General features: G+C 74.9%; 53 protein-coding genes and 1 tRNA gene (1 of these 54 cut by a window edge). 18 read left to right on the top strand and 36 right to left on the bottom strand.

The features are described from left to right. The 4 genes from D0Z06_RS19895 to D0Z06_RS19880 form a co-directional block, all read left to right on the top strand. On the top strand, positions 1–518 hold the end of the coding sequence (locus D0Z06_RS19895) for a maltokinase N-terminal cap-like domain-containing protein (RefSeq protein ID WP_117379287.1). It extends 868 nt beyond the left edge of the window; 518 of the gene's 1,386 nt are visible here — the last part of the coding sequence; its start codon lies off the left edge, out of view; the stop codon is at positions 516–518. Between the two features lie 55 nt (positions 519–573). Continuing rightward, a complete protein-coding gene (gene glgB, locus D0Z06_RS19890; protein WP_117379286.1) occupies positions 574–3,456 on the top strand; it encodes a 1,4-alpha-glucan branching protein GlgB in 2,883 nt (960 codons plus the stop codon). A 199-nt stretch (positions 3,457–3,655) separates the two neighbouring features. Then, the gene (locus tag D0Z06_RS19885; RefSeq protein ID WP_117379285.1) at positions 3,656–5,041 is read left to right on the top strand and encodes a neutral zinc metallopeptidase; all 1,386 of its coding nucleotides are present in this window, start codon (positions 3,656–3,658) and stop codon (positions 5,039–5,041) included. A 74-nt stretch (positions 5,042–5,115) separates the two neighbouring features. After that, complete coding sequence (locus tag D0Z06_RS19880; RefSeq protein WP_117379284.1) at positions 5,116–6,513, top strand: neutral zinc metallopeptidase; 1,398 nt, start codon at positions 5,116–5,118, stop codon at positions 6,511–6,513. A 218-nt stretch (positions 6,514–6,731) separates the two neighbouring features. On the opposite strand, the gene D0Z06_RS19875 is transcribed toward D0Z06_RS19880, so the two are convergent. The 5 genes from D0Z06_RS19875 to D0Z06_RS19855 all read right to left on the bottom strand — a co-directional run bounded on the left by D0Z06_RS19875 (position 6,732) and on the right by D0Z06_RS19855 (position 12,039). Then, entirely contained in the window at positions 6,732–7,697 is a 966-nt protein-coding gene (locus D0Z06_RS19875; RefSeq protein ID WP_117379297.1) for a tetratricopeptide repeat protein, read from the bottom strand. 8 nt (positions 7,698–7,705) lie between these two features. Then, complete coding sequence (locus tag D0Z06_RS19870) at positions 7,706–8,266, bottom strand: MarR family winged helix-turn-helix transcriptional regulator (protein ID WP_117379283.1); 561 nt, start codon at positions 8,264–8,266, stop codon at positions 7,706–7,708. Positions 8,267–8,338: 72 nt separating this feature from the next. Continuing rightward, the gene (locus D0Z06_RS19865; protein WP_117379282.1) at positions 8,339–9,808 is read right to left on the bottom strand and encodes a phytoene desaturase family protein; all 1,470 of its coding nucleotides are present in this window, start codon (positions 9,806–9,808) and stop codon (positions 8,339–8,341) included. Between the two features lie 24 nt (positions 9,809–9,832). Further along, positions 9,833–10,852 carry a methylmalonyl Co-A mutase-associated GTPase MeaB gene (gene meaB / locus D0Z06_RS19860; protein ID WP_233517829.1) on the bottom strand — a complete coding sequence of 340 codons (1,020 nt, stop codon included), beginning with the start codon at positions 10,850–10,852 and terminating at the stop codon, positions 9,833–9,835. Beyond that, positions 10,849–12,039 (bottom strand): acetyl-CoA C-acetyltransferase, encoded by a 1,191-nt coding sequence (locus tag D0Z06_RS19855; protein ID WP_117379281.1) that lies wholly within the window; start codon positions 12,037–12,039, stop codon positions 10,849–10,851. The genes meaB and D0Z06_RS19855 overlap by 4 nt, the downstream gene beginning before the upstream one ends. A 233-nt stretch (positions 12,040–12,272) precedes the next feature. Between D0Z06_RS19855 and mce the strand changes: the two genes are divergently transcribed. From mce to D0Z06_RS19835, 4 genes are all read left to right on the top strand, one after another. After that, on the top strand, positions 12,273–12,728 hold the full coding sequence (mce, locus tag D0Z06_RS19850) for a methylmalonyl-CoA epimerase (protein ID WP_117379280.1): 456 nt from the start codon (positions 12,273–12,275) through the stop codon (positions 12,726–12,728). Between the two features lie 99 nt (positions 12,729–12,827). Beyond that, positions 12,828–14,159, top strand: a complete 1,332-nt coding sequence (gene ccrA / locus D0Z06_RS19845) for a crotonyl-CoA carboxylase/reductase (RefSeq protein WP_117379279.1) — start codon at positions 12,828–12,830, stop codon at positions 14,157–14,159. A 166-nt stretch (positions 14,160–14,325) separates the two neighbouring features. Further along, positions 14,326–15,600 carry a hypothetical protein gene (locus D0Z06_RS19840; RefSeq protein WP_117379278.1) on the top strand — a complete coding sequence of 425 codons (1,275 nt, stop codon included), beginning with the start codon at positions 14,326–14,328 and terminating at the stop codon, positions 15,598–15,600. Positions 15,601–15,704: 104 nt separating this feature from the next. Further along, positions 15,705–16,955, top strand: coding sequence for a class F sortase (locus tag D0Z06_RS19835; RefSeq protein WP_117379277.1), 1,251 nt, complete (start codon positions 15,705–15,707; stop codon positions 16,953–16,955). Positions 16,956–16,973: 18 nt separating this feature from the next. Here the strand turns inward: D0Z06_RS19835 and D0Z06_RS19830 are convergent, their stop codons facing one another. From D0Z06_RS19830 to nucS, 3 genes are all read right to left on the bottom strand, one after another. Beyond that, complete coding sequence (locus D0Z06_RS19830; RefSeq protein WP_199522434.1) at positions 16,974–17,210, bottom strand: hypothetical protein; 237 nt, start codon at positions 17,208–17,210, stop codon at positions 16,974–16,976. Between the two features lie 107 nt (positions 17,211–17,317). Next, on the bottom strand, positions 17,318–19,099 hold the full coding sequence (locus D0Z06_RS19825; RefSeq protein WP_117379275.1) for a 3-hydroxyacyl-CoA dehydrogenase family protein: 1,782 nt from the start codon (positions 19,097–19,099) through the stop codon (positions 17,318–17,320). 110 nt (positions 19,100–19,209) lie between these two features. Then, on the bottom strand, positions 19,210–19,881 hold the full coding sequence (gene nucS, locus D0Z06_RS19820; protein ID WP_117379274.1) for an endonuclease NucS: 672 nt from the start codon (positions 19,879–19,881) through the stop codon (positions 19,210–19,212). Between the two features lie 78 nt (positions 19,882–19,959). On the opposite strand from nucS, the gene D0Z06_RS19815 reads away from it, so the two are divergent. Beyond that, positions 19,960–20,838, top strand: coding sequence for a hypothetical protein (locus D0Z06_RS19815; RefSeq protein ID WP_117379273.1), 879 nt, complete (start codon positions 19,960–19,962; stop codon positions 20,836–20,838). Positions 20,839–20,924: 86 nt separating this feature from the next. Here D0Z06_RS19815 and D0Z06_RS19810 read toward each other — a convergent pair whose 3' ends face one another. Continuing rightward, a complete protein-coding gene (locus D0Z06_RS19810) occupies positions 20,925–22,271 on the bottom strand; it encodes a dicarboxylate/amino acid:cation symporter (RefSeq protein WP_117379272.1) in 1,347 nt (448 codons plus the stop codon). Positions 22,272–22,469: 198 nt separating this feature from the next. Beyond that, a complete protein-coding gene (locus D0Z06_RS19805) occupies positions 22,470–23,249 on the bottom strand; it encodes an enoyl-CoA hydratase-related protein (RefSeq protein WP_233517828.1) in 780 nt (259 codons plus the stop codon). A 68-nt stretch (positions 23,250–23,317) separates the two neighbouring features. On the opposite strand from D0Z06_RS19805, the gene D0Z06_RS19800 reads away from it, so the two are divergent. Further along, complete coding sequence (locus D0Z06_RS19800) at positions 23,318–24,046, top strand: YqjF family protein (protein WP_117379271.1); 729 nt, start codon at positions 23,318–23,320, stop codon at positions 24,044–24,046. A 57-nt stretch (positions 24,047–24,103) separates the two neighbouring features. Beyond that, a complete protein-coding gene (locus D0Z06_RS19795) occupies positions 24,104–25,123 on the top strand; it encodes a Gfo/Idh/MocA family protein (protein WP_117379270.1) in 1,020 nt (339 codons plus the stop codon). Between the two features lie 97 nt (positions 25,124–25,220). Here the strand turns inward: D0Z06_RS19795 and D0Z06_RS19790 are convergent, their stop codons facing one another. After that, complete coding sequence (locus D0Z06_RS19790) at positions 25,221–27,236, bottom strand: protein meaA (RefSeq protein ID WP_117379269.1); 2,016 nt, start codon at positions 27,234–27,236, stop codon at positions 25,221–25,223. Between the two features lie 99 nt (positions 27,237–27,335). Here D0Z06_RS19790 and D0Z06_RS19785 point away from each other — a divergent pair, with 99 nt between their 5' ends. Beyond that, the gene (locus D0Z06_RS19785; RefSeq protein WP_117379268.1) at positions 27,336–27,647 is read left to right on the top strand and encodes a hypothetical protein; all 312 of its coding nucleotides are present in this window, start codon (positions 27,336–27,338) and stop codon (positions 27,645–27,647) included. Between the two features lie 47 nt (positions 27,648–27,694). On the opposite strand, the gene murA is transcribed toward D0Z06_RS19785, so the two are convergent. Then, positions 27,695–28,975, bottom strand: coding sequence for a UDP-N-acetylglucosamine 1-carboxyvinyltransferase (murA, locus tag D0Z06_RS19780; protein WP_117379267.1), 1,281 nt, complete (start codon positions 28,973–28,975; stop codon positions 27,695–27,697). Positions 28,976–29,106: 131 nt separating this feature from the next. On the opposite strand from murA, the gene D0Z06_RS19775 reads away from it, so the two are divergent. Both D0Z06_RS19775 and D0Z06_RS19770 read left to right on the top strand, forming a co-directional pair. Next, positions 29,107–29,721 (top strand): cob(I)yrinic acid a,c-diamide adenosyltransferase, encoded by a 615-nt coding sequence (locus tag D0Z06_RS19775; RefSeq protein WP_117379266.1) that lies wholly within the window; start codon positions 29,107–29,109, stop codon positions 29,719–29,721. Between the two features lie 335 nt (positions 29,722–30,056). Then, the gene (locus tag D0Z06_RS19770; protein ID WP_117379265.1) at positions 30,057–31,454 is read left to right on the top strand and encodes an IS1380 family transposase; all 1,398 of its coding nucleotides are present in this window, start codon (positions 30,057–30,059) and stop codon (positions 31,452–31,454) included. 141 nt (positions 31,455–31,595) lie between these two features. Here the strand turns inward: D0Z06_RS19770 and D0Z06_RS19765 are convergent, their stop codons facing one another. The 14 genes from D0Z06_RS19765 to D0Z06_RS19705 all read right to left on the bottom strand — a co-directional run bounded on the left by D0Z06_RS19765 (position 31,596) and on the right by D0Z06_RS19705 (position 42,766). Continuing rightward, a complete protein-coding gene (locus tag D0Z06_RS19765) occupies positions 31,596–31,997 on the bottom strand; it encodes a DUF2550 domain-containing protein (protein WP_117379264.1) in 402 nt (133 codons plus the stop codon). 42 nt (positions 31,998–32,039) lie between these two features. Continuing rightward, positions 32,040–32,426, bottom strand: coding sequence for a F0F1 ATP synthase subunit epsilon (locus D0Z06_RS19760; RefSeq protein WP_117379263.1), 387 nt, complete (start codon positions 32,424–32,426; stop codon positions 32,040–32,042). A gap of 139 nt (positions 32,427–32,565) precedes the next feature. Continuing rightward, positions 32,566–32,742 (bottom strand): hypothetical protein, encoded by a 177-nt coding sequence (locus tag D0Z06_RS25515; RefSeq protein ID WP_158580044.1) that lies wholly within the window; start codon positions 32,740–32,742, stop codon positions 32,566–32,568. Between the two features lie 266 nt (positions 32,743–33,008). Next, a complete protein-coding gene (atpD, locus tag D0Z06_RS19755; RefSeq protein WP_117379262.1) occupies positions 33,009–34,442 on the bottom strand; it encodes a F0F1 ATP synthase subunit beta in 1,434 nt (477 codons plus the stop codon). Between the two features lie 72 nt (positions 34,443–34,514). Next, entirely contained in the window at positions 34,515–35,489 is a 975-nt protein-coding gene (locus D0Z06_RS19750; protein WP_117379261.1) for a F0F1 ATP synthase subunit gamma, read from the bottom strand. Between the two features lies 1 nt (position 35,490). Then, entirely contained in the window at positions 35,491–37,128 is a 1,638-nt protein-coding gene (gene atpA, locus D0Z06_RS19745; protein ID WP_117379260.1) for a F0F1 ATP synthase subunit alpha, read from the bottom strand. Between the two features lie 44 nt (positions 37,129–37,172). Continuing rightward, a complete protein-coding gene (locus D0Z06_RS19740) occupies positions 37,173–38,048 on the bottom strand; it encodes a F0F1 ATP synthase subunit delta (RefSeq protein WP_117379259.1) in 876 nt (291 codons plus the stop codon). Next, positions 38,048–38,629 carry a F0F1 ATP synthase subunit B gene (locus tag D0Z06_RS19735; RefSeq protein ID WP_117379258.1) on the bottom strand — a complete coding sequence of 194 codons (582 nt, stop codon included), beginning with the start codon at positions 38,627–38,629 and terminating at the stop codon, positions 38,048–38,050. Before D0Z06_RS19735 ends, D0Z06_RS19740 begins: the two co-directional genes overlap by 1 nt. Positions 38,630–38,678: 49 nt before the next feature. Continuing rightward, entirely contained in the window at positions 38,679–38,906 is a 228-nt protein-coding gene (atpE, locus tag D0Z06_RS19730; protein ID WP_014742489.1) for an ATP synthase F0 subunit C, read from the bottom strand. Positions 38,907–39,015: 109 nt separating this feature from the next. Further along, positions 39,016–39,843 (bottom strand): F0F1 ATP synthase subunit A, encoded by an 828-nt coding sequence (atpB, locus tag D0Z06_RS19725; protein WP_117379257.1) that lies wholly within the window; start codon positions 39,841–39,843, stop codon positions 39,016–39,018. Continuing rightward, positions 39,840–40,055, bottom strand: a complete 216-nt coding sequence (locus D0Z06_RS19720) for a hypothetical protein (RefSeq protein WP_233517827.1) — start codon at positions 40,053–40,055, stop codon at positions 39,840–39,842. The genes atpB and D0Z06_RS19720 overlap by 4 nt, the downstream gene beginning before the upstream one ends. A 128-nt stretch (positions 40,056–40,183) precedes the next feature. Then, positions 40,184–40,660 (bottom strand): hypothetical protein, encoded by a 477-nt coding sequence (locus tag D0Z06_RS19715; protein WP_117379256.1) that lies wholly within the window; start codon positions 40,658–40,660, stop codon positions 40,184–40,186. Next, a complete protein-coding gene (locus D0Z06_RS19710; RefSeq protein WP_117379255.1) occupies positions 40,657–41,913 on the bottom strand; it encodes a glycosyltransferase family 4 protein in 1,257 nt (418 codons plus the stop codon). Before D0Z06_RS19710 ends, D0Z06_RS19715 begins: the two co-directional genes overlap by 4 nt. A gap of 211 nt (positions 41,914–42,124) precedes the next feature. Then, a complete protein-coding gene (locus D0Z06_RS19705; protein WP_233517826.1) occupies positions 42,125–42,766 on the bottom strand; it encodes an L-threonylcarbamoyladenylate synthase in 642 nt (213 codons plus the stop codon). A gap of 84 nt (positions 42,767–42,850) precedes the next feature. Between D0Z06_RS19705 and D0Z06_RS19700 the strand changes: the two genes are divergently transcribed. Further along, the gene (locus D0Z06_RS19700; RefSeq protein ID WP_117379253.1) at positions 42,851–43,243 is read left to right on the top strand and encodes a hypothetical protein; all 393 of its coding nucleotides are present in this window, start codon (positions 42,851–42,853) and stop codon (positions 43,241–43,243) included. 5 nt (positions 43,244–43,248) lie between these two features. On the opposite strand, the gene prmC is transcribed toward D0Z06_RS19700, so the two are convergent. From prmC to argS, 9 genes are all read right to left on the bottom strand, one after another. Continuing rightward, entirely contained in the window at positions 43,249–44,109 is an 861-nt protein-coding gene (prmC, locus tag D0Z06_RS19695; RefSeq protein WP_117379252.1) for a peptide chain release factor N(5)-glutamine methyltransferase, read from the bottom strand. After that, the gene (gene prfA / locus D0Z06_RS19690) at positions 44,106–45,188 is read right to left on the bottom strand and encodes a peptide chain release factor 1 (RefSeq protein ID WP_117379251.1); all 1,083 of its coding nucleotides are present in this window, start codon (positions 45,186–45,188) and stop codon (positions 44,106–44,108) included. The genes prmC and prfA overlap by 4 nt, the downstream gene beginning before the upstream one ends. 108 nt (positions 45,189–45,296) lie before the next feature. Beyond that, positions 45,297–45,521 (bottom strand): 50S ribosomal protein L31, encoded by a 225-nt coding sequence (gene rpmE, locus D0Z06_RS19685; RefSeq protein ID WP_117379250.1) that lies wholly within the window; start codon positions 45,519–45,521, stop codon positions 45,297–45,299. 267 nt (positions 45,522–45,788) lie between these two features. Further along, positions 45,789–47,963: a transcription termination factor Rho gene (gene rho / locus D0Z06_RS19680; RefSeq protein ID WP_117379249.1), complete on the bottom strand. Its 2,175-nt coding sequence runs from the start codon at positions 47,961–47,963 to the stop codon at positions 45,789–45,791. A 246-nt stretch (positions 47,964–48,209) separates the two neighbouring features. Beyond that, on the bottom strand, positions 48,210–49,142 hold the full coding sequence (gene thrB / locus D0Z06_RS19675) for a homoserine kinase (protein WP_117379248.1): 933 nt from the start codon (positions 49,140–49,142) through the stop codon (positions 48,210–48,212). Next, entirely contained in the window at positions 49,139–50,224 is a 1,086-nt protein-coding gene (thrC, locus tag D0Z06_RS19670; RefSeq protein WP_199522433.1) for a threonine synthase, read from the bottom strand. Before thrC ends, thrB begins: the two co-directional genes overlap by 4 nt. Beyond that, positions 50,221–51,513, bottom strand: coding sequence for a homoserine dehydrogenase (locus D0Z06_RS19665; protein ID WP_117379247.1), 1,293 nt, complete (start codon positions 51,511–51,513; stop codon positions 50,221–50,223). Before D0Z06_RS19665 ends, thrC begins: the two co-directional genes overlap by 4 nt. Beyond that, positions 51,510–53,003, bottom strand: a complete 1,494-nt coding sequence (gene lysA / locus D0Z06_RS19660) for a diaminopimelate decarboxylase (RefSeq protein WP_117379246.1) — start codon at positions 53,001–53,003, stop codon at positions 51,510–51,512. The genes D0Z06_RS19665 and lysA overlap by 4 nt, the downstream gene beginning before the upstream one ends. Further along, the gene (argS, locus tag D0Z06_RS19655) at positions 53,000–54,673 is read right to left on the bottom strand and encodes an arginine--tRNA ligase (protein WP_117379245.1); all 1,674 of its coding nucleotides are present in this window, start codon (positions 54,671–54,673) and stop codon (positions 53,000–53,002) included. The genes lysA and argS overlap by 4 nt, the downstream gene beginning before the upstream one ends. A 171-nt stretch (positions 54,674–54,844) precedes the next feature. Between argS and D0Z06_RS19650 the strand changes: the two genes are divergently transcribed. The 3 genes from D0Z06_RS19650 (at position 54,845) to D0Z06_RS19640 (ending at position 56,428) form a co-directional block, all read left to right on the top strand. Further along, complete coding sequence (locus D0Z06_RS19650) at positions 54,845–55,642, top strand: DUF3105 domain-containing protein (protein WP_117379244.1); 798 nt, start codon at positions 54,845–54,847, stop codon at positions 55,640–55,642. Then, a complete protein-coding gene (locus tag D0Z06_RS19645) occupies positions 55,639–56,295 on the top strand; it encodes a DUF305 domain-containing protein (protein ID WP_117379243.1) in 657 nt (218 codons plus the stop codon). Before D0Z06_RS19650 ends, D0Z06_RS19645 begins: the two co-directional genes overlap by 4 nt. A 58-nt stretch (positions 56,296–56,353) precedes the next feature. After that, a tRNA-Arg gene (locus D0Z06_RS19640) sits at positions 56,354–56,428 on the top strand. A 34-nt stretch (positions 56,429–56,462) separates the two neighbouring features. Here the strand turns inward: D0Z06_RS19640 and D0Z06_RS19635 are convergent. Continuing rightward, on the bottom strand, positions 56,463–56,918 hold the full coding sequence (locus tag D0Z06_RS19635) for a tyrosine-type recombinase/integrase (protein ID WP_233517831.1): 456 nt from the start codon (positions 56,916–56,918) through the stop codon (positions 56,463–56,465). Positions 56,919–57,097: the final 179 nt, after the last annotated feature.

Raw genomic sequence — 57,097 nt, 5'->3', positions numbered from 1 at the left:
CGGCGACCGCGGTCGTCCCGCAGCTGGCCGAGCACGCCGAGGGGCTGCGCGCGGTCTACGCCGCGGTGGCCGGAGCCGCCGAGCCCGTGGTCCGGCAGCGGGTGCACGGCGACCTGCACCTCGGGCAGGTGCTGCGCACCGCCACCGGCTGGGTGGTGCTCGACTTCGAGGGCGAGCCGGCCCGGCCGCTGGCCGCCCGGCGGGAGCTCGACAGCCCCATGCGGGACGTCGCCGGGATGCTGCGCAGCTTCGACTACGCCGCCCGGCACATGCTCGTCGAGCAGCCCGAGGACCCGCAGCGGGCATACCGGGCGCAGGAGTGGGCAGAGCGCAACCGGGCCGCGTTCTGCGCCGGGTACTCCGCCGCCAGCGGTGCCGACCCGTGCGGGGACTCCCCGCTGCTGCGGGCGTTCGAGGCGGACAAGGCCGTCTACGAGTGCGTCTACGAGGCGCGCAACCGCCCGCACTGGCTCATGATCCCGTTGCAGTCCCTGTCCCGGATCACCGCCGCGGGCTGAGCTCCGGCCCCGGCCCAGCGACCCCGACCGACCGCACGGAAGAGGACGGCACGCGATGACATCGCCCGACGACACCACCGGCTCCCCCCGGCCCGACGCGCAGACCCCGGCGACGAAGGAGGAGCTGCAGGCCGCCGTCGAGGAGCGCACGGCCGCGGCCGAGGCCGCCGAACCGGGCCCGGTCGTCAACGCTCCTGCCCGCAAGCGCGCCGCGAAGAAGACCACGGCCGCCGGCGAGCCGGCCGAGGGCGCCCCCGCGAAGAAGACCACCGCGAGGAGGACGACCGCGAAGAAGGCGCCGGCCGAGAAGGCCACCGCGGCGGCGAAGAAGGCCGGCACGGCGGTCCGGAAGGCGGCGAAGAAGGTCGCCGAGGCCACCACCGAGCCCGGCGCGGCCCCCGCGGGGGCGCGGACCGGGGACCCGGCCGCGACGGCGCCCGCCAAGCGGGCCCCCCGCAAGAAGGCCGCCTCCGCCGTGGCCGGGGACACCGGGCCGCGTGCCCTCGGGGAGCAGGGCGACGACGTCGTCGCCCAGGGCGGCACGACCCCGCCCGTCGTCGCCCCGGGCCCCGTCGCCGAGCCGGGCGACGGCACCGGCGCGCCCGCGCAGCCGGGTGAGGGGGCCCCCGACTCCCCCGGTGGTGGCAGCGGCGAGCCGGGCGCCCGGCCCGGTCCCGCCCCCACCGACGTGCCCGACGACCGCGCGCCGGACACCGTGGCCGCCGCGCACGCCCGCCAGTCCGCGCCGTCCGAGGTGACCGGCGACGAGCTGCGGGCCGTCGTCGAGGGCTGGTCCTACTCGCCGCACAGCGTGCTCGGCGCGCACCGGACCGGCGACGGCTGGGCGGTCCGCGCCCTGCGGCCGGACGCCGTCTCGGTGGTGGTCGTCGACCAGGACGGCGCGCGGTACGAGGCGCACCAGCTGCACGGCGGCGGCATCCACGAGGCCCGGCTGCCGCACCAGCCCGGCGACTACCTGCTCGAGGTCAGCTACTCCGACGAGCACGGCGGCCGGCAGACCTACGAGGTCGACGACCCCTACCGCTGGCTGCCGACGGTCGGTGAGATCGACCGGCACCTGATCAGCGAGGGCCGGCACGAGCGGCTCTGGGAGGTGCTCGGCTCGCACGTGCGCCGTTACGACACCCCCCGCGGGCAGGTCCAGGGCGTCTCGTTCGCCGTGTGGGCGCCCAACGCCCGCGGCGTCCGGGTGACCGGTGACTTCGACTACTGGGAGGCCCGCGCCTACCCGATGCGCTCGCTGGGCTCCTCGGGCGTGTGGGAGGTCTTCATCCCGGGCGTCCCGGTCGGCAGCAAGTACCGCTTCCACGTGCTCGGGGCCGACGGGCACTGGCGGCACAAGTCCGACCCGCTGGCCTTCGCCACCGAGGTCCCGCCGGCCAACGCCTCGGTCGTCACCGAGTCCACCCACGAGTGGGGGGACGACGAGTGGCTGGCCCGCCGCGCCGAGGCCGGCTGGCACCAGCGGCCGATGAGCGTCTACGAGGTGCACGCCGGCTCCTGGCGGCAGGGCCTGTCCTACCGGGAGCTGGCCGACGAGCTGATCGACTACGTGGTCGACGCCGGGTTCACCCACATCGAGTTCATGCCGGTCGCCGAGCACCCCTTCGGCGGGTCGTGGGGGTACCAGGTCACCTCCTACTACGCGCCCACCGCCCGGCACGGCAGCCCCGACGACTTCCGCTACCTCGTCGACCGGGCCCACCAGGCCGGCATCGGCGTGATCGTCGACTGGGTCCCCGCCCACTTCCCGAAGGACGACTGGGCGCTGGCCCGCTTCGACGGCACCCCGCTGTACGAGCACGGCGACCCGCGGCGGGGCGAGCAGCCGGACTGGGGCACCCTCGTCTTCGACTTCGGCCGCCGCGAGGTGCGCAACTTCCTGGTCGCCAACGCCCTGTACTGGTGCAAGGAGTTCCACATCGACGGCATCCGGGTCGACGCCGTCGCCTCGATGCTGTACCTGGACTACTCGCGCGAGGAAGGGCAGTGGTCGCCCAACCAGTACGGCGGCCGGGAGAACCTGGAGGCGGTGGAGTTCCTCCAGGAGATGAACGCGACCGTGTACCGGGAGGTGCCGGGAGTCATCACCGTGGCCGAGGAGTCGACGGCCTGGCCGGGGGTCACCCGCCCGACGCACCTCGGCGGCCTGGGCTTCGGCTTCAAGTGGAACATGGGCTGGATGCACGACTCCCTGGCGTACATGTCCAAGGAGCCGGTGCACCGCAGCTACCACCACGGCCAGCTGACGTTCTCGATGATCTACGCCTACTCCGAGAACTACGTGCTGCCGATCAGCCACGACGAGGTCGTGTACGGCAAGGGCTCGTTGCTGCGGAAGATGCCGGGTGACCGGTGGCAGCAGCTGGCCAACCTGCGGGCCTACCTGGCCTACATGTGGGCCCACCCGGGCAAGCAGCTGCTGTTCATGGGCTCGGAGTTCGCGCAGGACGCCGAGTGGGCCGAGAGCCGCTCGCTGGACTGGTGGCACCTCGACGACCCGGCGCACCGCGGCGTGCTGCAGCTGGTCACCGACCTCAACGCCCGCTACCGCGAGCTGCCGGCGCTCTACACGCAGGACACCGACCCGGCCGGCTTCGAGTGGATCGATGCCAACGACGCCTCCGGCAACGTGCTGTCCTTCCTCCGCCGCGGTCTCCCCGGCGAGGACGGCCCCCGGGCGCTGGCCTGCGTGGCCAACTTCGCCGGCAACCCGCACCACGAGTACCGCATCGGCCTGCCGCACGGCGGGCGCTGGCGGGAGGTGCTCAACACCGACGCCGACGGCTACGGCGGCTCCGGGGTGGGCAACATGGGCGGCATCGACGCCGTCGAGGAGCCCTGGCACGGCCAGCCGTACTCCGCGGTCCTGTCGGCGCCGCCCCTGGGCACCGTCTGGCTGGTGCACGAGGGCTGACCGAGCACGGGTCCCCGTGCGGCGGCCGGCGCCGCACGGGGACCCTTCGTGAGCACCCGATCACGGTGGGCTGACGACGAACTCGTCCCACCGCGACGCGGCGAAACACCCCTCGACGGGCGGGCAGCGGGCATCATGTGCCGGCTCCGCCCGCCGCCGGTGCGCGGCGGCACCGTCCGACCCGAGGGAACCAGGCTCCATGAGGCATGTCCTGAGCCGCGCGATCGCCGCGGCCGCCGTGGGCAGCGTGCTGCTCGCAGGTTGCTCCAGCACGGTCACCGGGACCGCGTCCGCGGCCCGCCCGGTCACCGACGTGACGGCCGAGGAGTTCCTCGTCACCGGGGCCACCGACAGCGACATCGACCGCTACGCGCGCAACGCGCTGGCCGACCTCACCACCTTCTGGGAGCAGGCCTACCCCGAGTTCTACGGCGAGCCGCTGACCCCGCTGCAGGGCGGCTACTTCTCCGTCGACGCCGACGACATCGACGAGAGCCGCTACCCCCCGACCGGGGTCGGCTGCGCCCGGCTGCCCATCGACCCCGCGGAGGTGGAGGGCAACGCCTTCTACGAGCTGAACTGCGACGTCATCGTCTACGACAGCTCGCTGCTGCAGGAGCTCGGTGAGCTGCACGGCCGCTTCCTCGGCCCGGCGGTCATGGCCCACGAGTTCGGCCACGCCATGCAGGGCCGGTTCGGCTTCAGCGAGGTGACCATCCGCGACGAGACGCAGGCCGACTGCTTCGCCGGCGCGTTCACCCGCTGGGTCGTCGACGGCAACGCCGAGCACGTCGCGCTGCGGGTCTCCGAGCTCGACGACGTCCTGCTCGGCTTCATCGAGCTGCGCGACCCGGTCGGGCTCACCGACGAGACCGTCGAGGGCGCCCACGGATCGGGCTTCGACCGCGTCTCCGGGTTCTACGCCGGGTACACCGGTGGTGTCGGCACCTGCCGCGACGAGTTCGGCCCCGAGCGCGTGTTCACCGCCGCCGAGTTCGACGAGGCGGAGGAGGCCACCGAGGGCAACGCCGACTACGCGGACATCCAGGAGATCGTCGAGCTGTCCCTGCCGGCCTTCTACGACTCGTGGTTCCCGCAGGTCGGCGGCGCCGCCTTCGACGCCCCGGCGATCGAGCCCTTCGACGGCACCGCGCCCGCGTGCGGTGACATGGGGGCCGAGGACCGCGACCTGGGCTTCTGCGCCGCGGACTCGACCGTCTACGCCGACGAGACCGACCTGCTCCGCCCGGCCTACCAGGAGTTCGGCGACTTCGCGGTGGCCACCGCGATCTCGCTGCCCTACGCCCAGGCGGCGCGGGCGCAGCTCGGGCTGTCCACCGACGACAGCGCCGGCACCATCTCGACGGTCTGCCTGACCGGCTGGTACGCCGCCCGCTTCTTCGACGGCGACTTCGCGGACACCGAGCTGTCCCCCGGTGACGTCGACGAGGCGATCCTGTTCCTCCTCGGCCACGGGCAGGACGACTCGGTGCTGCCCAACGTGGAGCTCTCCGGCTTCGAGCTCGTCGGCGCCTTCCGGGACGGGTTCCTGCAGGGGGGCACCGCCTGCGACCTGGGGGTCTGACCCGCCCTGCCGGCGCCCCCCGCCACCCGCCCGGGCGGCGGGGGCGCCGCGGCGGTGCGACCATCGGGCACGAGATGCCTGCGCACCCGCCGTGTCGAACGGCCGCGGCCCTGGTGGCCGCGGCCGTCCTGCTGCTGGTCACCGGTTGCTCGGTGGTCATCGTCGGCCGGGCCACACCCGGGCAGGCCCCGCTCCCGGACGTCGACCCCGGCGCCGTCGGCATCACCGGTGCCGGGCAGGGCCCGATCGACGTGCAGGCGCGCAACGCGCTGGCCGACCTGGAGACCTACTGGGCGGTCCAGCTCCCGGCGGTCTGGGGGCAGGACCTCGTACCGCTGCAGGGCGGCTACTTCAGCGTCGACCCGGGTGACGTCGACCCGGCCGCCTACCCGCAGGGCATCGGCTGCGGCGCGGACCCGTCCGAGGTGGAGGGCAACGCGTTCTACTGCCAGGCGCCCGGCGTGCCCAACTCCGACGCGATCAGCTACGACCGGGCATTCCTCACCGAGCTGGCCGAGGGGTACGGCCGGTTCATCCCGGCCCTGGTGATGGCCCACGAGTTCGGCCACGCCGTCCAGGCCCGGGTGGGCTACCCCGACTACTCCATCTCCGTCGAGACCCAGGCCGACTGCCTGGCCGGTGCCTGGACCGGGTGGGTGGCCGACGGGGAGGCGGAGTTCAGCCAGATCCGGGCGCCCGAGCTCGACGAGGTGCTGCGCGGCTACCTGCTGCTGCGCGACCCGGTGGGCACCGGCAGCACCGTGGACGCGGCGCACGGCTCCTACTTCGACCGCGTCTCGGCCTTCCAGGAGGGCTTCGAGGCCGGTCCCACCGCCTGCCGGGACAACTTCTCCGCGCAACGGCCCTTCACCCAGAGCGCCTTCGACGACCCCCAGGAGCGGGCCAGCGGCGGCAACGCCCCCTTCGCCGAGACGCTCGACATCGCCGACACCGCCCTGCCGGAGTTCTGGACCCTCGCCTTCGACCAGGTCTTCGACGAGACCTTCCGGCCGCCGGACCTCGAGGCCTTCCGCGGCGGGCCGCCCGGGTGCGCGCCGGGGGACCTCGACCTCGTGTACTGCCCGGACGATGCGCTGGTCGGCTTCGACGTCGAGGACCTCGCCGGGCCCGTGTACGAGGAGCTCGGCGGGGCCGACTACGCCGTCATCACCGCGATCTCGCTGCCCTACGCCCTCGCCGCGCGTGACCAGCTGGGCCTGTCGACCGACGACGAGGACGCGGTCCGGTCCGCCGTCTGCCTGACCGGCTGGTTCTCCGCGGTGTTCTCCGACGGCGCGCTCACCTCCGCCGACATCTCCCCGGGCGACGTCGACGAGAGCGTGCAGTTCCTCCTCACCTACGGCAACGACCCGGCGGTCGTCCCCTCCGTCGAGCTCACCGGCTTCGGTCTGGTCGACCTGTTCCGCAACGGCTTCTTCCTGGGGCCGTCCGCCTGCGACGTCGGCGTCTGAACCGGGGCCGGCGGCCCCCTCCCGGGACCCGCGCCGAGCCCGCGAGGCGTGGGGAGGAGGGCGGCCCCCTCCCGGGACCCGCGCCGAGCCCGCGAGGCGTGGGGTGGAGGGCGGCCCCCTCCCGGGACCCGCGCCGAGCCCGCGAGGCGTGGGGAGGAGGGCGGCCCCCTCCCGGGACCCGCGCCGAGCCCGCGAGGCGTGGGGAGGAGGGGGTCCTTTCAGTAGAGGGCGAGGGTGAGGGCCCGCCGTGCGTCGGCCACGCGGGGGTCCTGGTCCCCGACGACGGCGAACAGCTCCACCAGGTGCTTGCGGGCCTGGTCGCGGTCGTCGCCGGCGGTCCGCCGCACCACGTCGAGCAGCCGGGCGAAGGCGCCCTCGACGTCCCCGGTGCCCAGCAGGAAGTCCGCCGCGCGGGTCTGCGCGGCGACGTCGTCCGGAGCGGCGTCGGCCGCGGCCAGCGCGTCGGGGCCGGCGGCGTCCGCACGCCGGAACAGCTGCACCTGCCGCAGGGCCAGCCCGGCCACGGGGTGGTCGGGCTCGGTGTCGAGGATGGCCTGGTAGGCCGCCTCCGCCGCGGCCAGGTCGCCGCGCTCCAGCGCCGACTCGGCGACGTCGAGGCGCGGGTCCTCGGCTTCGACCGGGCCGGCCTCCCCGTCGGGCACGGCGCCGCCGGTGGTGGCGCGGACCAGCTCGGTGACGAACTGGCGGGCCTGCTCCTCGGGGATCGCGCCGGTGAACTCGGCCACCAGCTGGCCCTGCCAGACGGCCTTGACCGCCGGGATGCCCTGGACCCGCAGGCCCTGGGCGAGCGCCGGGTTGGCGTCGACGTCGACCTTGGCCAGCACCCAGGACCCGCCGCCCTCGGCGGCCAGCCGCTCGAGCACCGGGGACAGCTGCTTGCACGGGCCGCACCACTCGGCCCAGAGGTCGAGGACGACCGGGACCTGGAAGGAGCGGTCGAGCACCTCGGCCTGGAAGGTCGCCTCGGTCACGTCGACGACCGCGGAGCCGGGTGCACCGGCCGGGCCGCCGGGTGCGGGCGGCGGCGCGGCCTGGGCCCGGGCCGCGGCCTCGGACCGGGCCTTGACCGCGGCGAGGTCGACGGCACCGGCCATGGCGGCGGCCATCTGCGCCTGCTGGGCCTGCGCGCGCGGGTCGGGACGTCCGGAGCGGGTCGGCTGCATGACCTCGATCATCCCACCGCGCTGCGCCGGTCCGCCGGGGGCGTCGCCCGGGCCGGCGACGGCGCCTCGGCGACGTCCCCGGCGGCCAGCCGCACCCGCCGCAGGATGTCGAAGAGCGTGTCGAGCTCGCCCTCGGCCAGGTCGCCCAGCCCGAAGTCCAGCCCGGTGAGCGCGGCGGTCGCCTCCTCGACGACGGCGCGCCCGCGCTCGGTGATGCGGGCCAGGACGCCGCGCCCGTCGGCCGGGTTGGGCCGGCGTTCGACGTAGCCGGCGGCCACGAGCCGGTCGATGGCGTTGGTGACGCTGGTCGGGTGCACCATCAGCCGGCTGCCGATCACCTTGAGCGGCAGCTCCCCGGTGCGGCTGAAGGTGAGCAGCACCAGGACCTCGTAGCGGGCGAAGGTGAGCTCGTGCGGCCGCAGGGCGGCGTCGAAGCGGGCCAGCAGGATCTGCTGCACCCGGAACACCGACGTGGCCGCGCGCATGGCGGCCGCGGGGCCGAAGCGCTGCTCCCACGTCTCGCCGGCGCGCTCGATGGGGTCGAACGGCAGCCCCAGCGGTCGGCTCATGGTCCGACAGGTTACGTGCCGGCCCGCCCGCGGCACCGGCGCCGGCACCCGCGGGACGCCGGGGACGGCGGGTCAGACGGGGGCGGGCCGCAGCGCCGGCACCTCCCGGACCCCGAAGACGTCGGCCAGGGCCACCCGGGCCGCGTTGTCCCCGCACATGCCGTGCACCGCCGGGCCGGGCGGGGTGGCCGCCGAGGCGAGGTACACCCCGCGCACCGGCGTCCGGTAGGTGTTCCAGCGCGGCACCGGCCGGGCCAGCATCTGCCGCAGCGAGGCCTCGCCGTTGGAGATGTCCCCGCCGATGTGGTTGGGGTTCCACCGCTGCATCTCGGTGGCGTCCTTCGTGGCGCGCGCGACGACCGTGTCGCGGAACCCCGGCGCGAACCGCTCGACCTGCGCCTCGATCCGCTCGGTCATGTCCACCGGGCAGCCGTGCGGCACGTGCACGTAGGCCCAGAACACGTGCTCGCCCCCGGGGGCGCGGGTCGGGTCGACGACGGTGGGCTGGACGGCGAGCACGTACGGCCGCTCGACGACCCGGCCGTGCGCGGGCCCCTCCTCCCCCGCCATCGTCTCGGCGAGCGTGCCGGCGACGTGCACGGTGCCGGCCCGGCGCACCTCGGGGTGGGCCCACGGCACGGGCTCGGAGAGGATCCAGTCGATCTTGAAGACCCCGGGGCCGTGCCGGTAGCGGCCCACCCACCGCCGGTAGCCCTCGTGCACCCGGTCGCCGGCCATCGCGACGAACGCCCGGGGCGAGGTGTCCAGCAGCACGGCCGGGACGCCCTCGAACTCCCGTAGGTCGGTGACCAGGTGCCCGGTGACGACCTCGCCGCCCTGCTGCTCCAGGGCGGTGACCATCGCGTCGGCGAGCGCCTGCGACCCCCCCTCGACCAGCGGCCATCCCCCGTGGTGGGCGAGCATGCCCAGCACCATGCCGAGGCCCGCGGTCAGCGGCCGCGACAGGTCGAGCATGCCGTGCGCGGCGGCCCCGGCGACGAGCGCCTGGCCCTCCTCGCCGTCGAAGTACCGGCGGGCCAGCCGGCGCACGTTGGGCAGCGCCTCCAGCCCGAACCTCGTGACGGCGCCGACGCTGCGGGTGGGCAGCCGGCGCAGCCGGCTGGTGAGGAAGAAGTCGATGACGTCGTCGGCGTGCTCGACCAGCGGCCCGAACAGCCGCTCGTACGCCGGGCCGTCGGCGCCCAGCCCGGCCGCGGTCGCGGCCAGCGAGTGCCGGGAGACCGCGGCCCGGCCGCCGTCGAGCGGGTGGGCGTAGCAGATCTCCGGGTGGACCAGCCGGACCCCGCGGCCGGGCAGGTCGAACTCCTCGAAGAAGGGGGACGCCGCGGCCATCGGGTGCACCGTCGAGCAGACGTCGTGCCGGACGCCGGAGCGGATCAGCTCCTCGGTGCGCAGGCCGCCGCCCGGCCGGTCGGCCTGCTCGACCACCTGCACCCGCAGCCCGGCCCCGGCCAGCCGGAGGGCGGCGGCCAGGCCGTTGGGCCCGGCTCCGACGACGACGGCGTCCGGCTTCCCGTTCACCCCGCCATCCTGCCCCGGCAGGGGTCAGAGGCGCGCGACCAGTTCGTCGGCCGCCCGGTAGGCGTCGGTCTCCCCCGCCACCACCCGCTCGGCGAGGGCGTGCAGCGCGGCCGACCCGCGCACCTCGCCCATCCGCCGCCGGAGTCCGTCGAGGGCCACGGCCTCCACCTCCCGCCGGGCCCGCCGGGTGCGCCGGCGGTGCCCCTCCCCGGAGGCGGCGAGCCAGTCCCGGTGCGCGGCGACCGCGTCGAGCACCGCCTCGACCCCGCTGCCGGTCTCCCGGACCGCGACGGTGCGGCACACCGGCGGCCGCCACGCCCCCGGCCGGTCGGCGCCGCTGCCGAGCAGGGTCATCGCCCGCAGCTCCCGCACGGTCCGGTCCGCGCCCTCCCGGTCGGCCTTGTTGACCACCAGGACGTCGGCCACCTCGAGGATGCCGGCCTTGGCCGCCTGGATGCCGTCCCCCATGCCGGGGGCCAGCAGGACGACGGTGGTGTCGGCCAGCGAGGCGACGTCGAGCTCGGACTGCCCGACGCCCACCGTCTCGACCAGCACCACGTCGCAGCCGGCGGCGTCCAGGACGCGCAGCGCCAGCGGGGTGGCCACGGCCAGGCCGCCGAGGTGGCCGCGGGTGGCCATGGAGCGGATGTAGACGCCGTCGTCCCCGGCGGCCTGCTGCATGCGCACCCGGTCACCGAGCAGCGCACCGCCGGAGAAGGGGGACGACGGGTCGACCGCGAGGACGCCGACCCGCCGGCCGGCCTGCCGCAGCGCCCGCACGAGGGCTGCCGTCGTCGTCGACTTGCCGACCCCGGGGGCACCGGTCAGGCCGACGACCTGGGCGCGGCCGCCGTGCGGCGCCAGTGCGGCCGCGACCTCGCGCACCGCGGGCCCGGCGTCCTCGACGACCGAGATGAGCCGCGCGACGGCCCGGGCCTCGCCGCGGCGGGCGCGCTCGACGAGGTCACCGGCGTCCACCGCGCGCCGGCCCCGCCTCCCGGGGTGGGGGGCGGGGCCGGCGGCGTGCTGGAGCGGGTCGGTCACCCGCGAGCGGGGACCCGGAGGACCAGCGCGTCCCCCTGCCCGCCGCCCCCGCAGAGCGCGGCGGCGCCGACGCCACCACCGCGGCGGCCGAGCTCGAGGGCCAGGTGCAGGACGATCCGCGCCCCGCTCATGCCGATCGGGTGCCCCAGGGCGATCGCGCCACCGTTGGGGTTGACCTTCTCGGGGTCGATGCCCAGCTCGCGGGTGGAGACGATGCCGACCGCGGCGAAGGCCTCGTTGAGCTCCACCAGGTCCAGGTCGGCCGGGTCGATGCCCTCCCGCGCGCAGGCCTTCTGGATCGCCCGCGACGGCTGGCTCTGCAGCGTGGCGTCGGGGCCGGCGACCACGCCGTGCGCGCCGATCTCGGCCAGCGGGGTCAGCCCCAGCTCGGCGGCCTTCTCGGCGCTCATCACCACGACCGCGCAGGCGCCGTCGGAGATCTGCGAGGCCGACCCCGCGGTGATCGTGCCGTCCTTGCCGAAAGCCGGCTTCAGCTTGGCCAGGCTCTCGGCGGTGGTGTCGGCGCGGATGCCCTCGTCCTCGCGGAACTCGATCGGGTCGCCCTTGCGCTGCGGGATCAGCACAGGGGTGATCTCGTCGTCGAAGAGGCCGTTCTTCTGCGCGGCGGCGGCCTTCTGGTGGCTGGCCGCGGCGAAGGCGTCCTGCTCCTCGCGGGTCAGGTCGTAGCGGCCGTTGGCCTGCTCCGTCAGCACCCCCATGGCGACCTGGTCGAAGGTGTCCGACAGCCCGTCGTGGGCCATCGAGTCGACGAGCGCGGCGTCGCCGTACTTCGTGCCGGTGCGCGAGGTGGGCAGCAGGTGCGGGGCCCGGGTCATCGACTCCATGCCGCCGGCGACCACGACGTCGAACTCGCCGGCGCGGATGAGCTGGTCGGCCAGCGCGATGGCGTCGAGGCCGGAGAGGCAGACCTTGTTGAGCGTCAACGACGGCACCGACATGGGGATGCCACCGGCGACCGCGGCGGGGCGGGCCGGGTTCTGCCCGGCCCCGGCCTGGATGACCTGCCCCATGATCACGTAGTCGACCTGGTCGCCGGGGATGCCCGCGCGCTCCAGGGCGGCCCTGATCGCGACGCCACCGAGGTCGGCGGCGGAGAAGTCCTTGAGCGAGCCGAGCAGGCGGCCCATCGGGGTGCGGGCGCCGCTGACGATGACCGAGCGGGACATCGAGCCTCCTGTGCCGGGGCCGCCGGCACTGGCGACCGCGTGGGGACGGCCGCGACGGGACGCGGCGTCGATCCCTCCGAGGATATGCGGGGGTCACCGCCCGGTCGACGACCGTGACGCGGACCACACCGGTGCGGGCGGGCCGGGAGGCCGGGACCCGGGCGGGCCTCGGACCCGCGTGAGCCACGCCACACCGGGATGACGTCCCAGACGTCTTGGTCCACACTCCGACCGTGACCGACGACGCCCGCACCCGCCTGCCCGCCGGCCTGCTCACGACGATCGATCACGTGGGGATCGCCGTCCCGGACCTCGACGAGGCCCTGGCCTTCTACGCCCGGGCCTTCGAGGTGCGCTCGGTGCACGAGGAGGTCAACGAGGAGCAGGGCGTGCGCGAGGCGATGCTCGCCGTCGGCGACGGCGAGACCCGCATCCAGCTGCTCGCGCCCCTGACGCCGGAGTCCACGATCGCGACGTTCATCGGCCGCTCGGGCCCGGGCCTCCAGCAGCTCGCCTTCCGGGTGGACGACGTCGAGGCCGTCGCCGACACCCTCCGGCAGCGCGGGCTGCGGCTCCTGTACGACACGCCCAAGCGCGGCACGGCCGGCAGCCGGGTCAACTTCGTGCACCCCAAGGACGCCGGAGGCGTCCTCGTCGAGCTCGTGGAGCCCGCCCGGTCGGGCCACTGAGCCACCACTCCGGACGGGTGCCCGCCCTCGCGGCTACCCGCCGGTAACATCCTGCGCCACCGCACTGCCTCACGAGCCGACGAAGACCCGGGAGACCACGTGGACGACATCAGGGACGCCATCCTCAGCGACCACCTCGACGCCCTGGCCGGGCTGCCGGTCCCGGAGTCCTACCGGGGGGTGCTGGTGCGCAAGGACGAGCAGGACATGTTCGAGGGCCTGGCCACCCGGGACAAGGACCCGCGCAAGGCGCTGCACGTGGAGGAGGTGCCCACCCCGGAGCTGGGCCCCGGTGAGGCGATCGTGGCGGTGATGGCCTCCTCGGTGAACTACAACACCGTCTGGACGTCGATCTTCGAGCCGGTGTCGACCTTCGGGTTCCTGGAGCGCTACGGCCGCCTGCACGACCTGGCCAAGCGGCACGACCTGCCCTACCACGTGGTCGGCTCGGACCTGGCCGGGGTGGTGCTGCGCACCGGGCCCGGGGTGAACACCTGGAAGCCCGGCGACGAGGTGGTGGCGCACTGCCTGTCGGTGGAGCTGGAGGACCACGCCGGCCACGACGACACCATGCTCGACCCGCAGCAGCGGATCTGGGGCTTCGAGACCAACTTCGGCGGCCTGGCCGAGCTCGCGCTGGTCAAGAGCAACCAGCTGATGCCCAAGCCGGCGCACCTGTCGTGGGAGGAGGCCGCCTCCCCGGGGCTGGTCAACTCCACCGCCTACCGGCAGCTGGTCTCCCGCAACGGGGCGGGCATGAAGCAGGGCGACGTCGTCCTCATCTGGGGGGCCTCGGGCGGGCTGGGGTCCTACGCCACCCAGATGGCCCTCAACGGGGGCGCGATCCCGGTCTGCGTGGTGTCCAGCCCGGGGAAGGCCGAGATCGTGCGCTCGATGGGCGCCGAGCTGGTCATCGACCGCTCCGCCGAGGGCTACCGGTTCTGGAAGGACGAGGACACCCAGGACCCCAAGGAGTGGCAGCGGTTCGGCAAGCGCATCCGCGAGCTGACCGGCGGGGACGACCCCGACATCGTCTTCGAGCACCCGGGCCGGGAGACCTTCGGCGCCAGCGTCTACGTCGCCAAGAAGGGCGGCACGATCGTGACCTGCGCGTCCACCAGCGGGTACCTGCACCAGTACGACAACCGCTACCTGTGGATGAACCTCAAGCGGATCGTCGGCAGCCACTTCGCCAACTACAAGGAGGCGTGGGAGGCCAACCGGCTCATCGACCGCGGCCTGGTTCACCCGACCCTGTCGAAGGTCTACCCGATGGACGAGGTCGGGCAGGCCGCCTGCGACGTCCACCGCAACCTGCACCAGGGCAAGGTCGGCGTCCTGACCCTCGCCCCCGAGGAGGGTCTCGGCGTCCGGGACACCGCCAAGCGCGAGCGGCACCTCTCCGCGATCAACCGGTTCCGGGGAGTGTGAGCGCGCCGGGTCCGCGCCGCACCCACCGCGACCCCGCCGGGCCACCCGGCGGGGTCGCGCGCTGTCGGGCGGTCCCGTGGCACGCTGCCCGGGAGGGCTGGGACCACCCTGCGGGGCAGTAGCCTCGCCAGGCACCCGCCGCGATCGACTCTGCGAGGATGAGAGCATGACCGATCCGCGCCGTGACCCGGTGCCCATGCGTGAGGCCCAGCACTCGTTCGACGTGGTGCTGCGGGGCTACGACCGGCACCAGGTGGCCGAGACGATCGAACGGCTCGACGCCGACCTGCGGGTCGCGCTGGCCGACCGGGACGCCGCCATGGGCCGGGCCGCGGACCTCGCCGGGCAGCTGTCGGCCCTGCACGGGGAGCTCGACCAGCTGCGGCGCAAGGCGGCCTCCTCGGGCCCGGCCACCTTCGAGGGCATGAGCGAGCGCATCTCCCACATGCTGCGGCTGGCCGAGGAGGAGGCCGCCGACATCCGGCGCACGGCCGAGGAGGAGGCCCAGGCGCTGCGCGAGCAGACCGCCGCCGAGGAGCGGGCCATGCTCGAGCGGCACGCCGCCGGCCAGGCCGAGGTCGAGCGCATGATCGCCGAGGCCCGGCAGAGCGCCGAGCAGATCGCCAGCAAGGCGCAGATCCGCGCCGACGAGCTGGTCACCAAGGCGCAGGAGAAGGCGAACCGGCTCGACGCGGAGTCCCAGGCCCGGCGGACGAAGGTCGAGGAGGACTTCGAGATCGCCCAGCGCGCCCGCCGCCAGGAGACCGCGCGCCTGGAGGAGGAGCGCGAGCGGACCTCCGCCGAGCGCGCGCGGCAGCGGATCACGGCCGCCGAGGAGCACGCCGCCCGGGTGGTCAGCGAGGCCGAGGCGGCCGCCGCGGCGATCCGCGCCGTCCGCGACGAGCTGGTGGGCCGGCTGGCCGACGCCCGCCGGGTCCTCGACGGGCTGCCCGATCTCGGCGACCGCCGCCCGGAGCCGGCCGCGGGTCGCCCGCCCGTGCCGGCTGCGGCCGAGACCGGCGCCGCCGGGCAGCCCGGCCAGGCCGGCCAGGCCGAGGCCACCCGCCCGCCGGAGGTCGCGGGGCCGCAGACCCGGCCGCAGCGCGCGCAGACCGCCACCGGGCCCCAGGAGGCGGCACCGGCCCCGACCGGACCGCGGTACCCCGTGCACCCCGGTGACGGGCCGAGCCCCGGGGCGGGCGAGGCCGCCGCGGCCCGGCAGCCCACCCGCCCCCCGGTGCGCGCCGACGCACCCACCCAGCAGGCGGTCATCCCCCCGGCACCCTCCCCGCAGCAGACGCAGCAGATCCGCCCGGTCGACCCCGCGGCGGCGACCGGCGACGCGGCGCCCCCGGAGCAGGGGCCGCCCACGCTCGTCCAGCCCGCCGTCCGTCCCGACGCGTCGGACTCGGGGAGCGAGCCGGTCAGCGGCCGCCGCTGAGCACGGGCGCGGCGCCGGGTCGGCCCGGCGCCGCGCTGCGCCGGGGTGCGCACCGGCCGCGGGCCGGGCACCGGCGGGGGCGGCCGACGACGTCTGGGGGGAACGTGGGTCCGTGGGTCCGGGTGCTGGTCGTCCTCGTGGCGGTGGTCGGCGGGGTCCTGACCGGCTCGGGTCCGGCCGGTGCCGCGCCGGAGGGCCGTCCGGGCGCTGGTGAGGGCTGGCTGCGGCTGGCCCACCTCTCCCCCGACACCCCGACCGTCGACGTCTCGGTCGGCCCGGTCGGCGGCGGGGACGCGGTGGTGACCGCCGACGCGCTGGCCTACGGGACCGTGACCGACCCCCGGCCGCTGCCGGCGGGGTCGTACGCGGTGGCGCTGCGCGCCGCGGGCGCGGGGCCCCGCACCCCGGCGCTGCTGTCGGTGGCCGTCGACGTGCCGGTCGGGGGCGTCCGCACGGTCGCCGTGACCGGGTCCTTCGACGACCTCCGGCTCGACGTCCTGGCCGGGGACGCCGCCCCGCCCCCGGCCGATCGGGTGCGGGTGCGCGTCGTGGCCGCCGCGGCCGGCGCCCCCTCGCTCGACGTCACGGCCGGCGGGGTGCCGGTGGCCACCGGCCTGGCGTTCGCCCGGACCTCCGACTGGGCCGAGGTCCCCGCGGGGACGACGGCCCTGCAGGTCACCTCCGACGGGACGCCGGGTGAGGTGCCGGTCGACCTGGCCGCCGGCTCGGCGTGGTCGCTGGTGGTCCTCGACCGGCCGGGCGGGGGGCTGACCGTGCGGCCCGTGCTGGAGGCGGCGGGCGCCTCCGTCGTCCCGGTCGGGGGTGTCGCCGCCGGCGGGACGGCCACCGACGGCACGGCGGACGGGGGGACGGCGCCGGTCGCCCTCGCCGATCCCGGGGCCGGCCCCGGCGTGGCGGTGCCCCTGCGGCTGCGCATCCCGGGGATCGCCGTCGACGCCCCGCTGGACCCGGTGGGCCTGGACGGCGGCGGGACGCTGGTCCCGCCCGGCGCCGCAGGCCGGGCCGGCTGGTACACCGGCGCCCCGGCGCCCGGGGCCGTGGGACCCGCGGTGGTGACCGGGCACGTGGACTCCGCCGCCGGCCCGGCGGTGTTCTGGCGGCTGCGCGAGCTCGCCCCCGGGGACGAGGTGCTCGTCGACCGCGCCGACGGCAGCACGGTCCGCTTCACCGTCACCGCCACCGCCCGGGTGCCGAAGGCGGCCTTCCCCACGGCGGAGGTCTACGGGCCGGTTCCCGGGGCGGTGCTGCGGCTGGTGACCTGCGGGGGTCCCCTCGACCGGGCGGTCGGCAGCTACCCCGACAACGTCGTGGTCACCGCGGTCGCGGCGCCCTGACGCCGTCGGCCCCCGGCCCTACCGCCGGCGGCCGCGCGCCCGCCAGCAGGCGGTGTGCCAGTGCCGGCGGTCGTCCGCGGCGCTGGCGGTGTCCCAGGGCTCGAGGTCGGAGTCCCGGGTGAACGCGGCCCAGGTGACCACGTGCGGCGTCCCGGGCCGGATCTCCTGGTCGCAGCCCGGGCAGCGGTAGGTCTTGCCCGTCGCCGAGCCGGTCACCGGGCGGACCACCCAGTCGCCGTCGGCCGCCTCCTCCACCGGGTCGGAGGGACGCGAGGAGGGGGCCCGGCCGGTCGGCCGGGACCCCTTCCTCGTGTTCCGCCGGGGCACCGGGGGCGGCCTCGAGCAGGTCAGCGGGTGGCGCCTCAGCGGGTGGCGTGGTCCCGGAACCCGCGACCGGTCTTGCGGCCCAGGTAGCCGGCGGTGACCAGGTGCTCGAGCAGCGGGGCCGGGGCGAAACCGGGCTCGCGGAACTCGGTGTACAGCTCCCGCTCGATCGCCAGGGAGACGTCGAGGCCGACGACGTCCAGCAGCTCGAACGGGCCCATCGGGTAGCCGCAGCCGACCTTCATCGCGGCGTCGATGTCGTCGGCGGTCGCGTAGTGCGCCTCCAGCATCTTCACCGCGTCGTTCAGGTACGGGAACAGCAGCGCGTTGACGATGAAGCCCGCCCGGTCGGTGCACGAGACCGCGTGCTTGCCCAGCCGGTCGCAGACCGCGTGGCCGGTGGCCGCGACGTCGGGCGCCGTGGCGATCGTGGAGACCACCTCGACCAGCTTCATGACCGGCGCCGGGTTGAAGAAGTGCAGGCCCACCACGTCGGCCGGACGGCCGCTGGCCTGGGCGCACTCGATGACCGGCAGGCTGGAGGTCGTGGTGGCCAGCACCGCGCCCGGCTTGCAGATCTCGCCCAGCGCCGCGAACAGCGCCTGCTTGGTGGCCAGGTGCTCCACGACCGCCTCGACGACCAGGTCGGCGTCGGCGAGCTCGTCGAGCGTGGCGGTGCCGGTCACCCGGGCCAGCGCCTCGTCGCGGGCGGCCTCCTCCAGCCGGCCGCGGGCGACCTGCTTGTCCAGCGACCGGCGCAGCGCGGACTGCACGGCCTCGACCTTGTCGGGCGTGCGGGCCACGTAGGTCACCTCGTAGCCGCCCTTGGCGAGCACCTCGATGATCCCGGTCGCCATCGTCCCGGAGCCCACCACCCCGACCGAGCGCACCGGCCGCGCGCCCTCCGCGGCGCCACCCGGCGCGGGGGTGCGCTCGTCGGGCACCACCTCCGCGGAGTCGCGGCCGGCGTAGGTGTAGAAGCCGCGGCCGGACTTCCGGCCCAGCAGCCCGGCGGTCATCATCTGCTTGATGACCGGGCTCGGCGCGTGCAGCCGGTTGCGCGACTGCTTGTACATCGTGTCGAGGATCTCGTAGGCGGTGTCGATGCCGATGAGGTCCATGAGCGCCAGCGGGCCCATCGGCAGGCCGCAGCCCAGCCGCATCGCCGCGTCGATGTCCTCGCGGCTGGCGTAGCGGTTCTCGAACATGGAGACCGCGTGGTTGAGGTAGCCGAACAGCAGCGCGTTGGCGATGAACCCGGCCTTGTCCCCGATGGTCACGTCGACCTTGCCGAGCCGGGCGGCCAGCGCCTCGACGTCCTCGATCACCGAGGGCTCGGTGACCACGGTGCGCACCACCTCGACCAGCTTCATGACCGGGGCCGGGTTGAAGAAGTGCATGCCGATGACCTTGCTCGGCCGGCCGGTGGCCACGGAGATCTCGGTGACCGACAGGCTCGAGGTGTTGGTCGCCAGGATGGTGTCCGGCGGGCAGATCTTGTCGAGCTGGCTGAAGATCTCGCGCTTGAGCTCCATCCGCTCGGGCACGGCCTCGACGACGAGCTCGGCCTCGGCGAGGTCCTCCAGCGAGGTGCCGTAGCGGATCCGGCCGAGGATGGCCGCGCGGTCGGCCTCCTCCAGCTTGCCGCGGCGCAGCGCCCGCTCGGTGGACTGCTCGACGTGCGCCCGGCCGCGGGCCACCGCCTGCTCGTCGACGTCCACCGCGGTCACCGACAGCCCCGCGCGGGCCAGCACCTCGGTGATGCCGGCCCCCATGGTGCCGAGCCCGACGACGCCGACCTGGGTCAGTTCTCTGGCCACGCTGCCTCTCCTCCGCGTCGGGCCCGCCGTTGGGCGCCGTCGTCCGTGACGGGGAGTCTCCCACCCCGACGCCGGCCGGCCGACATCGGTCTACCGGCCGGTAGCACGGTTCAGAACAGCCGCTGGGTCGGGTCGTCGGTGCCCTTGAGGACGGCGTAGTCGACCGTGAGGCAGTCGATGCCGCGGTCGGTGGCCAGCACCCGCGCCTGCGGCCTGATCTCCTGCGCGGCGAACACGCCCTTGACCGGGGCCAGCAGCGGGTCCCGGTTGAGCAGCTCGAGGTAGCGGGTCAGCTGCTCCACGCCGTCGATCTCCCCCCGGCGCTTCACCTCGACCGCCACCGTGGTCCCGGAGGCGTCGCGGCAGAGCAGGTCCACCGGGCCGATGGCGGTGGGGTACTCGCGGCGGACCAGCGACCAGCCGGCCCCGAAGGTCTCGACGTGCAGGGCCAGCAGCCGCTGCAGCTCGGCCTCGACGCCGTCCTTCTGCAGCCCCGGGTCGACGCCGAGCTCGTGGGTGGAGTCGTGCTCGACCGACTCGATGGTGATGACCAGCTGCTCACCGGCCTTGTTGGTCACCGTCCAGGTGCCCGACCCGTCGACCAGCTCGTCGGCGAAGGTGCACGGCGGCGTCATCCAGTTCAGCGGCTTGTAGGCGCGGTCGTCGGCGTGGACGGAGACCGACCCGTCGGCCTTGACCAGCAGCAACCGGGGGGCCATCGGCAGGTGGGCGGTCAGCCGACCGATGTAGTCGACGGAGCAGCGGGCGATGACCAGGCGCACGGGTGCCGACGGTACCGAACCGGCAACGGTCCGACCGGCACGCCCGGGCCCGGGCCGCTCCGGGGGCATCCTGGGGGCGTGCGCCGCTCCTCGCTCCTCCGGCCCGCCGTCGCGCTCGCCGTCGCGCTCCCGGTCGCCGCCGTGCTGGCCGGGTGCGCCCAGCGCGGGGAGACCGCCGCCCCCCCGCCGGCCTCGCCCGCGGAGGGCCCGGCCCGGCTGGTCCTGGAGGTCGAGCACACCGGCGGGTTCGTGACGCCGGAGATGCTGGCCGGCCGGCTGCCGCTGGTGGCCGTCCTCGCCGACGGCCGGGTGGTCACCCAGGGCGCGCAGATCGCGATCTACCCCTCCCCCGCGCTGCCGAGCCTGCAGCTGTGGCAGCTCGACGCCGACGGGGTGCAGACGGTCGTGGACCGCGCCGTCGCCGCCGGCGTGACCGACACCGGCGACCTCGGCAGCCCGGCGATCGCGGACGCGCCGTCCACCCGGTTCACGCTCGTCACCGACGACGGCACGGAGGTGCGCGAGGTCTACGCCCTCGGCATGGAGGTCGACGACCCGGCGCTGACCCCGGAGCAGCGGACGGCCCGCGGTGCGCTGCAGGGCCTGCTCGACGTCCTCACCGACCCCGGTACGACGCTGGGCGCCGAGGGTCCCGAGCCCTACGAGCCCGAGGCCGTGGCCGCCGTCGTCCGGCCGTGGACGGCCGATCCCGACTCCGAGCTGGTCCAGCCGGAGGTGAGCTGGCCCGGCCCGGCGCTGCCCGGCGAGGACCTCGACGCCCGGCTCGGGCTCTCCTGCGTGGTGGCCCGCGGGGACGAGGCCGACGCCGTGCTCGCCGCCGCGGCGGGGGCGAACGTGCTCACCCCGTGGGTGGCCGCCGACGGCACCCGCTGGGCGCTGACGCTGCGGCCGCTGCTCCCGCACGAGACCGGCTGCGGCGACCTGGTCGAGCAGTAGGACGACGCGGGCCCGGTCCCGGCCCGGCTCGGCCCCCTGAAGGGTCCCGCCCGAGCGTGCGAGGGGTGGGGGCAGGGGGTCCTCCGTCAGGCGGTGACCCGCTCCCGGAGGTCGGCGTCCACGCCCCCGCGCTCCGCGGCCGGGGCCAGCGGGTCGACCGTCGAGGTCGACCGGTAGCGCGCGACGTCGAGGATGCCCTCGCGCCGGGCGACGACGGTGGGCACCAGCGCCTGGCCGGCGACGTTCACCGCGGTGCGGCCCATGTCGAGGATCGGGTCGACGGCCAGCAGCAGGCCGACGCCGGCCAGCGGCAGCCCGAGGGTCGACAGGGTCAGGGTCAGCATGACCACCGCGCCGGTGACGCCGGCGGTGGCGGCCGAGCCCACGACCGAGACCACGGCGATGAGCAGGTAGTCGGTCAGCGACAGGTCCACACCGAAGAACTGGGCCACGAAGATCGCGGCCAGCGCCGGGTAGATCGCGGCGCAGCCGTCCATCTTGGTGGTCGCGCCCAGCGGGACGGCGAAGGAGGCGTAGGACCGGGGCACGCCCAGGTTCTGCTCGGTCACCCGCTCGGTCACCGGGAGCGTGCCGATCGACGAGCGCGACACGAAGGCCAGCTGGATGGCCGGCCAGGCACCGGCGAAGAACCGCAGCGGCGAGAGCCCGTGCAGCCGGAGCAGGACCGGGTAGACGACGAAGAGGACCAGGGCCAGGCCGGCGTAGACGGCGCCGGTGAAGACCCCCAGCGAGCCGAGGGACCCCCACCCGTAGCTGGCCACGGCGTTGCCGATGAGACCGACGGTCCCGACCGGGGCCAGCCGGATGACCCACCAGAGCACCTTCTGCACGACGGCCAGGGCCGAGCGGGTCAGCGCGAGGAACGGCTCGGCCGGCTCGCCCACCCTGAGGACGGCGACGCCGACGGCGACCGCGACCACAATCAGCTGGAGCACGTTGAACGACAGGACGCCGTCCGGCGAGGACTGCAGGCCCAGGACGTTGCCGGGCACCAGGCCGGTGAGGAAGTCCCACCAGGAGCCGGTGGTCTCGGGGGCCGCCTGCGCGGCGGCGTCCACCGAGCTGTTGCGGCCCGGCTCGGTCAGCAGCCCGAGCCCGATGCCGATCGTGACGGCGACCAGGGCGGTGATCGCGAACCACAGCAGCGTCTGGCCGGCCAGGCGGGCGGCGTTGGAGACCTGCCGGAGGTTGGCGATGGAGACGATGACGGCGGTGACGACCAGCGGCGGCACCAGCGCCTTGAGCAGGGTGACGAACGTGCCACCGACGGTCTGCAGGGTGCTGGTGAGCCAGTTGGGCGAGCCGTCGGCGACGGGGCCCAGGTCGCGGGCGACGAGCCCGAGCGCGATGCCGAGCGCCAGGCCGAGGAGGACCTGGGCCGCGAAGGGGACGCGGCGGAGACGTGCGAGCACGAGGAGTGCCTTCCGGGGGAGGGGGGTGGACGACGGCGGGCGCGGTCGCGCACTCAGCCGCCGGCCGTCACCCGGCACAGGTCGACGACGCGTCGCCGCGTCAGCCCCCAGACGTTCCGCACGCCGGGGTGCAAGGCCCCCGCCGCCCCGCCTCATCCCGGGTGTGCGCACCCTCACCCGGACGGGCCGGCCGGCTGCTCAGTCGGGCCAGACCGGGTGCCGCTTCTCCAGGAACGCCGCCATCCCCTCGCGGGCGCCGGGCAGCTGGCTGGCCGCGGCCATGACCTCGACGGCGGTCGTGTAGGCGTCCCGCTCCGGGCGGTCGAGCTGGGCGTACATGGTCTGCTTGCCCCAGGCCTTGCTCGCCCGGGAGCCGCGGGTGGCGCGCCGCACGAGGTCGGCCACGGCGTCGTCCAGCTCGGCGTCGGGGACCACCCGGTTGACCAGCCCCCAGTCCAGCGCCGTTCGCGCGTCGATGACGTCCCCGGTCAGCGCCAGCTCCATGGCCCGCTTGCGGCCGACGTTGCGGGCGATGGCCACCATCGGCGTGTGGCAGAACCAGCCGCCCTTGCCGCCCGGCGCGGCGAAGCCGGCGGACTCCGCCGCGACGGCCAGGTCGCAGCTGGCGACCAGCTGGCAGCCGGCCGCGGTGGCCAGGGCGTGCACGCGGGCGACGACCACCTGCGGCACCTCCTGCAGGGTCTGCATCAGCTCGGTGCACAGCTGCAGGAGGCTGCGCACCTCCGGCAGCGACGACCCGGCCACGTCGGCGAAGTCGTGCCCGGCGCTGAACACCGGCCCCTCGGCGGCCAGCACGATGCCCGCGGCGTCGGAGCCGCCCGCCTCGGTCACCGCGTCGAGCAGCTGCTGCAGGTGCTCGCGGGACAGCGCGTTGCGGCGCTGCGGCCGGGTCATGGTGATGGTGACGACGTCGGCGTCGCGCGCCACCCGCGGTGCGCCCTGTGCGGTCATGGTCATGGCCCGACCCCACCACGCCGCCGCCGTCGGGGCAACGCCCCCGGCCGGCGCCCTGGGACGCTGGCCGGGTGGAACCGGAAGCGGTCACCGACACCGCACCCCGCCCCGCCGGCCGCACCGTCTTCTCCCAGGGCTGGCGGGACGTCACCTTCCTGCACTGGGCGACCGACCCGGCGGTGGTCGCCCCGCTGCTCCCGCCGGGTACCCGCCCCGACGAGCTCGACGGCGCCACCTACGTCGGGCTGATCCCCTTCCGCATGCGCCGCATCGGGCTGCTCGGCGCCCCGGGCCTGCCCTGGCTGGGGTCCTTCGCCGAGACGAACGTGCGGCTGTACTCCGTGGACGGCGCCGGCCGGCGCGGCGTGGTGTTCCGGTCGCTGGACGCCGACCGGCTGCTCCCGGTGCTGGCCGCCCGGTGGGTCGCCGGGCTGCCGTACCTGTGGTCCCGGATGCGCGTGCGGCGCGACGGGGACGTGCTGACCTACACCTCCCGCCGACGGTGGCCGGGGCCCCGGGGCGCGAGCTCGCGGGTCGTCGTCCGGGTCGGGGCGCGGCTGGCCGACCCCGGCCCGCTCGCGGCCTTCCTCACCGGCCGCTGGGGGCTGCACCAGACCGCGGGCGGCCGGCCGGCGTACTGGCCGAACGAGCACCCGGCCTGGCCGCTGCACGCCGCCGAGCTGCTGGGGTGCAGCGACGACCTCGTGGCCGCCGCGGGGCTCCCCGGCGTCGGCGGCGCCCCGGACAGCGTGCTCTTCTCCCCCGGCGTCGACGTGCGGTTCGGCCCCCGCCTGCGGTGAGCGCCGGTGCCGCGGAGCGGATCCCGCCCCCGTGGCACCCGGGTGCAGGATCGGCGCATGGACCCGGTGCGCTTCGGACTCGTCGGCTACGGCTTCGGCGGCCGGTGGTTCCACGCCCCCCTGCTGGCCGCGGCCGGCGAGTGCGACCTGCTGGGCGTGGTGACCACCTCCTCCGCGCGGCAGGCGCTGGTCGCGGCCGACCACCCGGGCCTGCGCACCTTCGCCTCGCTCGAGGAGCTGGTCGGCGCCGGGGCCGAGGCCGTCGCGGTCTCGACCCCGGCCGGCACGCACACCGAGCTCACCGAGCAGGCGCTCCGGCTGGGGCTGGCGGTGGTCTGCGACAAGCCCTTCGCCCTCGACGCGCCCGCCGCCCGCGGGACCGTGGCGCTTGCCGCCGAGCTGGGGCTGCCGCTGGCGCCGTACCAGAACCGCCGGTGGGACTCCGACTTCCGCACGGTCCGCGCGCTGGCCGACGGCGGCCGGCTGGGCGCGCTGCGGCGGCTGGAGTCCCGCTTCGAGCGGTGGGACCCCGAGCCGGGCCCGCCCGCCGCCGGGGGCGGCACGCTGCTGGACTTCGGCAGCCACCTGGTCGACCAGGCGCTGGTGCTGCTGGGCCCGGTCGAGGCGGTGCACGCCGAGCGGCGGGTGCGCGACACCGGCCTGGACGACGACGTCTTCCTCGCGCTGGTCCACACCGGCGGGGCGCGGTCGCACCTGTGGGGCAGCTGGAGCGAGGGGGCGCCCGGGCTGCGGTTCCGGGTGACCGGCAGCGCGGGCAGCTACACCGTCGCCGGCCCCATGGACGGGCAGGAGGCGGCGCTGCTGGCCGGCCGGCGGCCCGACGGCGGCGGCTGGGGGGTCGAGCCGCCGGAGCGGTGGGGCCGGCTCTCCCGGGGGGACGACGCCGAGACGGTGCCCAGCGAGCGCGGCGCCTGGGACACCTTCTACCCGGCCTTCGCCCGGGCGGTGCGCGGCGAGGGCCCGGTGCCGGTGGACCCGGCCGACGCCGTCGCGACCGCGGCGGTGCTGGACGCCGCCCGGGTCAGCGCCACCGAGGGCCGCACCGTCCGGCTGTAGCGGAGTGGATCCTGGAAGGACCCCCTGCTCCCCACCACTCATACGCTCGCGGCGGGCCCCTGCAGGGGGCCACGCCTCCGGATCCACCCCGCTGGGCTCAGGCGGGCGCGGGGGCCCGCTGGTCCAGGTCGTGGGCCTCGCGGACGACGTCGACGATCTGGCCCATGATGTCGGTCAGCGCGAAGTCCTTCGGCGTGAAGACGCGGGCCACGCCGGCCTCGCGCAGCCGGCGGGCGTCGCCGTCCGGCACGATCCCGCCCACCACCACCGGGACGTCGTCCAGCCCGGCCTCGCGCAGCCCGCGCAGCACCGCCGGCACCACCTGCAGGTGCGAGCCGGAGAGCACCGACAGCCCGACGACGTGGACGTCCTCCTCCACCGCGGCCGACACGATCTGCTGCGGCGTGAGCCGGATCCCCTGGTAGACGACCTCGAAGCCGGCGTCGCGCGCCCGCACGGCGATCTGCTCGGCGCCGTTGGAGTGCCCGTCGAGGCCGGGCTTGCCGACCAGCAGCCGCAACCGGCCGCCGAGCTCCTCCCCCGTCGCGCGCACGCGCTCCCGGACGCCCTCCAGGGTCGCGTCCGCCTCGCCGCCCGCGGCCGCCGCGACGCCGGTGGGGGCCCGGTACTCCCCGAAGACCTCCCGGAGGACACCGGCCCACTCCCCCGTCGTCACGCCGGCGCGGGCGCAGCCGAGGGTGGCCGCCATGAGGTTCTCCGACGTGCCGGCCGCCGCGCGCAGCCGGTCGAGCGCCGCGCGCACCGGCTCGGGGTCGCGCTCGGCCCGCCAGCGCCGCACCGCCTCGGCCGCCGCGTCCTCGACGGCGGGGTCCACCGTCTGGATCGCGGTGTCGAGGTCGGCGAGCAGGGGGTTGGGCTCCGAGGTCTCGAAGCGGTTGACGCCGACGACGACGTCCTCGCCGCTCTCCATCCGCCGCCGCCGCTCGGCCAGCGAGGCGACCAGCCGGCCCTTCATGTAGCCGGACTCGACCGCGGCCACCGCGCCGCCGAGCTCGGCGACCCGGGCCATCTCCCCGCGGGCCCCCTCGACCAGCTCGGCCACCTTGCGCTCCACGACGACCGAGCCGGTGAACAGGTCGTCGTACTCGAGCAGGTCGGTCTCGTAGGCCAGCACCTGCTGCAGGCGCAGCGACCACTGCTGGTCCCAGGGACGCGGCAGGCCCAGCGCCTCGTTCCACGCCGGCAGCTGGACGGCCCGGGCGCGGGCGTCGCGGGAGAGGGTGACCGCGAGCATCTCCAGCACGATGCGCTGGACGTTGTTCTCCGGCTGGGCCTCGGTGAGGCCCAGCGAGTTGACCTGCACCCCGTACCGGAAGCGGCGGAGTCCGGGGTCCTGCACGCCGTAGCGGTCCCGGGTCAGCTCGTCCCAGAGCTGGGTGAACGCCCGCATCTTGCACATCTCCTCGACGAAGCGGACGCCCGCGTTGACGAAGAAGGAGATGCGCGCGACCACCTCGCCGAAGCGCTCCTGCGGGATCTGCCCGGAGTCGCGCACCGAGTCCAGCACCGCGACGGCGGTCGAGAGCGCGTAGGCGATCTCCTGCACCGGCGTCGCCCCGGCCTCCTGCAGGTGGTAGCTGCAGATGTTGATCGGGTTCCACCGCGGCATGGCCGTCACCGTGTAGGCGACCATGTCGGTGATCAGCCGCATGCTGGGTCCGGGCGGGAAGACGTAGGTCCCCCGCGACAGGTACTCCTTGATGATGTCGTTCTGCGTCGTCCCGGCCAGCCGGGAGACGTCGTGCCCGTGCTCCTCGGCGACGGCCTGGTAGAGGGCCAGCAGCCACATGGCCGTCGCGTTGATCGTCATCGACGTGTTCATCTCGTCGAGGGGGATGCCGTCGAAGAGGGCGCGCATGTCGCCGAGGTGTGCGACCGGGACGCCGACCTTGCCGACCTCACCCGCCGCGAGCTCGTCGTCCGGGTCGTAGCCGGTCTGGGTCGGCAGGTCGAAGGCCACCGACAGCCCCGTCTGCCCCTTGGCGAGGTTCCGCCGGTAGAGGGCGTTGGACTCGGCCGGGGAGGAGTGGCCCGCGTAGGTGCGCATCACCCAGGGGCGGTCGCGGTCCTTCGGCGCTGAAGGGAACGGCATGCCGCCGGAGTCTAGGGCGGTTACCCACCAGTAGGAATCCCGGCACGGCGGGCGTGCGCGGTGGCACACTCGTCCGGGGGCCGAGGACGAGGGGGTGCCGTGTACGGAGGCAGTGGATTCGCGCCGCTGGGTCTCATCATCGCCTTCGCCGTGCTTCTCGGGCTGGCGCTGTTCCTGCGCTGGGCCTTCGGCCCGGGCTCGCAGCACCGGCCACGGACCGACGACGGCCTGCTCGTCCGGATCGCCACGTTCCCGCGCCGGGAGTCGGCCCTGGCGCTGCGCGCGGTGCTCTCCGACGCGGGGATCCGCTCGACGATCCGCACCCCCGCGCCGCTGCACCAGGAGGTCTTCGTGTTCCCCGAGGACCTCGCCCGGGCGCGGCAGCTGGCCGCCTCCTTCCCCGGCGGCTGACGGCTTCCCCGGCGGCTGACGGAGGCCCTCGCGCCCTGCGCGAGGGCCTAGTCGGGGCGCTGCACCCGCTCGACCCGCGCCCCCAACCCGCTCAGCTGGGCGACGAGGTCGGGGTAGCCGCGGTCGACGTGGTGCACGTCCTGCACCTCGGTCACCCCGTCGGAGACCAGGCCGGCCAGGATCAGCCCGGCGCCCGCGCGGATGTCGGTGGCCAGCACCGGGGCGCTGGAGAGCCGCTCCCGGCCGCGGACGACGGCGTGGTGGCCGTCGATGCGCACCGAGGCGCCGAGCCGCACCAGCTCGTTGACGAACATGAACCGGCCCTCGAACACGTTCTCCGTGATCAGCGCGGTGCCGGTCGAGACGGCGGCCAGCGCGACCGCCATCGGCTGCAGGTCCGTGGGGAACCCCGGGTAGGGCAGCGTGACGATGTCGACACAGCGCGGCCGGTCGTCCATCGCGACCCGCAGCCCGCCGTCGACCGGCTCGACGTGCGCGCCGGCGTCGGTGAGCTTGGCCAGGGCCACCGTCAGGTGGTCGGGGACGGCCCGCTCGATCACGACGTCCCCGCGGGTCATCACCGCGCCGATGGCCCACGTGCCGGCCACGATGCGGTCCGGGACGGTCGTGTAGGTGACCGGCCGCAGCTCCTCGACGCCCTCGACGGTGATCGTCGAGGTCCCGGCCCCCTCGATGCGGGCGCCCATCGCGCTGAGCATCGAGCACAGGTCGACGATCTCGGGCTCCCGGGCGGCGTTGTCGACGACCGTGGTGCCGTCGGCGAGGACGGCGGCCATGACCAGGTTCTCCGTCGCCCCCACGGAGGGGAAGTCCAGCCACAGCGAGGTGCCGGTCAGCTTCGGGGCGGTGGCGACGAGGAAGCCGTGCTCGCTGTCGATCGTGGCGCCGAGCCGTTCGAGCCCGGAGATGTGCATGTCCAGCCCGCGCGACCCGATCGCGTCCCCGCCGGGCAGCGCCACCCGCGCCGAGCCGCAGCGGGCCACCAGCGGCCCCAGCACGCTGATCGACGCCCGCATCTTGCGGACCAGGTCGTAGTCGGTCTCCGTGCTGGGCTCCTCCGGGACGTCGACGACCACCCGGCCGCCGCCCCCACCGGTCCCGTACCGCTCGTAGGTGACACCGCAGCCCAGGCGGCGCAGCACCTCGCTCATGATGGCGACGTCGAGGATGTCGGGGACCTCGTCCAGCGTCGTCCGCCCGGACGCGAGCAGTGCCGCCGCCATGAGCTTGAGGGCGCTGTTCTTGGCGCCGGTGACCCGCACCCGGCCGGAGAGGGCCGTGCCGCCGGTGACCTCGAAGCAGTCCACCGGCCCACCCTACGAGGCCCCGCTGCAGGGCCCCGCCGCGAGCCTGCGAGCGGTCGTACGGCCTCGGTCCAGGGTCCCGCCGCGAGCCCGCGAGCGGTGGGGGGAACCGCGGTCCTTCTAGGCTCGCGGGCATGACCGTCCGGCTGACCCGCATCTACACGAAGACCGGTGACGCCGGCGAGACGCACCTCGGCGACATGAGCCGGGTGACGAAGACCGACCCGCGGCTGGTCGCCTACGCCGACGTCGACGAGGCCAACAGCGTGCTCGGCCTGGCGCTGGCCCTGGGCTCCCCCACCGACGAGCTGGTGGGGCTGCTGCGCAGCGTGCAGAACGACCTCTTCGACGTCGGCGCCGACCTGTGCACCCCCGTGGTGGTCGACCCGGCCTTCCCGCCGCTGCGGGTCACCGAGGCCTACACCGAGCGGCTCGAGGCCGCCTGCGACCGGTACAACGAGACGCTGCCGAAGCTGACCAGCTTCATCCTGCCCGGGGGGACGCCGCTGGCCGCCCTGCTGCACCAGGCCCGGGTGGTCACCCGCCGGGCCGAACGCAGCGTGTGGGCCCTGGTGGCCGCCGACGCGGACGGCACCAACGTCGAGACCGCGCGCTACCTCAACCGGCTGTCGGACCTGCTGTTCATCCTCGCCCGGGTGGCCAACCCGGGCGGCGACTTGCTGTGGGAGCCCGGCGCGCACAGCGGGGTGCACGCCCAGCGCGCCGCCCGCGAGGCCACCGAGGGCTGAGCGCCGGCCCCTCCCGGGCACCGCCCCGAGCCTGCGAGGGGTGGGGAGGAGGCGGCCCCCTCCCGGGCACCGCCCCGAGCCTGCGAGGGGTGGGGAGGAGGCGGCCCCCTCCCGGGCACCGCCCCGAGCCTGCGAGGGGTGGGGAGGAGGGGGTCCCCTCCCGGGCACCGCCCCGAGCCTGCGAGGGGTGGGGAGGAGGGGGTCCTTGCTTCAGCCTCGATCCACCGCCGGAATGGTGAGCGGTTGAAAGGTGTGACTACGCGGATGCCCTTCTGAGCAGGGAGGATCTGGCTTGTCTAGGGCTTGATCCATCCGCGCAGAAGGGCATCCGCTGGATGCGACTGTCTCACGGCTCACCGGCGCTGTCGGCGTCGTTCGATGACCCCAACCTCGTGTCGGTCGGCGGGCTGGCTCCGGTGCTCGCGCTCGCGCAGTCCTGCCAGCTGGGTGACCTGGTCGCCGAGAAGCTGACGCTCAAGGCCATCGGCGGGGTGAACGCGGCGATCAAGGTGCCGGCGCTGGTGGCCGGGATGGTCGCCGGCGCGGACTCGATCACCGACATGGATCTGCTGCGCCACGGCGGCATGGGCCGGTTGTTCACCGGGATCCGGGCCCCGTCGACGCTGGGCACGTTCCTGCGGGCGTTCACCTTCGGCCACGTCCGCCAGCTGGACTCGATCGCCGCGGCGCTGTTGACGTCGCTGGTCGCGGCCACGCCGTTGCTGCCCGGCGCCAACCGGGTCACCTTCCTGGACCTGGACGACACGATGCGCCAGACCCACGGCTACGCCAAGCAGGGCGCCGGCTACGGCTACACCAAGATCAAAGGGTTGAACGCGCTGTTGGCCACCATCTCCACCCCGACCGCGGCGCCGGTGATCGGCGCCGCCCGGCTGCGGCGGGGGGCGGTCAAGTCCGCCCGCGGCGCGCAGCACCTGGTGGCCGAGGCGCTGGGCACCGCCCGGGCGGTCGGCGCCGGCGGCCCGGACCGCAGCGGGCTGGTGCTGCTGCGCGGGGACTCGGCGTTCTACGGCCACGCCGTCATCGCCGCCGCCCGCCGCGGCGGGGCCCGGTTCTCGATCACCGCGCGGATGGACGCCGCGGTGCGCAAGGCGATCGCCGCCATCGACCCCGAGGCCTGGACGCCGATCCGCTATCCGCAGGCGGTCTGGGACGAGCAAGAGCAGTGCTGGATCTCCGACGCCGAGGTCGCCGAGACCTCGTTCACCGCGTTCACCTCCCGCCGCAAGGCCGATCATGTGACCGCGCGGCTGATCGTCCGCCGGGTCCGCCGGCTCAACCCCGCCTCGGTGCCGACCGGGCAGGGCGAGCTGTTCGCCGCCCACCGCCACCACGCGGTGTTCACCGACTCACCCGAGCCGATGCTCGCCGCCGAGACCACCCACCGGCAGCACGCGGTCATCGAGCAGGTCCACGCCGACCTCAAGGCCGGGCCGCTGGCCCACCTGCCGTCGGGGTCGTTCGCCGCGAACTCCGCCTGGCTGGTGCTCGCCGCAATGGCGTTCAACCTCACCCGCGCCGCCGGCGCCCTGGCCTCGGCCTTCCACGCGAAGGCGACCACCGGCACCATCCGCGCCCAGCTGATCGCCGTGCCGGCGCGACTCGCCCGCTCCGCCCGCCGGCTGCGCCTGCACCTGCCCCGCGACTGGCCCTGGGAACACGCCTGGACTCAGCTGTTCGACGCCACCGGCGGACCACCAGCAGCGGCCTGACCCGACCACCGCCCACCGGGCCCGACCGGAGACGACAGTGGAACAGCCGGACCGACCGGCGGCTGTTCCACGCCCGGATCAGACAACCAAGATCACCTCAGCGCTCCACCGACCCCACCAAGATCGACGGTGGATCGAGGTTCAGCGGATCGGCGGCGCGGACTCCACCCAGGACAGGAAGCCGGTCACCGTCGAGGGCTCCATGGCCAGCTCCCGCGGGCCCGCGGCCGTGGCGCAGCTGAGGACGACGAGGTCGGCGGGCAGCGCGGCGTCGTCGGCGTCCGCCGGTCGCCGGCCCTCGACCCGGAACTCGGCGCGGCACAGCCGCTGCTGGGGGCGCACCGAGAGGGAGAGGGCCCGGTACCAGAGCAGCGCGTCACCGCCGTACCAGGCCACGCCCAGCGACCAGCGCGGGGACCCGGCGGGGCGCAGCCACATGGTGACCGCGCCGAGCCCGGAGAGCAGGAACCGCCGGCGCAGCAGGAAGGCGACCACGACGGTCACCACGACGGTGACGCCCAGCACCAGCCAGACGGTCGTCACGCCGCGGCCCGGTGCTGCATCGGGAGGAGCCGGTCCCCGGGCTCAGGCGTCCTGACCGGCGGCGCGCAGGCGCCCCTGTGCACGGCGGGCGGCGGCCAGGGACTCCGCGTCGTCACCGCCCTCGGCGCGGCGCAGGGCCTCGCGGGCCCGCTCGACGTCGATCTCCGAGGCGATCTCCGCGGTCTCGGCCAGGATCGAGACGCCCCGGTCGGTGACCGAGAGGAAGCCGCCGTGCGCGGCCACCACGAGGTCCTCGCCCTCCGTGGTGCGGATGGTCACGACCCCGCCGGGGGCCAGCTCGCCCAGCAGCGGCGCGTGCCCGGGCAACACCCCCAGCTCGCCCTCCGTCGTCCGTGCGATGACCATGCTGGCCTCGCCGGACCAGATCATCCGCTCCACGGCCACCAACTCGACCTGCAGGGTCGCCACGACACTCCTCGGGGTCCGGACGGGACGGTGCTCGGGTCACCGGCGTCCCGGAGGACACGGCGACGGATCGGACCCACTGTAACCGGCGCCCCCGGCCGGCCCCGCGCCACTCGGACGGGTGACCTGCCGGCCTGGAGGGTCAGTGCGCCCGGCGGTAGAGCAGGGTCCAGCGGCCGACCCGCAGCCACGGTCGGCGGACGGTGGACGACGGGGCCCACTCCTCGGTCACGTACTGGCGGCCCTCGACGTAGGGGATGCCGGCCGACGGAGGCCAGCTCCAGTCGAGGTCCCTGCGCGCCCCCGCAACACCGTCCACCGTGGTCTCCCTGCCCGACCTCTGCTGGCCACTTCTGCACCACGAGTCACATCGGTCACGAGCATCCCGCTCTTGAGCCGACGTGACCAGTCCCGTGGCCGCATCGTGATACCCGCGTGCCCCGGATCCAGACATGGCGACGGGCGTGGGCCCGGGCACGGCAACGGCCGGGCTCCCGTGACGGGAGCCCGGCCGCAGTGACGCCGGGCGGCCACCCTTCAGGGTCCCGCGCCGAGCGGAGCGAGGCGCGGGGGAAGGGTGGTCCTCTACTTCTTGAGCTTGTCCGCGTTGCGCTCGAGGTCCTCGAGCCCGCCGCACATGAAGAAGGCCTGCTCCGGCACGTGGTCGTAGTCGCCCTCGGTCAGCGCCTTGAACGCCTGCAGCGTCTCCGTCAGCGGGACGAACGAGCCCGGCTGCCCGGTGAACGCCTCGGCCACGAACATGTTCTGCGAGAGGAAACGCTCGATGCGCCGGGCCCGGTTGACCGTGACCTTGTCCTCCTCGGAGAGCTCGTCGATGCCGAGGATCGCGATGATGTCCTGCAGCTCCTGGTAGCGCTGCAGGATCCGCTTCACCTCCGAGGCGATCGCGTAGTGCTCCTGGCCCACGTACTGCGGGTCGAGGATCCGGCTGGTGGAGTCCAGCGGGTCGACGGCCGGGTAGATGCCCTTCTCCGAGATCGGGCGCGAGAGGTTGGTCGTCGCGTCCAGGTGGGCGAAGGTCGTGTGCGGCGCCGGGTCGGTGATGTCGTCGGCGGGCACGTAGATGGCCTGCATCGAGGTGATGGACCGGCCCCGGGTGGAGGTGATCCGCTCCTGCAGCTGACCCATCTCGTCGGCGAGGGTCGGCTGGTAGCCCACCGCGGAGGGCATGCGGCCGAGCAGCGTGGAGACCTCGGACCCGGCCTGGGTGAACCGGAAGATGTTGTCGATGAAGAGCAGCACGTCCTGGTTCTGCTCGTCGCGGAAGTACTCCGCCATCGTCAGCGCGGAGAGCGCGACCCGCAGCCGGGTGCCCGGCGGCTCGTCCATCTGGCCGAAGACCAGCGCGGTGGACTCGATGACGCCGGACTCGGTCATCTCGGTGATGAGGTCGTTGCCCTCACGGGTGCGCTCGCCGACGCCGGCGAACACCGACACGCCGCCGAACTCCTGGGCGACCCGGCGGATCATCTCCTGGATGAGCACGGTCTTGCCCACGCCGGCCCCGCCGAACAGGCCGATCTTCCCGCCGGCCACGTACGGCGTGAGCAGGTCGATCACCTTGATGCCGGTCTCGAGCATCTCGGTGCGGCCCTCGAGCTGGTCGAACCGCGGCGCGTGCCGGTGGATCTCCCAGTGCGGCGCGTCCTCGCCCCAGCCGGGCTTGTCCAGGCAGTCGCCGAGGGCGTTGAAGACGTGCCCCTTGGTGACGTCCCCGACCGGCACCGAGATGGCCGAGCCGGTGTCGGTCACCTCGGCGCCGCGCACCAGGCCGTCGGTCGGCTGCATCGAGATGGTGCGGACCACGTTGTCCCCCAGGTGCTGGGCGACCTCGAGGGTCATGGTCTTGCCCAGGTCGGCGAGGGTGACCTCGACCTTCAGGGCGTTGTACAGGTCGGGCATCGCGTCGCGCGGGAACTCGACGTCGACGACCGGCCCGGTGACCCGGACGACGCGGCCGGTCGTCTGGGTGGTCGGACGGTCCTCGGTGACGGTCATCTGTACTGCTCTCCTGCCCTCGGGCTCGCTTGCTCGCGTGTGCATGGTCCCCGCCGCGGGGCGGGGAGGGGGTCAGTCGCCGGCGCCGGCGGCCACGAGCGCGTCGGCGCCGCCGACGATCTCGCTGATCTCCTGGGTGATGTCGGCCTGGCGGATCTGGTTGGCCTGCCGGGAGAGGTTCTTCGCCAGCTCCTCGGCGTTGTCCGACGCCGACTTCATCGCCCGCCGCCGCGACGCCGACTCCGAGGCCGCGGCCTCGAGCATCGCCGCGTAGATGCGGGTGGTCACGTACTTCGGCAGCAGCGCGTCCAGCAGCGCGTCGGGCGAGGGCTCGAACTCGTAGGACGTCGGGACGCCGGTGTCACCGCCGGTGACCCCGTGCTCGCGGTCCTCCCGCTCGTAGTCGAACTCCTCGACCTCCTCGACCTCCAGCGGGGCCATCCGCCGGGCGACCGGGACCTGCGCCAGCAGCGACCGGAACTCGGTGTAGACGATGTGCAGCTCGTCCACGCCGAGCACGCCGTCGGCGCCCGCGCCGTCCCCCTCGTCGTCCAGGCCTGCCGTGAAGGCGGCGATGAGCTCCTCCCCCACCCGCTGGGCGTCGGGGTAGGACGGCTGCTCGGAGAAGCCGGTGAAGGTGTCCACCATCGGCCGGTCGCGGAAGGAGTAGTAGGTCTCCCCCTTCCGGCCGACGACGTAGAGCAGCGGCTCCTTGCCCTCCTGCCGCAGTAGGGAGAGCAGCTCCTCGGTGCGCCGCAGGACGTTGACGTTGTAGGAGCCGGCGAACCCGCGGTCGGAGGTGATGACGAGCACCGCCGCCCGGCGCGGGTTCTCCCGCTCGGTCAGCAGCGGGTGGTCCAGCGACGCCGAGCCGGCCAGCGCGGAGAGCACCCGGGTGATCTCCCGCGCGTAGGGCTTGGACGCCTCCACCCGGGCCTGGGCGCGCACGATGCGGGCACCGGCGATCAGCTCCTGGGCCGAGAAGATCTTCTTCGTCGACTGCGTGGAGCGGATGCGGCGCCGCAGCGCGCGGAGGTTGCCGGCCACGTCAGGCGCTCCGCTTGACCTGGACGCGCTCCTGGCCGCGCTCGGACGCGTCCATGGCCTCGGCCTCGGGCTCGTTGACCCGCAGCGTGCCGCCGTCGGAGAGCTGGAACTGGCCGTAGAACTCCTCGACGGCCGCCTCGAGCCCGCGGACGGCGTCGTCGCCGAGCGCCTTGCTCTGCCGGATCCCGTCGTAGACGCCGTTGTGGCTGCGGCCGACGAAGTCGAGGAACTCCTGCTCGAAGCGACGGACCTCGGGCACCGGCACGCGGTCGAGCTTGCCGGTGGTGCCCAGCCAGATCGAGACGACCTCGCGCTCCACCGGGTAGGGCTGGTACTGGCCCTGCTTGAGCAGCTCCACCAGCCGCTGCCCGCGCTCGAGCGTCGCCCGGCTGGAGGCGTCCAGGTCGGAGGAGAACGACGCGAAGGCCTCGAGCTCGCGGTACTGCGCGAGGTCCAGCCGGAGCCGGCCGGCGACCGACTTCATGGCCTTGATCTGCGCGGAGCCACCGACGCGGGACACCGAGATGCCGACGTTGATGGCCGGGCGGACACCGGAGTTGAACAGACCGGTCTCGAGGAAGATCTGCCCGTCGGTGATGGAGATGACGTTGGTCGGGATGTAGGCCGACACGTCGTTGCCCTTGGTCTCGATGAGCGGCAGGCCGGTCATCGAGCCCGCGCCGAGCTCGTCGGAGAGCTTGGCGCAGCGCTCCAGCAGCCGGGAGTGGAGGTAGAAGACGTCGCCCGGGTAGGCCTCGCGGCCCGGCGGGCGGCGCAGCAGCAGGGAGACCGCGCGGTAGGCCTCGGCCTGCTTGGACAGGTCGTCGAACACGATGAGGACGTGCTTGCCCTCGTACATCCAGTGCTGGCCGATGGCCGACCCGGTGTAGGGGGCGATGTACTTGAAGCCGGCGGCCTCGGACGCGGGGGCGGCGACGATGGTGGTGTACTCCATCGCGCCGGCCTCCTCGAGCGAGGCGCGGATGGCGGCGATGGTCGAGCCCTTCTGACCGACCGCGACGTAGATGCAGCGCACCTGCTGGGACGGGTCCCCGGTGGCCCAGGCCGTCTTCTGGTTGATGATCGTGTCGGTGACGATCGCGGTCTTGCCGGTCTGCCGGTCACCGATGACCAGCTGCCGCTGGCCGCGGCCGATCGGGGTCATGGCGTCGATGGCCTTGATGCCGGTCTGCATCGGCTCGTGCACCGACTGCCGCTGCACGACGGTGGGCGCCTGCAGCTCCAGCGCGCGGCGCCCGGTGGTCTCGATCGGGCCGGCCCCGTCGATGGGGTTGCCCAGCGGGTCCACGACCCGGCCGAGGTAGCCGTCGCCGACCGGCACGGAGAGGACCTCCCCGGTGCGGCGGACCTGCTGGCCCTCCTCGATGCCGGCGAAGTCACCGAGGATGACGACCCCGACCTCGCGCACGTCGAGGTTCAGCGCCAGGCCGCGCACGCCGCTCTCGAACTCGAGCAGCTCGTTGGTCATGACCGAGGGCAGGCCCTCGACGCGGGCGATGCCGTCACCGGCCTCGGTGACGATCCCGACCTCCTCCCGGGAGACGTCCGGGGAGTATCCGGTGACGTAGTTCTGGATGGCACTGCGGATCTCGTCGGCGGAGATCGTCAGCTCGGCCATGTGTGGGTCCTCTTCCCTGCGGGTGCGGTCGGTGTGGGAGGCGGTCAGCCGGCGAACCGGCGTCCGGCGGCCTCGAGTCGGTGGGCGACGCTGCCGTCGATGACCTCGTCACCGACGCGGATGACCAGCCCGCCGAGGACGGCGGGGTCGACGGTCACCTGCAGCCCCATCTGCCGGCCGTAGATGCGGCCGAGCACGTCGGCGAGCCGCCGCTCCTGCGCCGGGGTGAGCGCCACGGCGGTCGTCACGTAGGCGACCGAGCGCCCGCGCCGGCGGGACGCGGTCTCGGAGAGCCGCTCGACGACGACCTCCGCGGTGCCCGCCGACCGGGAGGTCAGGCGGTTGCGCAGCAGCAGCCCGGTGACCGGGGTCGTGCGCCCGTGCAGCAGCTCGTCGACGAGGGAGGCCTTGCCCTCGGCCGGCGCGGTCCGGTCGCCGAGGATCCGGGAGAGCCGGGGGTCGCCGGCGACGATCCGGCCGAACCGGAACAGCTCGTCCTCCACGTCCTCCAGCTGGCCCCGGCTCTCGGCCGACTCCAGCGCGGCCTCGGTGGCCAGCGACTCGGTCGCCTCGACCAGGTCCAGCGGCCGTGACCAGCGCTGCCGGGCCACCGTCTCGACGAGGTCGAGCGCGGTGTCCGACACCCGGCCGCCCAGCAGCCGGCGGACGACGCCGGCGCGGTCGGCCGGGGTGACCGCCGGGTCGGACAGGGCCCGGCGCAGCGACACGTGCCCGTCGAGCAGGCGCGCCACCGAGAAGAGCTCCTCGGCCAGGCCGAACAGCGCGTCATCGGTGACCGCCCGCGACGGCTGGCCGGTGAGCCGGTCGCGGGTCCGCTCGACCAGGCCCGACGCCGGCCGCGTCAGCTCGTCCAGGCGCTCGCGCGCCTGGGCGAGCGCCGCGCGGCTGGAGGCGTCCATCAGCGACCGCCCTCCGGGGCGTACACGGAGCTGCCGGTCCGGCCGTCCGGCGAGCCGCCGGCGGCCATCCCGTCCAGCTGGTCGAGGAAGCGGTCGACGGTCCCCCGTCGCCGCGCCTCGTCCTCGAGGGACTCGCCCACGACGCGGCCGGCCAGCGTGACCGCCAGCGCGCCGATCTGCCCGCGCAGCTCGTTGACCACCGACTGCCGGGAGGCGGCCAGCTGCTCCTCGCCGCGGGCGACGATGCGGGCCGACTCCTCCTGGGCCTGGGTGCGCAACTCCTCGAGGATCTGCTGCCCCTCCGCCCGCGCCTGGTCGCGGATCTGCGCGGCCTCGGTGCGGGCCTCGGCCAGCTGCGCGCGGTACTGCTCCAGCGCCGCCTTGGCCTCGGCCTGCATGGCCTCGGCCCGCTCGATGCCACCCTCGATGGCCTCCCGGCGGGCCCGGAAGACCTGCTCGAAGCGCGGCGCGACGAACTTGAACATCACCAGCAGCACGATCGCGAAGGCGATCAGGCCGATGATGATCTCGCCCACCGGCGGGATGAGCGGGTTGGGGCTCTCCGCAGCGAGGATGCTCATGGTCTCAGTGTCCCTGTCTGGAGTCGGAACCCGTACCCGGAGGTACGGATCAGGTGCCGAAGACGAAGGGGACGACGAAGCCGATCAGCGCCAGCGCCTCGGAGAGGGCGAACCCGAGGAAGGCGTAGGTGCGGGTCAGGCCGGCGGACTCGGGCTGCCGGGCGGTCGCCTGGATGTAGGCGGCCCAGACGATGCCGACACCGATGCCGGGGCCGATGGCGGCGAGGCCGTAGCCGACCGAGCCGATGCTGCCGGTCAGTTCTGCCAGAACGTCCATGCGGGGTCTTTCCTCCTGTGTCGTCGCCCGGCGGGCGCCGGGCGGCTTGCGGGGGGTCGTGCGGTGGTGCAGGTGCGGGGAGCGGGGGGAGCCGCTCGGAGCGAGAGGCTCAGTGCTCGGCCTCGATCGACCCGTTGAGGTAGGTCCCCATCAGGACGGTGAAGACGTAGGCCTGCAGGAAGATGACGAGCAGCTCGAAGAAGGTCATCACGATCGCCATGAGCGCCGAGATGGGCCCGAAGACGGCCGAGAAGTTCCCCACCGTGAAGAGGTAGGTCGCGCCGAGGGCGAAGACGACGAGCAGCATGTGGCCGGCGAACATGTTCGCGAAGAGCCGCACCGCCAGGGTGAACGGCCGCACGACGAAGTTCTGCAGGATCTCGATCGGCGTCACCAGGACGTACATCGGCTTGGGCACGCCCGGCAGGAACAGGATGTCCTTGAAGTAGCGCCCGGCGCCCTGCTCGCGGATGCCGATGTAGATGTAGAGGACCCAGCAGATCGCGGCCAGCACCAGGGGGAAGGCGAACTTCGACATCGGCGAGATCTGCGCGAACGGGATGATCGCCATCAGGTTGTTCGCGAGGATGAAGAAGAAGAGCGAGGCCAGGAACGGGGCGAAGGGCAGACCCCTCGGGCCGACGACGTCCCGGGCCACGCCGTCCCGGATGAGCGAGTAGCCGGACTCGCCGACGAACTGCAGCTTCCCGGGGACGATCGAGGGCTTGCGCACCGAGGCCACCAGGAAAGCGATCATCGCCAGCGTCGCGACCCAGAGGATGATCGTGATCCGGGTGATCTCGAAGTCCACGCCGAGGAGCGAGAAGGTGGCCACCGGCTCCGGGTAGAACTCACCGAGTCCCGGGGCGACGAAGCCGCCGCCGGGGTCGCTCTCGACAGCGAGCACGCTGCCGCGCTCGAGGGCGCTGGAGGTCACCGTTGTCCCTTCTGCGTCCTGGGCCGGCTCGGTCGGCCGCCCTGGGTGGTACGGGTGGGCCGCTTCCCCGCCGGGGGCGGGTCGACGGCGCCGTAGCGGGCCACCACCAGGTAGATGGCGACCGCCATGCCGAGGATGATGCCGACCGGGAAGAACGCTCGCGCGTCGAGCCACCGGTCGAGCAGCCAACCGGCCCCGCCCCACACGGCCATCCCCGAGATCATCGTCCCGATGACGGCCCACCCGGTGTCGGTGCCACTGCCCCGACGTGACGGGCTCGCAGGTCGAGGCCGAGCGTCCCCGTGCGGGGGCAGGTCCTCGGCCATCGGCCCGGACACTATCAGCCGCGTTCCGGGGGCCCCGTCGGGTCCACGCGTCCGGGTGACGTCGCGGGCGGGCGGGGCGGGGCGGGCGGGGGGACGTAGTACAGCTGCCGGGTCCAGACCCACCGCAGGTGCACGCCGCTCCACACCAACGCCCCGACGACGACGGTCCACGCGAGCGTGAGCCGGTCCAGCCAGCCCTCCTCCGGCAGCGCGTCGAGCACCGCGAAGAGGACCAGGGCCTTGACGAAGAAGGCGCCGAGGGCGGCCGGCAGCGTGAAGGCGTCGTTGATCCGGCCGGCCCACGCGACCGCGACGCCGGAGACGACGAAGAACGCGGTGACGACCACGGCGCCCAGCAGCACCCCCACGGCCGCGTCCCACCCGGCCAGGAGGCCGGTGACCGGCGCGGCCACGGCGGTGAGGGCGGCGGTGACCAGCGCACCGACGCGGAGGAAGGAGAGGTCCCAGGGGGCCTCGGAGGTCGGGTTCATCGGACTCCCTGCCCGGCGCCGGCGGCCCGCGGCGCGGACCCGGCGGCCGGGTCGGCCGGTGGTCGTCGTCCGGCGCGGACGGCCCGCGCCGTGGGGTGGTCGGCGCGGCTGCGTTCCCGCTGCGCCGCGATCTCGGAGGCGCGCGCCTCCCGGGCGGCCCGCCGGGTGCGCGGGGCCAGCACCACCACGACCCCGACGACCAAGAGCGCGCCGATGGCGGCCAGCAGCTCCGCCCGCCCCCCGGTGATGGACAGCCCGACGGCCCCCGAGGAGAGCAGTGCGGCCCAGAAGTACATGACCAGCACCGCGCGCCGGTGCGAGTGGCCGATGGCCAGCAGCCGGTGGTGCAGGTGCATCTTGTCCGGCGCGAACGGCGAGCGGCCGCGCAGGCTGCGGCGGACGACGGCCAGGACCAGGTCGATGAACGGGATGGAGAGGACCGCGATCGGCACCAGCAGCGGCAGCGCCAGCGGCAGCAGGCTGGCCGCGGAGTCGAACGACTGCGGGTCCACCCCCCCGCTGGCGCTCACCGCGGCGGCGGACAGCATGAGGCCGACGAGCATCGAGCCGGAGTCGCCCATGAAGATCCGCGCCGGGCTGAAGTTGTGCGGCAGGAAGCCCAGGCAGGCGCCGGCCAGCACGGCGGTGATCAGCGCCGGGGCGCTGGCCACGTCGTCGTAGCCGACGAGGCCGAGGTGGTAGCTGTAGGCGAAGAAGGCCAGCGCGGCGATCGCGGAGACGCCCGCGGCCAGCCCGTCGAGGCCGTCGATGAAGTTGAGCGCGTTGACCGTGAGGACGGTCAGCAGGATCGTCAGCGGCACACCGATGTCGGGGCCCAGCGACAGCGTGCCGATGTCGGCCACCGGCAGGAAGACGAAGGCCAGCTGGACGCCGAGCAGCACCATGACGCCCGCGGCGGCGATCTGACCGGTGAGCTTCGTCAGCGCGTCGAGGCCGAACTTGTCGTCGAGCACCCCGAGCGCGCAGATCAGGCCGCCGGCGACGAGCACCGCGGCGGTCTGCGAGTCCTCGAAGGTGCGCTGCAGCGCCGGCAACCGGCTGGCGACGAGCACCGCCGCGGTCACGCCGAGGTACATCGCCACGCCACCGCCCCGGGGGGTGGGGATGACGTGCACGTCCCGCTCCCGGGGTGCGGCCATCATGCGCAGCCGGACCGCGAGCACCCGGACCACCGGGGTGGACAGGAAGGTGACCAGCGCGGCGGTGAGCAGGACGACGACGTACTCACGCATCGGTCAGCCCGCGCGTCGTCCGGGGTGCGCGCCGGTGCAGGGGACGGTCACGGGTGCGCTCCATGGGACGGCGGACGGGGACCGGACGGCAGGCGCCCCCGGACGTTCCCCCCACGGTATCGCCCCGGGGGCCGCCCCACCGGCAGCCGCGTCCCGCGGCCCCTCTCCGGCCCCACCCGCACCGGCCAGAGGTCGGGTTGCGACCCCTCAGCTACTCGGTGATCTCCTGCACGACCTCGCGCAGCGCGTCGACCGGGACCGCGCCCACCCTGAGCACGCGCGGGGTGGGGCCGGTGCAGTCGACGATCGTGCTGGCCGCGGTGCCGGTGCGGGGGCCGCCGTCGAGGGCGACCGCGGCCCGTTCGCCGAGCTGGGCGACCGCCTCCTCGGCGGTGGTGGCCGCCGGCCGGCCCGAGCGGTTGGCACTGGAGACGGCCAGCGGGCCGGTGCGGCGGAGCAGGTCCCGGGCCACGTCGTCATCCGGCAGCCGGACGGCCACCGTGCCCTGCGCGTCGCCGAGGTCCCAGGCCAGCGAGGGGGCGTGCTCGACGACGAGGGTCAGCCCCCCGGGCCAGAACGCCTGCGCGAGCGCGGTGGCCACCGGCGGGGTGCGGACGACGAGCCCCGCGAGCGTCGAGGCCTCGCCGATCAGCACCGGAACCGGCATCGTCCGGCCGCGGTTCTTCGCCGCCAGCAGGCGGGTCACCGCCGCGGGGGTGAACGCGTCGGCGGCCACCCCGTAGACGGTGTCGGTGGGCATCAGCACCAGCTCGCCGCGGGAGAGCGCGGCGGACGCGGCGTCCAGGCCCGCGGCGCGCGCCCCGGCGTCGGTGCAGTCGTAGAGGTCGGCCACGGGGCCGGAGTGTGTCATCCCGGGATCGCCGGCCCCGGGCGGCCTCCGGTTCCCGGCCGGGTCCCCTGCGCTCGAAGATGGGAGGTGTCCGAACCACCGAGCTGGTCGTGGCGCCCGGCCACGGCCTGGGCCACCGGCGTCACCGGTGGCCTCGCGCTGCTGGCCGTCGTCTCCGGGGAGCAGGTCGCCGCCGGGCTGGTCGCCGCGCTGTCCAACGGGCTGCTGACGCTGTTCCTCGTCGCGGGTGTGCAGGCCGCGGCCACCGGGCAGCACCGCCGGTGGGTGGTCCCCGCGTCCGCGGCCGCGGCGACCGCCGTCACCGTGCTGGCGCTGCGGCTCGGGGCGTCGCTGGCGGGCGTCGGCGGCCCGATCGGGGACGTACCGGACACCCTCCTCGACGTGGGCTGGCGGACGGCTGTCGTCCTCGTCGTCGTCGCGCTGGCCGAGCGGTGGCGCCGGCCGGACCGGGCCGGGTAGCCGGCTCAGCGCGACGCGCGGACGGCGGTGGTGTACCGGGGCCGGCCGGCGAGGTCGCGGTGGTCGGCGACCTCGACGAAGGAGCCGGCCGCGCGGACGACGGCCGGCAGCGTGCTGCCCTGCTGGTCGGCGTGCTCGATGCCGAGTGCGCCGCCGGGCCGCAGCAGCCGGGCCGCGACGGCCAGCATGCCCCGGACGACCGCCAGACCGTCGGGGCCGCCCCACAGCGCCAGCGGCGGGTCGTGCTCGGCCACCTCCCGGGGGACCCGGGCGCCGTCGGGCACGTACGGCGGGTTGGAGACGACGAGGTCGACGGCGCCGTCGAGGGCCCGCAGCAGCTGCGGGTCGGTCATGTCGCCGGTGAGCACCTCGACGGGGGTGTCCCCCGCGGCCGCGCGGGCGGCGGCGTTGGTCCGCGTCCACTCGGCCGCCACCGGGTCGCGCTCGACCGCCGTGACGCGGGCACCGGGGTGCTCGTGCGCGACCGACAGCGCGATGGCGCCCGACCCCGCGCCCAGGTCGACCACCACGGGTTCCGGGATGCCGGCGAGCCGGTCCAGCGCCCAGCCGACGAGCTGCTCGGTCTCCGGGCGCGGGACGAAGACACCGGGACCCACCGCCAGCTCTAGGTGGCGGAACGGCGCCCGTCCCGTCAGGTGCTGCAGGGGCACCCGCCCGGCGCGCTGGTCGACCAGCGCGGCGAACCGGGCGGCGGCGTCGGCGGGGACGCCGGCCAGGGTGAGCAGCCGGCCGCGGGGCACGCCGAGGGCGTGGGCGAGCAGCAGCTCGGCGTCCACCCGCGGCGACTCGACGCCGGCCTCGGCGAGGCGGCGGGCCGCGTCGGTGAGGAGGGTGCGCGGCGTCAGGAGCCGGCCGCCAGCAGCTCGGCGGTGCGGGCGCGGGTCAGCGCGTCGATGACCGGGTCGAGCTCGCCGTCGAGCACCTGGTCGAGGTTGTGCGCCTTGAAGCCGACCCGGTGGTCGCTGATCCGGTTCTCCGGGAAGTTGTAGGTGCGCACCCGCTCGCTGCGGTCGACCGTGCGCACCTGGCTGCGCCGGGCGTCGCTGGCGGCGGTCGCGGCCTCCTCGCGGGCGGCGGCCAGCAGCCGGGAGCGCAGGATGCGCAGCGCCGACTCGCGGTTCTGCAGCTGGCTCTTCTCGTTCTGGCAGCTCACCACGATGCCGGTGGGCAGGTGGGTGATGCGGACGGCGGAGTCGGTGGTGTTCACGCTCTGCCCGCCGGGGCCGGAGGAGCGGAAGACGTCGATCCGCAGGTCGTTGGGGTCGACCGTGACGTCGACCTCCTCGGCCTCGGGCAGCACCAGGACGCCGGCCGCGGAGGTGTGGATGCGGCCCTGCGACTCGGTGACCGGGACGCGCTGCACCCGGTGCACCCCGCCCTCGAACTTCAGCCGGGACCAGATCCCCTCGGCCGTGCGCGACTTGATGGCCACGGAGACGTCCTTGAACCCGCCCAGCTCGGCGTCGACGGCGTCGATGACCTCGGCCGACCAGCCCCGGCGCTCGGCGTAGCGCAGGTACATGCGCAGCAGGTCGCCGGCGAACAGGGCGGACTCGGCGCCGCCCTCCCCCGCCTTGATCTCGAGGATGACGTCCTTGTCGTCGTCGGGGTCACCGGGCACCAGCAGGGACCGCAGCCGCTCCTCGAGCTCCGGGACGCGCTGCTCCAGGCTCTCGGCCTCGGCGGCGAAGGAGGCGTCCTCGGCGGCCAGCTCACGGGCGGCGGCGAGGTCCGCGCGCACGGTGTCGAGGGTGCGGGCGGTCTCGACGACCGGCGCGAGCTGGGCGTAGCGACGGCCCAGGCGGCGGGCGCGGGCGGGGTCGGCGTGGACGGCCGGGTCGGCGAGCTCGCTCTCGAGGGAGGCGTGCTCGGCCAGCAGCGCGGCCAGCCGGTCGGTGGCGGCGGTCTCGGTGCCGCTGCTCATGGCGTTCCTCCGGGGCGGGGGCGCGCCCGGGCGGGCGCGGGGAGGTGGGGTGCGGACACGACGACGGCGCCCGCCCCACGCGAGGTGGGACGGGCGCCGTCGGGGGTGCTACTTGCCGGCGTTCGCGCCGCGCTTGCCGAAGCGCTTCTCGAATCGGGCCACGCGGCCACCGGTGTCGAGGATCCGCTGCTTGCCCGTGTAGAACGGGTGGCAGGCCGAGCACGTCTCGACCGTCAGCTGACCGCCCGGTGCCGTGCTGCGGGTGGTGAAGGTGTTCCCGCAACCACAGGTGACCGTGGTGACGTCGTAGTGCGGGTGGATGTCGGGCTTCATGTCGCCTCTTCCGGGGAGTCCGTGCCGTTCAGGTGGTCGAACGCCGGCGGCTGTCCGTGGATTCCGGGCCGCGCGGCGCAGGCTCGGTCGGCCAGTATCCCAGACCGGTGAGCTCCGCCGGTGGGCGGCCCGTCCCCGGGCCGCCCACCGGCAGCGGCGGCCCCGCTGCAGGTCCCGCCGCGAGCCTGCGAGCGGTGGGGGGCAGCGGCGGCCCCGTCCCGAGGCTCACCCCGAGCGTGCGAGGGGTGAGGAGGACGGGGTCCTTTCTCAGTCGTTCGCGCCCAGCGTCGTCTTCTGGATCTGCATGAGGAACTCGACGTTGTTGCGCGTCTTCTTCAACTTGTCGAGCAGCAGCTCCAGCGCCTGCTGCGGCTCGAGCGCGGCGAGCACCCGGCGCAGCTTGATGACGATGGCCAGCTCGTCGGGCGACATGAGGATCTCCTCCTTGCGCGTGCCCGACGCGTTGACGTCGACGGCCGGGAAGACCCGCTTGTCCGCCAGCCGGCGGTCCAGCTTGATCTCCGCGTTACCGGTGCCCTTGAACTCCTCGAAGATGACCGTGTCCATCGTGGACCCCGTCTCCACCAGCGCCGAGGCGATGATGGTCAGCGAGCCGCCGTTCTCGATGTTGCGGGCGGCGCCGAGGAAGCGCTTGGGCGGGTACAGCGCCGTGGAGTCCACACCGCCGGAGAGGATGCGCCCGCTGGCGGGGGCGGCCAGGTTGTAGGCGCGCCCGAGGCGGGTGATCGAGTCCAGCAGGACGACGACGTCGTGGCCCATCTCGACCAGGCGCTTGGCCCGCTCGATGGACAGCTCGGCGACCGTGGTGTGGTCCGACGGCGGCCGGTCGAAGGTCGAGGCGATCACCTCGCCCTTCACCGAGCGCTGCATGTCGGTGACCTCCTCGGGCCGCTCGTCGACGAGGACGACCATGAGGTGGCACTCGGGGTTGTTCGCGGTGATCGCGTTGGCGATCGCCTGCAGCACCATCGTCTTGCCGGCCTTGGGCGGGCTGACGATCAGCGCGCGCTGCCCCTTGCCGATCGGCATGACCAGGTCGATGACCCGGGTGGTCAGCTGGTGCGGCTCGGTCTCCAGCCGCAGCCGCTGCTGCGGGTAGAGCGGGGTCAGCTTGGTGAACTCGGGCCGCTGCCGGGCCTGCTCGGGGTCGAGCCCGTTGACGGTGTCCAGCCGGACCAGGGCGTTGTACTTGTCCTTGCGCTCGCCCTCGCGCGGCTGGCGGACGGCGCCGGTGATGGCGTCGCCGCGCCGCAGGCCGTAGCGGCGGACCTGCGACAGGGACACGTAGACGTCGTTGGGCCCGGTCAGGTAGCCGGAGGTGCGGACGAACGCGTAGTTGTCGAGGACGTCGAGGATGCCGGCGACCGGCAGCAGCACGTCGTCCTCGCTGACCGCGGGCTCGTTCTGCTCGAAGCGCTCGCGCCCGCCGCGGCGGTTGCGGTCGCGGTACCGGCGGCCCCGGCGGCCGCGGCCGCCCTCGAAGTCGTCGTCGTCCTCGTCGTTGCGGTTGTCCCCGCGGTCGTTGCGGTTGTCCCCGCGGGTGTCGGTGCCCCGGTCGGTGCGGTTGTCCGGCCGGCCACCGCGGCCACCCTGCTCGGGGCCGCGGTTGCCGTCGCGGCCGCGGTCGCCGCGGTCGTCGCGGCCGCGCTCCGGGCGGTCGCCGCCGTCCCGGCCGCCGCGGTCGTCCCGGTTGGCGCGGTCGTCGCGGCCGCGCTCCGGGCGGTCGCCGCCGTCCCGGCCGCCGCGGTCGTCGCGGCTCCCGCGCTCGGGGCGCTCGCCCCGCTCCTCACGGGCGCCGCCGTCCCGGCCGCGGCCGCGGGCGCGCTCCGGCCGGTCACCGTCGGTGGTCTCGCCCGCGGGCGTGTCGCCGCGGGAGGGCGCGGTGGTGCCGGCCGCGGGGGCGTCCGGGGTCTCGACGCGCGGCGCGGGCGCCGGGGCGGTGCCGCCGACGGCCTCGTCGGGCCGGGCGGCCCCGCGGGCGTCCGTGCCGGGGGTGTCCGAGCCGGCCCCGGCCGGGCTGTCAGCGGTGGGCGCACCGGCCGGCCGGCTGGCCGCGCGGCGGCGCCGCGGGGCGGGGGCCTCGGCCGGCTCGATGGCCGGGCCGCTGTTCGCCCCCCCGCTGACCGGCGCCTCGAGGGGTGCGGCGTCCCGGGCGGGCGGGACGTCGCTCGCCGGCCGGGGCTCGGCCGGTGCCGCCCCGCCGACCTGGCGGGCGGAGATGGCGGCGACGAGGTCGCCCTTGCGCATCCGGCCGGTGCCGGTGATGCCGAGTTCGGCCGCCAGGCGCTGCAGCTCGGGCAGCAGCATCCCCGACAGCCCGCTGCCGCGGCGGCGGGTGGTCCTCCCGGCCGCACCAGGAGCGGCAGGTGCCTCGCCCGTGCCGCTCTGCGGCGTGACGGCGAGGTCGGTGGTCTCGCTCACGTACAGGTCCTTCCCTGCGAGAGACCTGCGCCTACCAGCGCAGGGGGTGACCCGGTCCCCCCGCCTCTGCCACGGTCCTGGACAGACGGGGGGACGAGATCGAGTAGGTGCGAGGCGGAATCTGCGGCGACGGGATGGATCGTCAGCAACGCCCCGCGCGAGGCTCGCCCGAGAGGGCGGCTACCTCGTGAGCCTAATCCGCGCCCACGGACACGACAACACTGGTCGGAACCGGTGTGTTCCTCGTTATCCAGACGATACCCGAGGTGCGCCACCCACGACGCACGCGCCCCGTCCGTCGACGGGCAGCACGCGCACCGACCACCCGGAAGGGGTGAGTCCTGCCACGTCCCGTACCCCGGACGGGTGGTCGGCCGCCTCCCCCGGCCCCCGGCGGACGAGGACCAGCACGCTCGGGCCGGCGCCGGACACGACCGCGGCGTGGCCCGCCGCGCGCAGCCGGCCGAGCAGCTCCGCCGTCCCCGGCATGGCCGCTGCCCGCTGCGCCTGGTGCAGTCGGTCCTCCGTCGCGTCGAGGAGCAGGTCCGGCGCGGCGGTCAGCGCGTGGGCCAGCAGCGCCGACCGCGCCGCGTTGAAGGCGGCGTCCCCGTGCGGGACGAGCTCGGGCAGCAGGCCGCGGGCCACGTGCGTCGACAGCGTGGCCCCCGGCACCAGGACGACCGGGACGACGTCGGGGTGGACGGGCAGCCGGACCGCGCGCGGGCCGGCGGGGGTCGTCCACGAGAGCGTGGCCCCGCCGAGCAGGCACGGCGCGACGTTGTCGGGGTGGCCCTCCAGCTCGGTGACCAGCCGGAGCACGGCGTCGTCGTCCCGCTCCGCGTGGGGGCACAGCTCGGTGGCGCCGACCACCCCGGCGACGACGGCGGCCGCGGAGGACCCCATGCCCCGCCCCTGCGGGATCCCGTTGTCGGCGGCGACCCGCAGGCCCGGGGGGTGCCAGCCGAGCACGTCGCAGGCCGCGCGGAAGGCGCGGACGACGAGGTGCGACTCGTCGGCGGGCAGCGCGTGCTCCCCCTCGCCGGTCATCGCGACCTCGAGCCCGCCCGCGGTGACGGCGAACTCCACGACGTCGTGGCAGGCCAGCGCCAGCCCGGCGCAGTCGAAGGCCGGCCCCAGGTTGGCCGAGGTCGCCGGGACGCGGACGCGGACCGGGCTCACAGTCCGAGCTTCGCGGCCGCGGCGGCGGCGTCCACCGGCACGGTGACCGGCGCGGGCGCACCGGAGATGGCCCAGTCCGGGTCCTTGAGCCCGTTGCCGGTGACCGTGCAGACCACCCGCCGGCCGGGCTCGAGCCCGCCCGCCTCGGCGACCTGCAGCAGCCCGGCGACCGACGCCGCCGACGCCGGCTCCACGAAGACGGCCTCGGTGCGGGCCAGCAGCCGGTAGGCGGCGAGGATCGCCCGGTCGGTGACCGCGTCGATGCGGCCGCCGGACTCGTCCCGGGCGGCCAGCGCCTTGGTCCACGACGCCGGGTTGCCGATGCGGATCGCCGTCGCGATGGTCTGCGGCTGCTCGACGACCTGCCCGGACACGATCGGCGCGGCACCGGCGGCCTGGAAGCCCCACATCCGCGGCCGTCTCGTGGCCGGGCCGTCGTCGGCGTACTCGCGGTAGCCCTGCCAGTACGCGGTGATGTTGCCGGCGTTGCCGACCGGCAGGCAGTGGATGTCGGGCGCGTCACCGAGGACGTCGACGACCTCGAACGACGCCGTCTTCTGCCCCTCGATGCGGAACTGGTTGACGCTGTTGACCAGGCTGACCGGGTAGTCGATGGCCAGCTTGCTGGCCAGTGCGAGGCAGTCGTCGAAGTTGCCGTCGACCTGCAGCAGCTTGGCGCCGTGCACCAGCGCCTGGGCGAGCTTGCCGAGCGCGATCTTGCCCTGCGGCACCAGCACGGCGCAGACCAGCCCGGCGCGGGCGGCGTAGGCGGCGGCGCTGGCGCTGGTGTTGCCCGTGGAGGCGCAGATGACCGCCTGCGAGCCCTCCTCCACGGCCTTCGTGATGGCCATCGTCATGCCGCGGTCCTTGAACGACCCGGTCGGGTTGGCGCCCTCGACCTTGAGGTACACCTCGCAGCCGGTGCGGCGGGAGAGCTCCGGGGCCGGCACCAGCGGGGTGGCGCCCTCCTGCAGGGTCACCACGGGGGTCGTGTCGCTGACCGGCAGCCGCGCGCGGTAGGCCTCGATGAGCCCGGGCCAGGCCGGGGAGACGGCGCCGCGCACCGGCAGGCCGCGGCTCACGACAGCCCCTCCACCCGCAGGACGCTGGTGACCCCGCGGACGGCGGGCATGTCCCGCAGCGCGTCGACCGTGGCCGACAGCGCGGCGTCGGGTGCGCTGTGGGTGACGATGACCAGCGTGGCGGCGTCCCCGTGCCCGTCCTGCCGCACCGTCGCGATGCTCACCCCGTGCCGGGCGAACTCCTGCGCCACGGTCGCCAGCACGCCGGGCCGGTCGGCCACGTCGAGGCCCACGTGGTAGCGGGTCGGCGTCTCGGCGATCGGCCGGGCCGGCAGCCCGGCGTAGGTGGTGACCCCGGGGCCGGCCACGCCGGCGACCCGGTTGCGCGCCACGGCGACCAGGTCGCCGAGGACGGCGCTGGCCGTGGCGTCCCCACCCGCGCCCTGCCCGTAGAACATCAGCTGCCCGGCCGCCTCGGCCTCGACGAAGACGGCGTTGAACGCACCGCCGACGGCGGCCAGCGGGTGCGTGGTCGGGATCATCGCGGGGTGCACGCGGACGGCGACCGAGTCGCCCCCGCCGTTCACCACCCGCTCGCAGATGGCCAGCAGCTTGACCGTGCAGCCGATCTCGGCGGCGCGGGCGACGTCGGTCGCGGTGATCGCGCTGATGCCCTCCCGGTGGACGTCGGCGGCGGTGACCTCGGTGTGGAAGGCCAGGCTGGCGAGGATCGCGGCCTTGGCGGCGGCGTCGAACCCGTCGACGTCGGCGGTCGGGTCGGCCTCGGCGTACCCCAGCTCGGTGGCCTCGGCCAGCGCCTCGGTGAACCCGTGCCCGGTCTCGGCCATCCGGGAGAGGATGTAGTTCGTCGTCCCGTTGACGATGCCGACGACCCGGCGCAGCTGGTCACCGGCCAGGGACTCGCGCAGCGGGCGCAGCATCGGGATCGCACCGGCCACGGCGGCCTCGTAGTAGAGGTCCACGCCGGCCTTCGCGGCGGCGGCGTGCAGGGCGCTGCCGTCCTCGGCGAGCAGCGCCTTGTTGGCGCTGACCACGGACTTGCCGGCCTCGAAGGCGGCCAGCAGCAGCGAGCGCACCGGCTCGATGCCGCCGATGACCTCGACGACCAGGTCGACGTCGTCCCGGGTGACCAGCCCGTGCGCGTCGGTGGTCAGCAGGTGCGGCGGCACCTCCGGGTGCCGGTCGGGCCGGCGGACGGCGACGCCGGCGACCTCCACCGGCCGGCCGATGCGGGCGGCGAGGTCGTCGGCCTGCTCGCCGAGCAGCCGCAGGACCGCGCCCCCGACGGTGCCGCAGCCCAGCAGCGCGACCGTGAGCGGGGTGCTCACGAGGTCGTCCCGACGGGGTGCTCGGGCGCCGGCTGGTCGATCGCCGGGGAGGGCGCGGGGACGTCGGTGAGGACGGCGTCGAGGGCGAACACGTCCGACAGTGTCTGACGGCGCACGATCTCGGTGGCCACGCCCTCCCGGACGGCGACCACCGGGGGCTTGAGCAGGTAGTTGTAGTTGCTCGCCATCGACCAGCAGTAGGCGCCGGTGGCCGCGACGGCCAGCAGGTCACCGGGCTGCACGTCCGAGGGCAGCCAGAGGTCGCGGACCAGCACGTCACCGCTCTCGCAGTGCTTGCCGACGACCCGGCACAGCGCCGGAGGGGCGTCGGAGACCCGGTTGGCCAGCACGCAGGTGTAGGCGGCGTCGTAGAGGGCGGTGCGGATGTTGTCGCTCATCCCGCCGTCGACGGAGACGTAGTTGCGCACGAGCGGCGCGCCCGGGGTGCCGCTGGCGCCCAGCCGCACCGGCTTGATGGTGCCGATCTCGTAGAGCGTGACGGTGCCGGGGCCGGCGATGGCCCGGCCGGGCTCGACGGCCAGCCGCGGCACGGGCAGCCCGACCATGGCGCACTCGGCCTCGACCACGGCGCGCAGCCGGCGGGCGACGTCGGCGGGGCTGACCGGGTCGTCCTCGGCCAGGTAGGCGATGCCGAACCCGCCGCCGAGGTTGAGCTCCCCGAGCACCTCGCCGGTGGCCTGGTGCACCTGGCCCAGCAGCCCGACCACGCGGTGCGCGGCCGCCTCGAAGCCGGCGGTGTCGAAGATCTGCGACCCGATGTGGCTGTGCAGCCCGGCCAGCCGCAGCGCCGGCTCGCGGATGACCCGCACCGCGGCGGTCAGCGCGTCGCCGGTGGCCAGGGAGAAGCCGAACTTCTGGTCCTCGTGGGCGGTGGCGATGAACTCGTGGGTGTGCGCCTCGATGCCGACGGTGGAGCGCACGAGCACCGGCACCGGCGCGCCGCCGGCGGCCACCCGCGCCGCGGCCAGCGGGACCAGCCGGTCGATCTCGTCGAAGGAGTCGAGGACGACGCGCCCGATCCCGGCGTCGACGGCCAGCCGGAGCTCGACCGGGGACTTGTTGTTGCCGTGCAGGGCGATCCGCTCCGGCGGGAACCCCGCGGCCAGCGCCAGGGCGAGCTCGTTGCCCGAGCAGGCGTCGAGGTGCAGGCCGTCCTCGGCGATCCAGCGCGCCAGCTGCCCGCACAGGAAGGCCTTGGAGGCGTAGTGGACGTCGGCGCCGTCGAACGCCGTCGCGAAGTCGGCCGCGCGGCCGCGCAGGTCGGTCTCGTCGAGCACGAACAGCGGCGTCCCGTGGGTGCGGGCGAGCTCGGTGACCGGCCGGCCGCCGAGGTGGACCTCGCCGTCCACCCGCCGCGCGGTGCGCGGCCAGACGTGCGGGTCGAGGGCGCCGAGGTCCGCGGGCGGCGCGCCGGCGGGGGTCGGCTGCGCGATGCTCCCGTGCAGCGGACCGGCGGGGTGCGCTCTCACATCCGCTCCGGCGCGCTGACGCCCAGCAGACCCAGGCCGTTGCGGAGCACCACCGCGGTCGCCGCGCACAGCCACAGCCGGGCGACGTTCAGGGCCGTCGCCTCCTCGTCGCCGCGCGGCAGCACGCGGCACGAGTCGTAGAAGCGGTGGTAGGTGCCGGCCAGCTCCTCGAGGTACCGGGCGACCCGGTGCGGGGCGCGCAGCTCGGCGGCCGAGGTGACCACCCGCGGGAACTCGCCGATCGCCCGCAGCAGGTCGTTCTCCCGGTCGTGGGTGAGCTGACCGGCGTCGACGCCGTCGGCGGCGGGCGGGTCGAAGCCCGTGGCGAGCCCCAGGTCGGCGGCGTTGCGCAGCACCGAGGAGATCCGGGCGTGCGCGTACTGCACGTAGAAGACCGGGTTGTCGCTGGTCTGCCGGCTCCACACGTCGATGTCGATGTCGATCTGCTGGTCGACCGAGGCCCGCGCCAGGGCGTAGCGCGCCGCGTCGACGCCGATCGCGTCGACCAGGTCCGACAGCAGGACGATCGTCCCGGCCCGCTTGCTCATCCGGACCGGCTCCCCGCCCCGGAGCAGGTTGACCAGCTGGCCGATGAGGATCTCGAGGTGGCGGTCGGGGTCGTCACCGGTCGCCGCGACCAGCGCCCTGTACCGGCCGACGTAGCCGGAGTGGTCGGCGCCGAGCATGATCACGACCCGGTCGAACCCGCGCGCCCGCTTGTCCAGGTAGTAGGCGCAGTCGGAGGCGAAGTAGGTGGTCTCGCCGTCGGCCTTGACCAGGACGCGGTCCTTGTCGTCGCCGAAGTCGGTGGTCCGCAGCCACACCGCGCCGTCGGTCTCGTAGACGTGCCCCTGCTCGCGCAGCCGGGCCAGCGCCTTGTCGAGCGCGCCCGAGCCGTGCAGCGACAGCTCGCTGAACCACACGTCGAAGTCGACGCCGAAGTCCGCCATCGACCGGCGGATCTCGTCGAGCATCAGCTCCACGCCGCGGTCGCGGAAGACCTGCAGCTGCTCGGGCCCGGCCCGCTCCAGCAGGTCGGGGGTCCCGGCGACGACGGACGCCGCGATGTCGGCGACGTAGGTGCCACCGTAGCCGTCCTCGGGGACCGGCCGGCCCGTCGCCGCCGCCTGCAGGCTGCGGGCGAACCGGTCGATCTGCGCGCCGGCGTCGTTGATGTAGTACTCGCGGGTCACGTCGGCGCCGCCGGCCTCGAGCAGCCGGCCGATGGCGTCGCCGACGGCGGCCCAGCGGCTGCCGCCGATGTGCACCGGCCCGGTCGGGTTGGCCGAGACGAACTCCAGGTCCACCCGCTGCCCGGCCAGGGTGGCGGTGCGGCCGTAGGCCTCCCCCGCGGTGACCGCGTCGACGGCGATCCGGCCGAGGGCCCCCCGGGCCAGCGTGATGTTGAGGAACCCGGGGCCGGCCACGTCGACGGCGGCGATGCCCTCGTGCCCGCGCAGCTCCGCGGCGAGGACCTCGGCGACCTCGCGGGGCGGGCGCCCGGCCGGCTTGGCCAGGCGGAGGGCGACGTTGGTGGCGTAGTCGCCGTGCTCGGGGTTCTTCGGCCGCTCGACGAGGACGTCGCCGGGGACCTCGACGGGCAGCACGCCACGCTCGACGGCGGCGGCCAGGGCGGTCCGGACGACGTCGCGCAACTGCTCCGGTGTCACCGCGCGATCGTACGCAGCGGGACGCGGCGCCCCTGCCGCCCGCCCCGGTGCCGGCGCGCGCTGCCAGGGACCTCCCAGCCGACCGCCCTAGACTGGCCTCCCGGGAGCCGCCCCGGGCTCCCGGGGCCGGCGCACCGCGCGGCCCGTCGAGGACGAGCGCGAGGAGCACCCGTGGCCAAGGACCGCAAGCCCCAGGACGGCCGCGCGCGCGGCGGGTCCGGACGGTCCGGCTCCGGAGCCCGCCCCGCGGCCGGGGGCCGGCCGGCCGGTGGCCGCACCCGCCCGCCCGCCACGAACGTCGTCACCCCGCAGCGCCCGTGGGGGCTGATCGCCGCCGCGATCGCCGTCGTGGTCTTCGCCGCCGCCGTCATCACCTACGCGGTGGTGCAGGTCAACGAGGCCGAGGCCAACCGCATCGACTCCATCGACGAGATCGACGGGGTGGCGGCCTTCGACTACGCCGCCGGGCAGGAGCACGTCGCCACCCCGGTCCAGTACGAGCAGTCGCCCCCGGTCGGCGGGCCGCACGACGGCGAGTGGGCCGACTGCACCGGCACCGTGTACGACGTCGACATCCGGCACGAGAACGCGGTGCACAGCCTCGAGCACGGCGCGGTGTGGATCACCTACGACCCCGACGCCCTCAGCGAGGACCAGGTCGCCACGCTGGCCGACGTGGCCGGCGAGTCGGGCCGGATGCTCTCGCCCTACGCCGGCCTGGACTCCCCGGTCAGCCTGCAGTCCTGGAACCACCAGCTGAAGGTCGACTCGGTCGACGACCCGCGGATCGAGCAGTTCGCCGACTTCATGACCTTCAACGCCGAGTTCTACCCGGAGGTCGGGGCCAGCTGCGAGAACCCGACCTTCATCAGCGACCCCCTGACCGTGGACGACGCCAGCCGCGGCAGCGACGCCATGACCACCGACGCGCCGACCACCCCGACGGCCGAGGGCACGGGTACGCCGTGACCGCCGCGGACCGGCCGCTGCGCGCGGCCCTGCTCGGGGTCATCGCGGTGGCGCTGGTGCTGCTCGGCGGTGGCGCCGCGGTCGCCCTCGGCATCGGCCGGGACGAGGCACCGGGCGCGGACTCCGTCGACGTCGGCTTCGCCCGCGACATGTCCCGCCACCACCTGCAGGCCGTCGAGATGGCCAACCTCGTCCCCGAGCGCAGCACCGACCCGGAGATCCGGCAGCTGGCCTTCGACATCGCCGAGACCCAGCAGAACCAGGTCGGCCGCATGCAGGGCTGGCTGTCGCTGTGGGGGGTCGCCCCCAGCGGTGGCGCGACGATGGCGTGGATGAGCGGGCCCGCGGCGGGCGGGCACGCCGGGCACGATGCGTCGGCCGCGGACGGCGCGCCCATGCCCGGCATGGCCACCGACGAGGAGCTGGCCGCCCTGCGGGGGCTGTCGGGGACGGAGTTCGACGTCGAGTTCCTGCGGCTGATGATCCGCCACCACCAGGGCGGCGCGGAGATGGCCCAGTACGGCGCGGAGCACGCCCAGGAGGCCGCCGTCCGGAACCTCGCCGACTCGATGGCCCAGACCCAGGCGGCCGAGACGACGACCATGACCCGCATGCTGACCGCGCGCGGCGGCACCCCGCTCCCGGCGCCCTGAGAGCCGCCGTCCGGACCGCCGGGGCGGGCTGGTAGTTTCGTCGTCGCCCCACGGACGAGCCCCCGTAGCTCAGGGGATAGAGCACCGCCCTCCGGAGGCGGGTGCGCAGGTTCGAATCCTGCCGGGGGCACCACGCGAAAGCGCTGGTCAGTTGGCCACACTGTCGATCAGTTCGACGCCGGATCGAGCGTGTAGAGGTCCGGAGTCCGCAAACTGTCCGCAGAACGTTCGCGGACCATCCGCGCAGCGAGGTCCAATCCCTCCGCTACCGCGTCGAGATCCTCATCGAAGAGGTCGGCGTACGTGTCCAACGTCATGGCGGCCGAGGCGTGCCCGAGCATCCGTTGCACCGCCTTCACGTTGGCACCGGATGAAACGGCCAGGCTTGCGGCCGTGTGCCGAAGCTCGTGCGGCACGAGTCCCTCGAGCCCCAGCGACTGGGCGGCCCGGTCGAAGCCCGCCCTGCGGAACACCCGGTTGCGCAGTACTCCCCCGGCCCGAAGGCCGGTGAAGACGAGATCCTCGGGTCCCCGGGCGGCCAGCTGGTCGCGCAGATCCTCGGCGATGAAGGCCGGGATGGGAACCGATCGGCGCTCGTACCCCTTGGGGACGCCCCAGGTCAGCAGTCCGTCAACCTCGACGACCGATTCGGCGACCTCGATCCGGCGCCGACTCAGCCTCGATCCACCGTCGGATAGGCGTGTGACTGCGCGTCGGAAAGCACGAATGCCCCTCTGAGCAGGAACGATGTGGCTTGTCTAAGGCCCAAATCGTCCGCGCAGAAGGGCATCCGCTGGATGCG

Source organism: Geodermatophilus marinus (assembly GCF_003428645.1).
In the GTDB taxonomy this organism is placed as follows: domain Bacteria; phylum Actinomycetota; class Actinomycetes; order Mycobacteriales; family Geodermatophilaceae; genus Geodermatophilus.
The sequence above is the reverse complement of the archived record's forward strand: the minus strand, read 5'-3'. Positions and strand labels throughout refer to the sequence as shown.

What these genes read in the sequence shown, in the direction of transcription:
- glgB (WP_117379286.1), top strand. Translation starts at nt 574, where the DNA reads ATGACATCGCCCGACGACACCACCGGCTCCCCCCGGCCCGACGCGCAG.
- D0Z06_RS19885 (WP_117379285.1), top strand. Translation starts at nt 3,656, where the DNA reads ATGAGGCATGTCCTGAGCCGCGCGATCGCCGCGGCCGCCGTGGGCAGC.
- D0Z06_RS19880 (WP_117379284.1), top strand. Translation starts at nt 5,116, where the DNA reads ATGCCTGCGCACCCGCCGTGTCGAACGGCCGCGGCCCTGGTGGCCGCG.
- D0Z06_RS19875 (WP_117379297.1), bottom strand. Translation starts at nt 7,697, where the DNA reads ATGCAGCCGACCCGCTCCGGACGTCCCGACCCGCGCGCGCAGGCCCAG.
- D0Z06_RS19870 (WP_117379283.1), bottom strand. Translation starts at nt 8,266, where the DNA reads ATGAGCCGACCGCTGGGGCTGCCGTTCGACCCCATCGAGCGCGCCGGC.
- D0Z06_RS19855 (WP_117379281.1), bottom strand. Translation starts at nt 12,039, where the DNA reads ATGTCCCGCTCGGTCATCGTCAGCGGCGCCCGCACCCCGATGGGCCGC.
- D0Z06_RS19840 (WP_117379278.1), top strand. Translation starts at nt 14,326, where the DNA reads ATGACCGATCCGCGCCGTGACCCGGTGCCCATGCGTGAGGCCCAGCAC.
- D0Z06_RS19805 (WP_233517828.1), bottom strand. Translation starts at nt 23,249, where the DNA reads ATGACCATGACCGCACAGGGCGCACCGCGGGTGGCGCGCGACGCCGAC.
- D0Z06_RS19795 (WP_117379270.1), top strand. Translation starts at nt 24,104, where the DNA reads ATGGACCCGGTGCGCTTCGGACTCGTCGGCTACGGCTTCGGCGGCCGG.
- D0Z06_RS19790 (WP_117379269.1), bottom strand. Translation starts at nt 27,236, where the DNA reads ATGCCGTTCCCTTCAGCGCCGAAGGACCGCGACCGCCCCTGGGTGATG.
- D0Z06_RS19775 (WP_117379266.1), top strand. Translation starts at nt 29,107, where the DNA reads ATGACCGTCCGGCTGACCCGCATCTACACGAAGACCGGTGACGCCGGC.
- D0Z06_RS19770 (WP_117379265.1), top strand. Translation starts at nt 30,057, where the DNA reads ATGCGACTGTCTCACGGCTCACCGGCGCTGTCGGCGTCGTTCGATGAC.
- atpD (WP_117379262.1), bottom strand. Translation starts at nt 34,442, where the DNA reads ATGACCGTCACCGAGGACCGTCCGACCACCCAGACGACCGGCCGCGTC.
- atpA (WP_117379260.1), bottom strand. Translation starts at nt 37,128, where the DNA reads ATGGCCGAGCTGACGATCTCCGCCGACGAGATCCGCAGTGCCATCCAG.
- D0Z06_RS19740 (WP_117379259.1), bottom strand. Translation starts at nt 38,048, where the DNA reads ATGGACGCCTCCAGCCGCGCGGCGCTCGCCCAGGCGCGCGAGCGCCTG.
- D0Z06_RS19735 (WP_117379258.1), bottom strand. Translation starts at nt 38,629, where the DNA reads ATGAGCATCCTCGCTGCGGAGAGCCCCAACCCGCTCATCCCGCCGGTG.
- atpE (WP_014742489.1), bottom strand. Translation starts at nt 38,906, where the DNA reads ATGGACGTTCTGGCAGAACTGACCGGCAGCATCGGCTCGGTCGGCTAC.
- D0Z06_RS19720 (WP_233517827.1), bottom strand. Translation starts at nt 40,055, where the DNA reads ATGGCCGTGTGGGGCGGGGCCGGTTGGCTGCTCGACCGGTGGCTCGAC.
- D0Z06_RS19715 (WP_117379256.1), bottom strand. Translation starts at nt 40,660, where the DNA reads ATGAACCCGACCTCCGAGGCCCCCTGGGACCTCTCCTTCCTCCGCGTC.
- D0Z06_RS19710 (WP_117379255.1), bottom strand. Translation starts at nt 41,913, where the DNA reads ATGCGTGAGTACGTCGTCGTCCTGCTCACCGCCGCGCTGGTCACCTTC.
- prfA (WP_117379251.1), bottom strand. Translation starts at nt 45,188, where the DNA reads ATGAGCAGCGGCACCGAGACCGCCGCCACCGACCGGCTGGCCGCGCTG.
- rpmE (WP_117379250.1), bottom strand. Translation starts at nt 45,521, where the DNA reads ATGAAGCCCGACATCCACCCGCACTACGACGTCACCACGGTCACCTGT.